Here is a 56583-nt window from a genome sequence, read left to right as displayed (position 1 = left end):
CCGGGACGCCGCGACCCGGGCCGCACGCCGCCGGCTCGGCCTGCCGGCCGACGGGTACGTGGTCGCGTTCGTCGGCCGCATCCAGCCGCTCAAGGCGCCGGACGTGCTGGTCCGTGCCGCCGCCGCGCTGCGTGAACGGGATCCGGCGCTGGCCGACGAGCTGACCGTGGTGATCTGCGGCGGGCCCAGCGGCAGTGGCCTGGACCGGCCCACCGCCCTGATCGAGCTGGCGCACGCGCTCGGCATCGCCGACCGGGTGCGGTTCCTGCCGCCGCAGACCGGCGCGGACCTGCCCGCCCTCTACCGCGCCGCCGACCTGGTCGCGGTGCCGTCGCACAACGAGTCGTTCGGCCTCGTGGCGCTGGAGGCCCAGGCGTGCGGCACGCCGGTGCTGGCCGCCGCCGTGGGCGGCCTGGTCACCGCGGTACGCGACGGCGTCAGCGGCATGCTCATCGACGGCCACGACCCGGTCGACTGGGCCCGGGCGCTGGCGCGCCTGCTGCCCGATCCGGTACGCCGTGCCGCGCTGGGCCGGGGCGCCGAGCGGCACGCCCGGGACTTCTCCTGGCACCGCACCGCCTCCGGCCTGCTCGCCGTCTACGGGGAGGCGATCACCGAGCACCGGGCCCGGCTGGCGCGGCGGCTCGGCGACCCGGCGATGCTGTGCTCCTGGTGATCACCCGTCCGGCGGCCCCGGTCGACCGGTCGTAGAGTGGGTGCGATGAGCCGCAGGAGTGAGGTCGCCGCGCTGATCGAGTCCGTCTGCGCCGAGCGCGAGCTGGAGTGGGAGTCGACCGGCGAGGCGTCGTACGCGGTGACCCTGCCGGGCACGCACAAGCTCAAGACGATCTGCAACCTGATCGTGGGCGAGCACGCGCTGCGGGTCGAGGCGTTCGTGATGCGCCAGCCCGACGAGCGCCGCGAGGAGCTGTGGGCCTGGCTGCTGCAGCGCAACGCCCGCATGTACGGCGTCTCGTTCTCCATCGACGCGGTCGGCGACGTCTACCTGACCGGTCGGGTCAACCTGGCCGGGGTCGACGCCGACGAGCTGGACCGGCTGCTGGGCTCCGTGCTGACGTACGCCGACGAGTCGTTCGACAGCATGCTGGAGATCGGCTTCGGCACGGCCATCCGCCGGGAGTGGGAGTGGCGGGTCAAGCGCGGCGAGTCGACTGCCAACCTGGCCGCGTTCGCGCACCTCTTCGAGCCGTCCGCCACTGCCGGATCGCCCGCCGGAGGTTCGGAGCCCTCCTGACGGGTATGCCGCCCCGCGCGGTGCGGAGCATTGGGACCCACCGCGGGCCGAGGACGGACTGTCGAGGAGCGTGTCCCATGGCTCAGCGCAACAGCTCAGGTCGCGGCACGACTGCGACCCGGACCAAGCGGCAAAGCGGCAACCAGACGCCGAACACCCCGAGGGTGTCGGAGTCGGCGATCTCCCGGATGAAGGTGGACGACATCCGCAGCCAGCTCAAGCGGCGCGGGGTCTCCGGGATCTCCGCGCTGCGGAAGCCGGAACTCGTGAAGACCCTGGCGCGGACGATGCGCGGGGAGGGCGGCGCCGCGCGGCGCAGCTCCGGACCGGCCGGGCGGCCGGCCGCGACCCGCAAGAGCACCGCCGCGAAGAAGACCACTGCCCGCCGGGCCACGTCGCCGGCCAAGTCCGCGCCGGCCGCGCGGGCCACCGGTGCCAGGGCCAAGGCGACGGGTACGCGCAAGGCGGCCCCGCCCCGCGCCAAGGCCACCTCGTCGCGGGCGACCGCGACGCGCGCGAAGGCGGCTCCGTCCCGCGCGAAGGCCACGCCCGCCCGGGCGAAGAAGGCGGCTCCGTCGAGGGCGAAGGCCGCTCCTTCGCGCGCCAAGGCGGCGCCGGCCCGGAAGGCGACGTCGGCTCGGGCGCAGAGCGCGCCGACCCGTGGGCCGGCGTCCAGCCGGTCGATCGGATCGTCGCAGCTCATCACGTCGCTCGCGGACCGGCCGGAGCGTCCGGGCCGGAGCCTGGTCACCCGTAACCACGAGGTGATCCAGCGCTGGGCGCGGGCGCGGGGCGCGAAGCCGGCCACCATCGCCGGTACCGAGCGTGCGGGCCGGCCCGGGGTGCTGACGTTCAACATCCCCGGCTACCGGGAGAGCAGCCGGATCCGGGAGATCACCTGGGACGACTGGTTCCGGACGTTCGACCTGCGGCGGCTGAACCTGATCTACCAGGAGCAGATGCGGGACGGACGGCAGAGCAACTTCTTCCGGACCGAGAACCCGAATCGCGAGGACGGCTGAGGTTTACGGGAATGGACCCCGGGAACCCGGTGTTTGCCATCCCAGGGACCGCAGCACGGACAGCCGGATTCCCGACACGGACGCTGTGACGGGCAAGACAGCGATCTGGGTTGAATCCGGAATCTGGGCGAACTAACTTTATTGCACCGCGTCACGCTTGTTTCCGTTCGGGGGAGCGGTGGATCGATCAGATCCGCGCAGGCGAGATGCGAAGATCGGGTGGAGCACGCCGTTGGGGGACGGTGCCACCCGTGGAACCGGCGGCGCGAGCGGGCGACGCTTACGGGGGTGAGTGTCGCCCGCCGCCGCCGGGCGTACGGTCAGAGCGCCCATCTCGACGGGGGTCGGGATGGGCGCTCTGCCGTTGTCGGCGTTCAGCGGGCAGACGAGACCGGTTCCACGGCTGCCGCCCGCAGCGCGGCGACCCGGCGCTCCCGGGGCGGCCCGGCGAGCAGGTGCCCGGCGGCGGCCAGCAGCCCGAGCACGCCGACCACCAGCCAGTGCCGCTCGCCCAGATGTTCCAGGCTGAGCCCGCCCAGCGCCGGCGCGACGAACGACGCGGCCGGGAACGTCAGGTAGAACACCGACTGGTAGCGGGCGCGCAGCTCGGGCGGGGCGAGGTCGGCGTTGATCTGAGCGTTCGGCGGCGCGGCGAGCATCTGCCCGGCCGTCCAGACCACCGCCGCGCCGAGGTAGAGCGGCAGCCCGTCGGCGACTGTCAGCGTGCCGAACCCGAGCGCCATCAACGCGGTGGAGACGGCCAGCACCGTCGACTTGCGGTACGGCTCGATGAGCCGGGGCACGAACAGCTGCCCGACCACGATGAGCGCCCCGCCGAGCGCCACCACCAGCCCGTACGCCGACGGGCGCAGGCCGTCCGCGCGCATCGCCAGCGGCATGATCGTCGAGGTCTGCATGGTCAGCACTGCCAGCAGGAATGTCAGCCCGACGAACACCAGGAACGTGCGGTCGGTGAGCGCGGTGTGCAGCCCGGGACGGCGTCCCATCACCGCCCGTGGCGTGAGCGCCGGCCGCCGGGTGAGCGTCTCCGGCACCTTCAGCGCGATCACCACCGCCGCCGCCAGCGTGGCTGCGGCGTCGACCAGGAACAGCGCGGTGAAGCTGGCCTCGGCGAGGATTCCGGCCAGCAGCGAGGCCACCGCCATGCCCAGGTTGAACGCCCAGAACTGCAGGTTGAACGCGCGGGAGCGGCGCGCCTCGGGTACCACGTCCACGATGGCCGCCACGAACGCCGGGCTGGGCATCGAGTGCGCCACCCCGACCAGCGTGGCGAGTACGGCGATCACCGCCAGGTGCGTGGTGAACGCCAGCGCCGCCATCAGCCCGGCGGCGACCAGGTGGGCGGCGAGCAGCGTGGCCCGCCGTCCCCAGCGGTCCGCCAGCACACCGCCGAGCAGCGTGCCGGCCGCGCCGCCGATCCCGTACGCGCCGACCACCAGCCCGGCCAGCGACGGCGGGGCGCCCCGCGCGACGGTCAGGTACAGCGACAGGAACAGCAGCGCGAACGCGCCGGCCCGGTTGATCAGCAGGCCGGACCAGAGGTACCAGAACGTGGCGGGGAGCCCGCCGGCCGTGTCGTCCCACCAGCGCCGCAGGCCGTGCACCAGTCCTCCAGGAAGGTTTCCTTACCGATTCCGTCCCGTACGGTATCCACCCGCCTCGGGGCGGTCGCGTCGGGGCGTACTCAGGAACCGGCCCGGACCGGCGCGGCGGGTGCGGTGGCCGCGGCCTCGGCCGCCTCGGGCGCCGGGGATGCGGTGGCGGTGACCGGCGCGACCGGCGTGCCCACTGCGCGCAGCGCGAGCGCGCGGCGCTCCCGGGCCGGGCCGGAGATCAGGTGGGCGACGGCCGCCACGACGCCGATGCCCGCGCAGCCGAGCCAGAGCGTGCTGTTGCCGGCTTGCTCGCGGACCAGGCCGCCGAGGATCGGCGCGGCGGCGCCGGCGAGCTGCCAGGACAGCGAGAAGACGCCCTGGTAGCGGCCGCGCAGCGCGGCCGGCGACAGCTCCGCGATCAGGGTGGCGTTGGACGGCGAGTTGAGCATCTCGCCGACGGTCCAGATCAGCACGGTCAGGCCGTAGAGCCAGACCGTGTCGGCGAACGCGGTGAGCCCGAACCCGGCGCCCATCACCAGCGACGCGAGCGCCAGCACGTGTGAGCGGCTGCGGCCCTTGATGAGCCGGGGTACGAAGAGCTGGCCGACCACGATGAGCACGCCGTTGAGCGCGATCACCGAGCCGTACGTGGCGGGGCTGAGCCCGGAGTCGCCCATGGCGATCGGCAGCATCGAGATGTGCTGGAGGAACACCAGCGCGGCGAGCAGGTTGAGCGCGACGAAGCCGAGGAACACCCGGTCGGCGAGGATGGTGCGCAGCGCGCCGGCCGGCGCCGGCATCCCCTTGACCGGGAGCACCGTGACCGGGCCGCGGGTCTCGCCGACCTTGGCGAAGATGATCAGCGCGGTCACGAGTGTGGTGGTCGCGTTCACCAGGAACAGCAGCAGGTAGCTGCCCTGGGCGGCGAAGCCGGCGAGCACGGCGGCGCAGGCGAAACCGAGGTTGATGGCCCAGTAGTTCAGCGAGAAGGCGCGCAGCCGGTCCTTGTCCGGCACCACGTCGACCATCATCGCGCCGAAGGCCGGGCGGGCCGCCTCGGCGAACGCGCCGAGCAGCAGCGCGCCCACGGCGACCGCCCAGAGCGGCCGGGCGAGGCCCAGCGCGATCATCATGCCCGCCGCGCCGACGTGCGCGACGAGCAGCGTGGGCCGCCGTCCCCAGCGGTCGGTCAGGGTGCCGCCGATGGTGGTGCCGACCGCGCCGCCGGCGCCCCAGAGACCGATCACCAGACCGGCCTGGGCGGCGGAGAAGCCGCGTTCCTGGGTCAGGTAGATGGCCAGGAAGATCAGGACGAACGAGCCGAGCCGGTTGATCAGCGTGCCGGCCCAGAGGTACCAGAACGTCCGTGGCAGGCCACCCGCCGTGTCCTGGAACCAGCCTCGTACCGTCCGCATCCCGACGCCCCCGTGTGGTAATGACCGATCTGTTTGGAACGCCTTACAACCTAGTGCCGGGCCGGAGCCGTGGTCATCAGGTTTTCCACGTGGTGGTCGTCACCACAGGTCGCCGCGTGTCCGTCGCGCCGGTACGGCAGGATGATCGGCATGACTGCGAGCGAGGGGCCCACCGTCGGGACGCTGGTCCTGCTGCGGCACGGCGAGAGCGACTGGAACGCCAAGAACCTCTTCACCGGCTGGGTCGACGTCGACCTGACCGCCAAGGGGGAGACCGAGGCGCGGCGCGGCGGCGAGCTGCTCCGCGAGCACGACCTGCTGCCGGACGTGGTGCACACGAGCCTGCTGCGCCGGGCCATCCGCACCGCCGAGCTGGCGCTGAACGCCGCCGACCGGCACTGGATCGCGGTGCGCCGGTCGTGGCGGCTCAACGAGCGCCACTACGGCGCCCTGCAGGGCAAGAACAAGAAGCAGACCCTCGACGAGTACGGCGAGGAGCAGTTCATGCTCTGGCGCCGGTCGTACGACACGCCGCCGCCGCCGATCGACGACGCGGACGAGTGGTCGCAGGTCGGCGACCCCCGGTACGCGCTGCTGCCGACCGAGCTGATGCCGCGCACCGAGTGCCTGAAGGACGTCGTCGACCGGATGCTGCCCTACTGGTACGACTCGATCGTGCCGGACATCCTGGCCGGCCGGACGGTGCTGGTGGCCGCGCACGGCAACTCGCTGCGCGCCCTGGTCAAGCACCTCGACCAGATCTCCGACGAGGCGATCGCCAAGCTGAACATCCCCACCGGCATCCCGCTGCGCTACGACCTGGACGCCGACCTGCGTCCCCAGGTGCTCGGCGGCACGTACCTGGACCCGGACGCGGCCAAGGACGCCGCCGCCGCGGTAGCCAACCAGGGCCGCTGAGCTTGGTGTAAGGAAGGGCCCCTTTTTAACGTCTGCGGTAGAGGAAGGGCCCCTTATTAACGCTCGCTGTTAATAAGGGGCCCTTCCTTGCGCGCGGGCCGGGGTCAGGCGGACGTCGAACCGGTGATCAGGTAGACCACGTGTTCGCCCGCGTTCACCGCGTGGTCGGCGAAACGCTCGTAGAAGCGGCCCAGCAGCGTCGCGTCGATCGCCGTCTCCACCCCGTACGGCCAGTCGTCGCCGAGCAGCACACCGAACAGGCTCCTGTGCAGGTCGTCCATCGCGTCGTCGTCGCCGTCCAGCTCGGCGGCCACGTCGGCGTCCGGCTTGGCCAGCACCGCGCCGATCTTCTCGGCCATCCGGTCGGCGATCCCGGCCATGTCGGTGAAGACCGGCCGCAGCTCCGCCGGGACGGCCGGGGACGGGTGCCGGCGCAGCGCCGTCTTGGCCACGTGGTCGGCCAGGTCGCCCATCCGTTCCAGATCGGCTGCCACGTGCAGCGCGGTGATCATGGCACGCAGGTCGGAGGCGACCGGCGCCTGCCGGGCCAGCAGGTCGCAGACCCGCTCCTCCACGTGCCGGTACAGCTCGTCGATCTCGGCGTCCCGCGCGATCACCGTCTCGGCGGCCGTCCGGTCGGCGGTCAGCAGACCCTTCGTGGCCTGCCGCATGGCCGCGCGTACCGCCTCGGCCATGTCCACCAGCAACTGGCTGACAATCTGCAGGTCGGCCCGGAACTCGTCGCGCATCGTCACTTCCTGGGGTCGGTGCCGCGACCCCGAGGGGTACGGCGGGAGCAGGTGCGCGCCCCACGCTAGGCCGAACGGTCGGCACCAGGATGAACGTGGGTGAACGACGCGGGGCCCGCAGGTGAACTTTGCCGGAAGCGAGAGTGGTTCGTCCCTTTGTGCCCGATCCCTGGGTTAACAATGACCCTACGATCGCCGGGTGGAATGGGCGGTGGCGGTCGCGGTGGCCGTGGCGCTGGTGACCGGGCTGGTCGCCGGGGCGACGCTGTCCGGACCGGTTGAGCAGTGGCGGCGCCGGCGGGCGTCGCTGGGCGGCGGGACCACCCGTCGTGACGCAGGGAGGCCGACGATTCCGGACGACCAGCAGGGGGGCCTATCCGGGCTCGGACGCAAGACGATCGACTCGCTGCGTGCCGGCGTGGTGGTGCTCGGCCCGGACGACGTGCCCGTCCTCGTCAACCCGGCCGCCCGGGCGATGGGTCTGCTGCGTACCGGGGCGACACCCGGCTCGATCGCGGCGCACCCGTTGATCCGTACCCTCGCCGGGCAGGTCCGCCGCACGGGCGTGCGGCGCGAGATCGAGCTGGACCTGCCCCGGGGCCGCGACGGCGGTGGCGACAACCCGCTCGGCGTGCACCTGCGGGCGATGGGACTGGGCTCCGGCTACGTCTCGATCGAGGCCGTCGACGTCACCGAGTCGCACCGTCTCGCCCGGGTACGCCGGGACTTCGTGGCTAACGTCAGCCACGAGCTGAAGACACCCATCGGCGCGCTGCAACTGCTCGCCGAGGCGCTCGTCGACGCCACCGAACCGGCCTCCGACGGCGCGCCCGACCTGTCCGAGGACCTGGTCGCCGCGCGGCGGTTCGCCGAGCGGATCCAGCACGAGTCGACCCGGCTCGGCCGCCTCGTGCAGGAGCTGCTGGAACTGACCCGCCTCCAGGGCGCCGAGCCGCAACCCGCGCCCGAGCCGGTCTCGGTGGACTGGGTGCTCGCCGAGGTCGTCGACCGCACCCGCACCGCGGCCGCCGCCCGCCGGGTGGAGATCGCCGTCGGCGGGCAGCGGGGCCTGACCGTGTACGGCAGCGACAGCCAACTCGCCACCGCGGTGGCGAACCTGGTGGAGAACGCGATCACCTACTCCGGCGAGGACACCACGGTCCGGGTGACGGTCACCGGAACCGACGAACACGTCGAGATCGCCGTGGCCGACCAGGGCATCGGCATCGCCCCGAACGACGTGGACCGGATCTTCGAGCGGTTCTACCGCGCCGACCAGGCCCGCTCCCGCGCGACCGGCGGCACCGGCCTGGGACTGGCCATCGTCAAGCACATCGCCAGCAACCATGGCGGCCGGGTGGACGTGTCGAGCACTCTTGGTGGGGGGTCGACGTTCACCCTCCGGTTGCCCGCCCGCCCCCCGGACGACCTGGAGACGACACTCGCCTCCGCTGGGATCGAGGCCGGCCCGGCCGAGCTCCGGCAGGTCTGACCACAGGAAAGGAAACACCCGTTGAGCCGCGTACTGGTGGTCGAGGACGAGGAGTCGTTTTCCGACGCCCTGTCCTACATGCTCCGCAAGGAGGGTTTCGAGGTCTCCGTCGCCGCGACGGGCACCGACGCCCTCACCGAGTTCGACCGGACCGGCGCCGACATCGTGCTGCTCGACCTGATGCTGCCGGAGATGTCGGGCACCGAGGTGTGCCGGCAGCTCCGCCAGCGCTCGCACGTGCCGATCATCATGGTCACCGCGCGGGACAGCGAGATCGACAAGGTGGTCGGCCTGGAGATCGGCGCCGACGACTACGTGACGAAGCCGTACTCGCCGCGTGAACTGGTCGCCCGCATCCGGGCGGTGCTGCGCCGGCAGAGCGCCGAGTCGAACGAGACGGGCGCGCCGACGCTCGCCGCCGGCCCGGTCCGGATGGACATCGAACGGCACGTGGTGACGGTCGGCGGCGCCGGGGTGCAGCTTCCGCTCAAGGAGTTCGAGCTGCTGGAGCTGCTGCTGCGCAACGCCGGGCGGGTGCTCACCCGCGGGCAGTTGATCGACCGGGTCTGGGGCGCCGACTACGTGGGCGACACCAAGACGCTGGACGTGCACGTGAAGCGGCTGCGCTCCAAGATCGAGCCGGAGCCGTCTGCGCCGCGCTACATCGTCACGGTCCGAGGCCTGGGCTACAAGTTCGAGCCCTGACCCCCCGGGCCGGCCACCCGCCCGTCCCCCGTCCACGCCCCCGTCCACGCCCCCGTCGATCTTGGAGTTGTGGCGTCCAGGATGCCCGGCTTGGCACCTTTCGCGAGGCACCACAACTCCAAGATCCCCGACCCTCGGGGCCTCTCGGGGGGTTCGCGACCCCCACTCCGCCCGACCCTCCCTCGATCGCGCGATCTTGCACTTTGGTGCCCCGCAAACCGGGCGAATCGGGTGCACGGAGGGCGCAAACTGCAAGATCGCGGGACCGGTCGCGGCCGCTTCGCTCCCGTCCAGCGCACCGCCCTGCCCGCTCGCGTCGATCATGAACTTGGCGGCACTTGGTGTCCGGTTTGTCACCGCTAACCTCATGATCAACCCGGTGTGGGGGCCTGGTGAAGGCTTGTTGGGCCTTGGAGTTGTGGTGCCCGGGATGCCCGGCTTGACGCCCTTCGTGAGGTGCCACAACTCCAAGATCGCGGTGATCAAGGAGTTAGTGGGCTCGTGGGTGCCGGAAAGGGCCGCAAACTCCTTGATCAACAGGGCGTGGAGCGAGGCGGCCGGGCCGGGGCGCGGTGGGGGTTTGGCGTGTGTGGGCGGGGTGTCGGGTTCGGGGGTGGTGGGCGGCACTTTGGTGGCGGAATCGTGGGCGGGCCGGTGGCGTTGTAACCGGGTGAACGACCGAGCAAGGCCGCGCCCCCGAGCGCGTCGGCTGTGGGGACAGACCTCAGGCCGTTGAGTACGTGCGGCGGCGTGAGCCGCGGGGAATCATCCCGCTCGGCTGGTCGTTGAACACGGTTCCGACGACGTGAGCCCCGCGCCGCACCCCCGACAGCGTGAGCTGGCCCGGGAATGATGCCGGGCCGACAGTCGTTGGACATCCTTCCGGCGCCGCGTAGAGGCCCCCGCCCCGCGAGCAGCCGGGATCCCCCTTGAGACTTTCTTGAGCGCCTGACGGTGCCCACGCACCCCCGGTCCCCCCGGGGGGTGTGTCGACCCCCGAATGGAGCCCCCATCATGAACACGATTCTGCGTAAGAGCGTTCTGGGTATTGCTGGTCTGGCTTTCACCGGTGGCGTGTTCGCCGGCCCGGTCGCCGCCCACGCGGCCGACACCGCCCACGCGGTCAAGCCGGTCACCGCCACCGTGCAGTCCGACAAGCTGATCCCGCACGGCGTGCAGGGCGACCAGTCCCGCATCGACCTCAATGACGAGCAGACCAGGAACGTGAAGGCGATCATCGCGGCGACGAAGAAGGCCGGCATGGACGAGCGTGCCGCGGTCGTGTCGATCGCGACCGCGTTGCAGGAGTCGAAGCTGGAGAACCTCGGCCACCTCGGTGACCGTAACGACCACGACTCGCAGGGCCTGTTCCAGCAGCGCCCCTCCAGCGGTTGGGGCACGGTCGAGCAGATCACCGACCCCGAGTACTCCACCACCGCGTTCCTGAAGGGCCTCAAGCAGGTCGACGGCTGGCAGGACATGCCGCTGACCAAGGCCGCCCAGACCGTCCAGGTGTCCGCGTACCCGGACCACTACGCCCAGTGGGAGCAGCAGGCCGCCGACCTCGTCGCCGAGCACTGGAACAAGTAAGAGATACGAAGGCCGGCACCCCGAGACGGGGTGCCGGCCTTCACTCGCTTGCGGGGTGCGGGGCGATCTGACCCTGGCGCTGCCGGGCGGCGCACAGCTCGGCCAGCTTCGCGTACGCGGGCGCGCCGATCAGCGCGGTCAGCTCCGGCCCGTACGAGACGTACATCGGCTCGGCGCCGACGTGCGCGTCGGTCGAGGAGGTGCACCACCAGTCGAGGTCGTGCCCGCCCGCGCCCCAGCCGCGCCTGTCGAACTCGGCCAGCGTGGAGATCAGCACCTTCGTGTTGTCCGGCCGCTTGTGCCATTCCTGGTCGCGGCGTACCGGCAGTTGCCAGCACACGTCCGGCTTGTACTCCAGCGGGTGCACCCCGTCGCGCAGCGCCTGGGCGTGCAGCGCGCAGCCGCCTCCGCCGGCGAAGTCGGCGTCGTTGAGGAACACGCACGGGGCGTCCACGTCGCGGGTGGCGGTACGCCGGGCCGGCGTCTTGCCGTCGACCGTGTCGTTCTCGGTCCAGTTCTTGAACCCGCGCCGGAAGTGCTGCCACGTCTCCGGCGTCAGCCGCTTGACCGCTGCCCGGACCCGCTTCTCGTCGTCGGAGTCGGTGAAGAACGCGCCGTGCGAGCAGCACCCGTCGGCGGCCCGTCCGGCGATGATGCCGTGGCAGCCCTGCCCGAAGATGCACGTCCAGCGGGAGAGCAGCCAGGTCAGGTCGGCGCGGACGACGTGCTTCGGGTCGGCCGGGTCGACGAACTCGATCCACTCCCGGGGAAAGTCCAGCCCGACCTCGCGGCTGCGCGGGTCCTCGGGGTCGTCCACCAGCACGTGAAGCTCGATCTGCCCTGTCACTCGGACCAGCGTACGCGCGGTGACCCCGCCCGGCCGCCGAGCCGACGAAACGTGTTGGCCCTAGGGTCTTTCCCATGCGACTGGGTGTCCTCGACGTCGGTTCCAACACGGTGCATCTGCTGGTGGTCGACGCCCACCACGGCGCGCATCCCTGGCCGGCGCACTCGGAGAAGGTGGTGCTGCGGCTGGCCGAGCAGATCGGTCCGGACGGCGCGCTCACCGTCGGCGGCGCGGACGGCCTGGTCAAGGCGGTCGGCATGGCCCGGGCGGCGGCGGACGGGCTGGGCGCCGAGGATCTGCTGGCGTTCGCCACGAGCGCTGTTCGCGACGCCACGAACGCCGCCGACGTGCTGGCCCGCGTCCGCGACGAGACGGGCGTACGCCTGGAGGTGCTCTCCGGGGCGGACGAGGCGCGGATGACGTTCCTCGCGGTGCGGCGGTGGTTCGGCTGGTCCGCCGGGCGGCTGCTGGCGATGGACATCGGCGGCGGCTCGCTGGAGCTGGCGGCCGGCATCGACGAGCACCCGGACGTGGCGATCTCGCTGCCGCTCGGCGCGGGCCGGCTGAGCCGGGAGCGGCTGGCGGTCGACCCGGCCGGCACGGCGCCGCCGTCGGCCGAGGCCGTGGAGGAACTGCGGGCGTACGTGGACGCGCAGCTCGACCCGGTGGTGGAGCAGTTGACGGCGGTGGGCTGGGAGCGTCCGGTCGCCACCTCGAAGACGTTCCGCACGCTGGCCCGGCTGGCCGGCGCGGCTCCCTCCGGTGCGGGCCTGTGGGCGCGGCGCAGCCTGACCCGTACCGGCCTGCGGCAGGTGCTGGGGTTCATCCGGCACATCCCGCCGGCCCAGTTGCCCGAGCTGGAGGGGGTGAGCGCGCAGCGGGCGCACCAGTTGCTCGCGGGCGCGGTGGTGGCCGAGGCGGTGATGCGGCGGCTCGGTGTGGACGGCGTGGACATCTGCCCGTGGGCGCTGCGCGAGGGCGTCATCCTGCGTCGGCTGGATCAGCTCGCGCCGATGTGACCGTACGAGCGCTCTGGGTTGCTTTGCGGTTGCTCGTCCCGATGCTCGCTGGCGGTTGGAGCTACCCTCGGAGGCGTGACCTACCGCGTTCCGGTACTCCTGTCCACGTCCTCGGTCTTCCCCGAACGGACCGCGGCGGCGTTCCAGCTCGCCGCCGAACTCGGCTACGACGGCATCGAGGTGATGGTCTGGACCGACCCGGTCAGCCAGGACGCGGGCGCGCTGCGCGGCCTCGCCGAGCACTACGGCGTCCCGGTGCTGTCGGTGCACGCCCCCTGCCTGCTGGTCACCCAGCGGGTGTGGAGCCCCGACCCGTGGGAGCGGCTGCGCAAGGCCGCCGAGCTGGCCGAGACGCTGGAGGCGCCGACCGTCGTGGTGCACCCGCCGTTCACCTGGCAGCGTGACTACGCGCGTACCTTCGCCGACGGGCTCGACACGATCGCCGGGCAGTTCGGCGGCCTGCACTTCGGGGTGGAGAACATGTACCCGGTGCGGATGGCGGGGCGGCAGTTCGTCCCGTACGCGCCGGGCTGGGACCCGACCGAGATCGGGTACGCCTCGTACACGCTCGACCTGTCGCACTGCGCTGCGTCGCACACCGACGCGATGGCGATGGCCGACCGGATGGGTTCCGGCCTGGCGCACGTGCACCTGGGCGACGGCACCGGCGAGGGGCGTGACGAGCACCTGGTGCCCGGTCGCGGCGGGCAGCCCTGCGCGGAGATGCTCCGCTCGCTCGCCGGCCGAGGGTTCAGCGGCACGGTGGCGGTAGAGGTGACCACCCGGGGCGCGAAGAGCCGGGCGGTCCGGGAGGCGGACCTGCGTGAGTCGCTGGAGTTCGCCCGGGCGAACCTGACCGCCGCCTCGCCGGTCGACGCCTGACCGGGGCGCGCCGCCCCGGAGGTCAGCTCACCGGGGACAGCGGCTGCGCGGGGACGGCCTGCTCGCCGACCGCGGCCCGCTTGCGGGCCCGATGCGCCGCCACGTGGGAGCGGGTGGCGCAGCGCTCGGAGCAGAACCGCCGGCAGCAGTTGGACGAGGTGTCCAGGTAGACGTTGCCGCAGCGGTCGTCGGCGCAGACGCCGAAGCGGGCGCTGCCGTACTCGCAGAGCCACACCGACAGGCCCCAGACCGCCCCGGCCAGGTATTCGGAGGAGACCGACGCGCCCCGGCTGGTCACGTGCATGTGCCAGTCGGAGGAGTCGTGGCCGGAGATGCGCGGCTGCACCGGGAACGCCTCCAGCAGCGCGTTCAGCTCCGCCACCGCTTCGTTGTCCCGGCCCGAGGTGCCGTACTCGAAGACGTCCCGGAGTCGCTTCTGCGCCCGCCGGAAGATCGCCAGGTCCCGTTCCGCGACTTCGTCGCGCATCCAGCCCTGCTCGTCCGAGAAGACAGCCCGTAGGCCGTCCAGGTCGTCCAGCCGGGCGTTGACGAGCTCGACCCCGGTCCGGGCGTACGCGTCGAAGTTCACGACACCAACGGTAGACGACTCACGGCAGACGCGGTGCGTCGATGTAGTGGGGCAGGAACCGCGCGTAACCGTCAGTGATGAGGCTCTCGCTCTCCCGTACGCCGGCGCCGGCTGACTCGCCGTCCACGATCCAGCTGCCGAGCACCGTCCGGTTGCCCTCGAACTCGGGCAACGCGCGGAACTCCTGGAAGCAGAAGCCCTCGTCGCCGTAGATCCCCGGGTTGGTGATCTCGGTGTCGCCGGTCACGATGCGTACCGAACCGCCTTCGCGGCCGAGCAGCGGCTTGGCCACGTACTCGGTCATGCCGCGCGGTGAGTCCAGGTACGCGGGCAGCAGGTAGTCGTGCCCCGGGTACAGCTCCCAGAGCACCGCCAGCAGCGCCTTGTTCGACAGCAGCAGCTTCCAGGCCGGCTCGATCCAGGTGGTGGGCGTGCCCGGGTCGAGCGCGGGCCGCCCGTACGGTTCGGCCAGCATCCACTCCCAGGGGTAGAGCTTGAAGCAGGTGGTGATGGGGCGGTCGTCGGCGTCGACGAAGCGCCGCCCGTCCCAGCCGACCTGCTGGATCGGCATGAGCGTCACGTCCAGCCCGGCTTGGCGGGCCGTCTCGGCCAGGTAGCCGGCGGTGATCTGGTCCTCGCCCGACTCCTCTTCCTCGGACCAGAGCACGTGCGTCCGGCGCTCGTGCAGCCCGGCGCCGATCTTGGCCCACGCGCCGACCAGCCGTTCGTGCAGGCTGTTCCACTGGTCCGCGTCCGGGCGGGTGTGTTCCAGCCAGTACCACTGCACGATGCTCGCCTCGACCAGCGCGGTCGGGGTGTCGGCGTTGTACTCCAGCATCTTCGGCGGGCCGCTGCCGTCGTACCAGAGGTCGAACCGGCCGTACAGCGTCGGCGGGCTCTCCCGCAGCGAGCGGGCGACCGCCTCGGCGGCCCATTCGGGGATGCCGAACTCGGCGTACCGGTTGCGGGCCACCACGTGCTCGGCGGCGGCCACCGACATCCGGTGCAGCTCCTCCGTCGCCTCCTCCAGGCGGAGCACCTCGTCGAGCGTGAACGAGTACGCGGCCGTCTCGTCCCAGTACGACATGACGTTGCCGTCGGGCAGTTCGGTGTCGACGTACACCAGGCCCTGGGCCCGGATGGTCTCGTCCCAGCCGGGGCGCGGCGTGCTGGCCTCGCGGCGCACGTCAGCCGCCGCAGGAGGCGAGGTGGCTGCCGAAGCCGCCGCGCTCGGGCAGCGCGGCGGTCGTCGGGGCCGGCTCGCCGCGCGCGGCGGTGGCGGTCGCCGGCACACGCAGGGCGACCGCGACGGTGTCGCCGCCCCCGCCGGCCGGTCCGAGCGCGCAGTCGTCATCGTCGTCGTCGTAGCCGTTGTTGCAGCCGGAGAGCGCGAGGGCGAGCGCGGTCAGCGCGCCGAGCTGCACGGAGGCCGAGCGGAGCCGCCGCCGGGGGTGTCGTCGATCCACGTGAACGTTGTAGCCGATCGACGCCAGCCGGGGGTGCCCGCCCCGGGTCCGCGCGCCGACCCGAGCGGGCCTCGGACGCGCCCGGCGGAGGGCCGGTGATGAGCGTTACGCTCGGCTCATGCTCCGTTCCGTCATCCTCGCCGCCTCCCGGTCTTCCCAGGTGGAGCGGCTCGTCGCGACGGCCCCGTTCACCCGGGACGTCGTCCGCCGGTTCGTCGCCGGCGCCGCCACCGACGACGCGCTGCGCGCCACCCGCGAGCTGGTCGCCGACGGCCAAGCGGTCACCCTCGACTACCTGGGCGAGGACACCACCACCCCGGAGCAGGCGAACGCCACCCGGGACGAGTACCTCACGCTGCTGAGCCGGCTCGGCGCCGCCGGGCTCACCCCGGCTGCCGAGGTCAGCGTGAAGCTGTCCGCGCTGGGCCAGATGTTCGACGAGCAGCTCGCGTACGACAACGCGCGGGCGATCTGCGCGGCGGCCGACGCGGCGGGCACCACTGTCACGCTGGACATGGAGGACCACACCACCACCGACTCGACGCTGGACATCCTGGCGAAGCTGCGCAAGGACCACCCGTCGACCGGGGCGGTGCTCCAGGCGTACCTGCGGCGGACCGAGTCGGACTGCCGGGAGCTGGCCTCCGCCGGGTCGCGGGTGCGGCTGTGCAAGGGCGCGTACAAGGAGCCGGAGTCGGTGGCGTACCAGTCGGCCCGCGAGGTGGACAAGTCGTACGTGCGCTGCATGAACGTGCTGATGTCCGGCGACGGCTACCCGATGCTCGCCACGCACGACCCGCGGCTGATCGCGATCGGCGAGGACCGCGCCCGCTGGTTCGACCGTGACCCGGCCCGGTTCGAGTTCCAGATGCTCTACGGCATCCGGCCGGAGGAGCAGCAGCGCCTGGTCGGCGAGGGCTACACGGTGCGGACCTACGTCCCCTACGGCGACCAGTGGTACGGCTACCTGATGCGCCGGCTCGCGGAGCGCCCGGCGAACCTGGCGTTCTTCGGCCGTGCGGTGCTGTCGAAGAAGTGAGTCAGTCGTTCGACCAGGCCCGGGTGCACAGCACGAGGCGGTAGCCGTCCGGGTCGGCGAACGTGACACCCCACCTGTCCCAGTACGGGCCGGCGGAGACCCTGGTCCCGCCGGCCCGTTCGATTCTCGGGACCAGTTCGTCGTCGGGTGGTCCGTCGAGGTAGAGCACGAAGAGGTCCTCGCCGGTGGGGCGCGGCTCGACCGCGAGCGTCGAGCCGCCGACCAGCTCCAGGTGCCAGCCGGCCCCGGGCAGGCCGAGCATCACCAGGTCGCGGCTCGGGCGGGCGAGGCGTACGTGGGTGTCGGCGGTGATCGGCATGTGCGGGATCGTGCGACCTCATCCCGGGTTGAGGTCAAGCTTGACGCGGTCTGGCTAACAGCATTAGCTTTAAGGCTATGACAGTTAGCCAGGTGGCGCGGGACGGCGGCACTATCGCGTACGAGGTGCACGGCTCGGGCCCGCTCGTGGTGCTCGCGCACGGCATGGGCGAGAACCGGGCCGCCTTCCGGCACCTGACGCCCCGGCTCGTCGCGGCCGGCTACCGGGTGGCAGCTGTCGACGTACGCGGGCACGGCGACTCCAGCCCGCGCTGGCCCACGTACGCCCCGGAGCACGTCGGCGGCGATCTGCTCGCCGTGGTGCGGGCGCTCGGCGGAGGCCCGGCCACCCTGGTCGGCAGCTCCTCCAGCGGCGCGGCAGTGGTCTTCGCCGCGGCCGAGGCGCCGGAACTGGTCAGCGGCATCGTGCAGATCGGCGCGTTCGTCGGCACGCCGAAGCCGAACCCGCTGATGCGGGCCGCGCAAGCCGTCGTGCTGCGCAGCCCTCGCCTGTTCGGCCTGTTCCACCGCACACTGTTCCCCTGCGCGCGCCCGGCGGACGACGCCGCGTACCGCAAGGAGCTGGTCGCCAAGCTGCGCGGCCGGATGGCCGCCGTGCGCGGCGTGGTCGCGCCGGCCGACCCGCACTGGACCGCGCGGGCCCGCGACGTGAACCGGCCGGTGCTCGTGCTGATGGGCACCAAGGACCCGGACTTCCCCGACCCCGGCGCGGAGGCGCGGGCCGCGCGCCGGCAGTTCGCCGTCGCCGAGGCGCGCATGATCGCCGACTCCGGCCACTACCCGCACGCCGACCAGCCCGACGCCACCGCCGCCGACCTGGTCGAGTTCCTGGCGGTGACCGCGCGTGCCTAGGGCCGGCCTGACCCCGGCCACAGTCGTGCGGGAGGCGGCCGTGCTCGCCGACGAGGTCGGCTACGAGAAGCTGACGCTGGCCGCGCTCGCCGCCCGGCTCGGCGTCGCGCTGCCCAGCCTCTACAAGCACGTGCGCGGCGTGGACGCGCTGCACCAGCAGCTCGCCGTGCTCGCCACCGCCGAGATCGCCGACGTGCTCACCACCGCCGCCGCGGGCCGGGCCGGCGGCGACGCGTTGCGCGCCGTCGCCGCCGCCTACCGGGCGTACGCGCGGCAGCACCCCGGCCGCTACCCGGCCGCCCAGCGGGCGCCCGACCCGGCCGACGCCGAACACCTCGCCGCCGGTGAGCGCGCGGTCGGCGCGATCCGGGCGATCCTGCTCGGGTACGGCCTCGACGGCGACGACGCGATCGACGCGATCCGGATGTTCCGGGCCGCCGTACACGGCTTCGTCGCGCTGGAGGCGGCCGGCGGATTCGGGTTGCCCCGCGACACCGACCGTTCCTTCGACCAGCTGATCGCGGGCCTGGACCGCGCCTACCGTTCCTGGGGAGACCGATGACCGCGCTGCTGCTGGGCGTGATCTTCCTGTTGGAGCTGGCCCTGCTGGGCTCGGCCGGGTACTGGGGCTTCACGCTCGACGCCGGCTGGCCGCTGCGCCTGCTGGCCGGGCTCGGCGCGCCGCTGGTGATCGCCGTGGCGTGGGGACTGTTCTGCTCACCGCGCGCCGCCGTGACGCTGCCCGACCCGGCCAAGCTCGCCGTCCAGGCCGCCTGCTTCCTCACCGGCGGCGTGCTGCTCGCCCTGGCCGGTCATGCCGTGCCCGGCGTGGCCCTGGTGGCCCTCTGGGCAGCCGACAAGGCCACGCTGACGCTGACCGGCACCCCGATCTGAGAGATCTTGGAAGAATTCGGTCCCTCTGGGGGCCCTTTCCTTCCAAGATCTCGGAGCGCGGCGGAACAGCGGCGGGACTCTTTCCCGGAACGCCCGATTGGTCGTACCCTTCGCCGGTGACCGACGGCGACGAGCAGCCTCCCGGCCGGACGACGGACGGCGACGAGCATCGTCCCGCCGTCGATGCCGTCGATGCCGTCGATGCCGTCGACAAGGCGAGCGCCGCCGACGCGGTCGCGGCCAACCTCAGCGCCAACGCCGGCGCTGACGACACCCGCGCCGAGACCGCCCGCGCGGCTGACGCCGGCGCCGACAGCGCCGAGGTGGACGCCGCCGTTGACACCATGGCACCGGCACCGGCGTCGTTGCCGCACCCCGTCGCGGTACCCGCGCCGTACCCCGTACCAATGGCGCACGTGGGCGAGCCGACGCGGGCGGTGCGGAAACGGCGGCGCTGGCCGCTCTGGACCGCGCTCGGACTCGCGCTCGGCCTGGTGGCGGGCGCGGTGCCCGGCGTGCTCCTGCGCGGGCCCGCGCCGGACGCGGCCGGACGGTCGGCCGCGAAGGGCGACCCGGGCACGGCGGTGCAGCGGCGGCTCGGCGAGCGGATGCTCGCGCTGCTGGACCGGCAGGCCACCGCGCTCGTCGGCGCCGACCGGGCCGGCTTCCTCGCGATCGCCGAACCGGCGGCGCGGCCGGCCCTGAGCCGGCGGTACGCGGCGCTGCGGGCGCTGCGCGTCACCGTGTGGCGGCCGGCCGCCGACGGGGTGCCGGAGGCGGCCGACGGGCAGCCCGGACAGTGGCGGCAGACGATCACAGTGGGGTACTGCTTCGTGGCGCCGGACTGCGCGCCGAGCACTGTGGAGCTGGACGCGCGCTGGCGGCTGGTGGGGGAGGAGCCCCGGCTGACCGCGCTGGAACCGTCCGGCACGGACCCGGCCGGCGTCCGGCCGTGGCAGGCGAACGACCTGGCCGTGACGGTCGGGAAGCGGGTGGTGGTGGCCACCACCACCGCGCAGCGGAGCAAGCTGCCCGGCCTGCTCGCCCAGGCCGAGGCGGCCGCCCGGGTCGCGGACCGGTACGCGGTCGGCGACGCGCGGCCGGACCGGTATCTCGTCTACTACGCCGGGAAGACCGAGTGGCGGCGCTGGTACGGCGGCGGCCGGCCGAAGTGGACCGCCGGGTACGCGGTGGGCGTCGGCGGTGGACGCCACGACGTCGTGCTCAACGCCCAGACCGTCACCCCGGACGGCGTCGACGACCTGCTGCGGCACGAACTCACCCACGCCGCCTCGCTGCCCGACCGGGGGTACGCCGACCGCGCGGACTGGTGGCTGGTGGAGGGGCTGGCCGAGTACGCCGGTGCGGACGGCCAGCCGGTCCACCGCTACGAGGGACTGACCGAGGTGCGCGATCTGCTGCGCGGCGGCTGGTCCGGGCGGCTGGAGGCGGTGGCGCCGGAGGCGGACGCGAGCGACAGCCGGGTCGGCGGCGCCTACGGCGTCGGCTACCTGGCCGTGCGGCACCTGGTCGACCGCTACGGCGAGCAGCGGATGCTCGACTTCTACCGGGCCGTGGTGCACGAGCGGCGGTCACCGGCGCAGGCCGCCGACGAGGTGCTCGGCGACCCGTGGTCGATGCTGCACGACGAGTGCGTCGCGTACGTGCGGGCCGTCGTCGGCTGACACGTCGACGCCTGTCGACGGGGTCGTAGCATGGGCCGGGTGGCCCGCACTCCCTCGCCGCGGCTGCCCGCGGCCCGCCGCCCCCGTCTCGTCACCGCGCTGCTCGCCGTCGTCGCCCTGACCGGCACGACCGCCGCCTCCTGCGGCGACGACGCCCCGGCGGTGACTGTCGCCGAGGTGGGCCGCGCCCCGGTCAGCGAGGTGATCGACGCGCCGGCCACAGTGACCGCACGGGCCGCAGCCACGCTCACCGCGCCCGCCGACGGCACGCTCGCCAGCCTGCGGGTCGCCCCCGGCGCGCGGGTCAGCCGCGGGCAGGTGCTCGCGGTGATCGACTCGCCGTCGGCCCGGGAGCGCCTGGCGCAGGCCCGGGAGGCGCTGCGCGCGGCGAAGCGGGCCGGCCGGGGCACCGGCACCGGTGACCTGGGCGGCAGCCGGCGGGGCACCGACCGGGCCGCCGACGAGGCGTTCGCCGCCGCCCGCGCCGCCGCCGGCAAGGTCGGCGACCCGCAGGTACGCGCCGCGCTGCTGCTCCAGGTCTCCTCGGCGCAGCGACAGTACGAGTCGGCCGCCCGCGCCGCCGACCGGGCCGTCGCCCAGGTGCAGCGCGGGGTCGCCGGGCTGAACAGCGCCGTCGGCGCGCTGTCGGCCGCGCAGCGACTCCAGGCCCAGCAGGCGTACGACCTGGCGAAGGCGACAGTGGACGCGTTGACGCTGCGCGCGCCGATCTCCGGTGTGGTGCAGCCGGGCGGCACCCGGGCGGCGCCGGCCGACCTGGCCGGGCTGCTCGGTGCGGCCGGTGGCTCTGCGGTGCCCGGTCTCGACCCGTCGGCGTTCGGCGCGGGCGGGCAGGGCGGACCGCCGCCCGGCGTGGACGACGCGATCCCGGCCGGTGGCCGGGTCACCGCCGGCACGCCGGTGCTCACTGTGGTGGACACCGGCCGGCTCGGCCTGCTCGCCGAGGTGGACGAGACGGACGTGCTGCTGGTGCGGGCGGGGGTGCCCGCCTCGGTCGAGCTGGACGCGGTGACCGGCGCGACGTACGACGCCACTGTGCGGTCGGTCGACGTGCTGCCGACCAGTTCGGCGCGGGGTGGCGTCACCTACCGGGTCCGGCTCGACCTCGGTGCCGGACGGATGGGTGAGGCCGAGGCCGCCCCGGCACCCCGCCCCGGCATGAACGCGGTGGTACGGCTGCGGGTGCGCGAGGCAGCCGACGCGGTGGCGGTGCCGGCGTCGGCGGTCTTCTCCGCCGACGGGCGGGACGCGGTCTGGGTGCTGCGGAACGGTCGCGCCGACCGGGTGCCGGTGACGGTGGGCGTGCAGGGGCAGGACCTGGTGCAGATCGTCGACGGCGTACGGGCCGGCGACCGGGTGGTGGTACGCGGCGCCGACCAGGTCCGCGACGGCCAGGAACTCCCGTGACCGAACCGGCGATCGAGGCGGTCGACGTCTGGCGCACGTACGAGTTGGACGGCGTCTCGGTGTCCGCGCTGCGCGGGGTGTCGCTCACCATCGACCAGGGCGAGTACGTGGCGGTGATCGGCCCGTCCGGCTCGGGCAAGTCGACGCTGATGCACCTGCTCGGCGGGCTGGACCGGCCCAGCGGCGGCCGGCTGGTGATCGGCGGCCGGGACGTCACCACGCTCACCGCCCCGGAGCTGGCGACGCTGCGCAACGAGACGATCGGCTTCGTGTTCCAGGCGTTCCACCTGCTGGCTCGTACGTCGGCGGTGGACAACGTGGCGCTGCCGCTTGTCTACCGGGGCGTCGGGGCGCGGCAGCGGCGGGAGCGGGCGGCGGCGATGCTGGGCCGGGTCGGTCTCGGCCACCGGCTGCACCACCGGCCCAACCAGCTCTCCGGCGGCGAGCAGCAGCGGGTGGCGATCGCCCGCGCGCTGGTCACCGAACCGGCGGTGCTGCTCGCCGACGAGCCGACCGGCAATCTGGACAGTGCCACCGGCGAGGCGGTGCTGGAGCTGCTGGAACAGCTGAACGCCGAGTCCGGGGTGGCGCTGGTGATGGTGACCCACGACCAGGAGGTGGCCGCCCGGGCGCGCCGGCGGATCGCGGTGCGGGACGGCCTGATCCGCTCGGACAGCGCTCATGATCGACCGCCGTCGGACGGCTCCGGCGTACCTGCGACACTGGACCCCGCTCCCAGCGCGGAGCCCCGGTCCGTGTCCGGAAGCGGCCCGGGGCACCCGCCCGGTGGCTCCGGTGGCGCCGCCGGTGCCACCGGGCGCCTTCCGCGGCCCGGGGAGCGCCCTCGCGCCGAGCAGCGCCTTCCGCGGTCCGGCGGGGACGCGGGATGAGGCTGGCCGAGGCGTGGCGGGTGGCGTGGGACGCGCTGCGGGCCAACCGGCTGCGCAGCGTGCTGACCATGCTCGGGGTGATCATCGGGGTGGCCTCGGTGGTGATCCTGGTGGCCATCGGCACCGGCACCAAACAGCAGGTCGAGCAGCAGGTCGAGGGGCTCGGCTCGAACCTGCTGCTGGTGGTGCCGGGCCGGATCGAGGTGGGCAACGCGCCGGTGGTCTCGCCGCTGGACCTCAGCGACGCCGACGCCGTCTCCCGGGTGGTCGGCGACCCCGGCCGGGTCGCGGTGACAGTGGCCTCCGGCGCGACCGCCCGGGCCGGCAACCGGTCCGACTTCACCACCGTGCAGGGGGTGCTGGAGACCACCCCGTCGGTGTTCACCAGGTCGCTGTCGCGGGGCCGCTACCTGACCGGGGCGGACGTCGACACCAGCCGCCGGGTGGCGGTGCTCGGCGACTCGGTGGCCCGGGCGCTGTTTCCCGACCGGGACCCGCTCGGTCAGCAGGTCACGCTGGCCGGCGTGCGGTTCCGGGTGATCGGCGTCTTCGCGCCGCTCGGGCAGAGCCTCGGCGTGGACCGGGACGACGAGGTGCACGTACCGGTGACGGCGGCGCAACGGCTGTGGGGCACCCAGCGCATCGACGGCATCGCGGTGAAGGCGCCGGACCGGGAGCGGATCGACGAACTCGGCGAGCGGATCGTCGCGGAGCTGTCCCGCCGGCACCCGGACACCGAGTTCAGCGCCGTCACCCAGCGGCAGATCCTCGGCGTGCTCGGCGACATCCTGGGCGTGCTCACCGGTGTGCTGGCCGCCATCGCGGGCATCTCGCTGCTGGTGGGCGGCGTCGGCGTGTCCAACATCATGCTGGTCTCGGTACGCGAGCGGACCCGCGAGATCGGCCTGCGCAAGGCGGTCGGCGCGCGTCCCCGGGACATCGGCGTGCAGTTCCTGCTGGAGGCGGTGCTGCTCACCTCGGTGGGCGGCCTGACCGGGATGGCGCTGGGCGTGGGCACCGCGCTGCTCGTCGACGCGCTCTCGCCGATCCCGGCGGCGATCACCTGGTGGTCGCTGGCGCTGGCGTTCGGCGTCTCCGCGGCGGTCGGCATCGTCTTCGGTGTGGTGCCGGCGCAGCGGGCCGGCCGGCTCGACCCGGTGGTGGCGCTGCGCGCCGAGTAGGCGTTACGGACGAGACACCCGTCCGGGCGAAAAACCCCTGGTGGACATCGGGTGAACGGCTGTCCCGCCATGATCAAAGGGTGGAAGGGATCGCGCAGGTCACAGCCGTCCCGCTACCGTACTGGTTACACGCGCGTCGCTCGTCGAGGCGGGAGCACCTGCCCGGTGACACGCGCCGGGCACGGGAATGGGTCGGTGAGCCATGGCCGGGTCGCAGTCCGACGCACGGCTGTCGGATGTCAGGTTCCTGACCGTCGCCGAGGTGGCGACGGTCATGCGGGTCTCCAAGATGACTGTCTATCGTCTCGTGCACAGCGGTGAGCTGACCGCGGTGCGGGTCGGCCGCTCGTTCCGGGTGCCCGAGCACGCCGTGCACGAATACCTCCGGGGCGCCTTCCAGGAGTCCGCCTGAGCACTCGGCGGGCCGGTCCGCCGAGTGCGACGAAAAGGGGCATCGACGGGGGCGCGTTGGTCCTGCTGACGCACTCCGGTTAGGCTGGACCACGACCGTGATCGCCCTCTGGTGTGCCCTGCCCACCACGCTGGTCCGGTCCGTTGTCCGCAAGCGGTCAAGACGCCACCGGCGGTGGTGTCTTCCGGTCCGCCCCGAACGTTGCATCGAAAGGCTGTCGTATGGGCTCGGTGGTCAAGAAGCGCCGCAAGCGCATGGCTAAGAAGAAGCACCGCAAGCTGCTGCGCAAGACCCGCGTCCAGCGTCGCCGTCTCGGCAAGTGACCGGTGCCGGGCACTGGCCCGGCACCCGGCACCACTTGCCAACTGTCGACCCTCGGAGGCTCAGGTGATCAGGCCGTGGACGTCCCGGCTCGATCCCGCCTGCCGCGCAAGGCGCACGACATGACCCCCGGTGACACCTCCGGTGCCCCGGGGGTCGTCGTCGTGACCGGGGTCGGTCGCTGGCTCGGCGCGCACGTCGCCGCGCGGCTCGCCGCCGACCCGCGGATCGAGCGGGTCATCGGGGTCGATCCGGCGCCGCCCAACCCCGAGCTGGCCGACCTGCTCACCGACGTGGAACGGGTCCGTCTCGACCTCGACTCGCTCGGCGGTCTCCTGGCCGACCTCGACGTCGACGCCGTGGTGCACCTCGCGCTCGTCACCTCCCCCGACCCGCAGCAGGGCGGCCGGTCGGCGATGAAGGAACAGAACGTCATCGGCACGATGCAGATGCTCGCCGCCGCGCAGCGCGCGCCCCGGCTGCGCAAGCTCGTGGTCCGCTCGTCCACCGCCGCGTACGGGGTGTCGTTCCGCGATCCGGCCGTCTTCACCGAGGAGACCGAGCCGCGCGAGGTGCCGCGCGGCGGTTTCGGCCGCGACATACTCGACATCGAGGGGTACGTCCGCGGGTTCCGCCGCCGCCGGCCCGACGTCACCGCGACCGTGCTGCGCTTCGCGCCGTTCATCGGTTACGCCGCCGACACCACGCTCACGCGCTACTTCTCCCAGCCGGTGGTGCCCACCGTCTTCGGCCGTGACCCGCGCCTGCAGTTCGTGCACTTCGACGACGCGCTGGAGGTGCTGCACCGCTCGGTCGCCGAGGACCACCCGGGCACGTACAACGTCGCCGGGCCGGGCGTGCTGTCGCTGTCGCAGGCGATCCGCCGGGCCGGCCGGGTGGCGGTGCCGGTGCTGGAACCGGGCCTGGCCGGGGTCGCCGCGATCGCCCGTAGCCTGGGCTTCGGCCGGTACGGCCTGGACCAGGTGGACCTGTTCGTGCACGGCCGGGTGGTGGACACCAGCCGGCTGGAGCGGGAGTTCGGCTTCACGCCCCGCTCGACCGCCGCCGCGTTCGAGGACTTCATCCGCGCCCACCACGGCGGCGTCGTGGTGACCCGGGACCAGTTGGCCGCGGCCGAGCGGTTGGTGCTGGAGAGCATCCGGCAGGTCCGCTCGACCGTACGGGAGCGTTCGTGACCAGCCCGGAGGAGCGGCGCGACGCGCGCTACGACGTACCGCTGGACGTGCCCGGGCCGGGCGCGGAGCCGGCACGGCGCAACGGACACCGCCGGGTGACCGCGCCGTCCGCCCGCCCGGCCGCGCCGGTCGAGCCGGACACCTCCGCCGACGAGCCCGGCACCCCGGCCGGGTCGGCCGCCCCGGGTCCGGCCGCGCACCGCCCGACGGCCGAGAAGACGGTGGCCAAGAAGACCGTGGCCAAGAAGACGGTCGCGAAGAAGGCCGTGGCGAAGAAGGCCGTGGCCGGCGACGCGCCGGCCGGTGACACGCCGCCCGGACCGGCGGTGGCCGACCGGCCGGGCGACCACTGGGACCGCAAGGTGGCCCAGGGCCTGGCGTTCCTGCGGCGGCGGCTCGCCGGTGACTACGAGGTCGACGAGTTCGGCTTCGACCCCGACCTGACCGACGCGGTTGTCCACCCGCTGGTCCGGCTGCTCTACCGGGACTGGTTCCGCACCGAGGTCAGCGGCATCGAGCACGTACCGGCCGAGGGCGCGGGCCTGGTCGTGGGCAACCACTCCGGCACCGTGGCGCTCGACGCGCTGATCCTCTCCACCGCGCTGCACGACCGGCACCCGGCGCGCCGCTACCTGCGGCTGCTCGGCGCCGACCTGGTCTTCCGGATGCCCGTCGTCTCCGAGATAGCCCGCAAGACCGGCGGCACCGTCGCCTGCAACCCGGACGCGGAGCGGCTGCTCGGCAACGGCGAACTGGTGGGCGTGTTCCCGGAGGGCTTCAAGGGGGTCGGCAAGCTCTACTCCGACCGCTACAAGCTCCAGCGCTTCGGCCGGGGCGGATTCGTCTCCGCCGCGCTGCGCACCGGCACGCCGATCGTGCCGGTCGCGATCGTCGGCGGCGAGGAGATCTACCCGATGCTCGCCGACATCAAGCCCCTCGCGCGGCTGCTCAAACTGCCGTACTTCCCGGTCACGCCGACGTTCCCCTGGCTCGGGCCGCTGGGCATGGTGCCGCTGCCGAGCAAGTGGCTGATCGAGTTCTGCCCGCCGATCCCGACCGCGCACCTGCGTGACTCCGCCGACGACCCGCTCGTGGTGTTCAACCTCGCCGACCAGGTGCGGGAGACGATCCAGCAGACGCTGCACAAGCTGCTCGAACGCCGCCCCGACCCGTTCGGGCCCTGAGCGAACGCGCGCCGGCTCAGGCCTCGCGGTGGCGGCGCCGGTGCAGCGCCAGGCCGGCCGTGACCGCGCCGGCCAGCAGCCCGGCGGCGGCGGTGGAGGGCACGGCGATGCGTACGGCCCGCCGCCCGGTGCGGAAGTCGCGCACGTCCCAGCCCCGCTCGCGGGCCTGCCGCAGCAGCGCCGGATCGGGATTCACCGCGACCGCACGGCCGACGGCGGAGAGCATCGGCAGGTCGTTCGCCGAGTCGCTGTAGGCCGCGCAGCGGGCCAGGTCCAGCCCTTCCACGGCGGCGAGCTGGGTCACCGCCTCGGCCTTCGCCGGCCCGTGCATCAGGTCACCGACCAGCCGCCCGGTGTACGCGCCGTCGACCACCTCGGCCACCGTGCCGATCGCGCCGGTAAGGCCGAGCCGGGCGGCGATCACCCGGCCGATCTCCACCGGGGCGGCGCTGACCAGCCAGACCCGCTCGCCCGCGTCGAGGTGACGCTGGGCCAGACGGCGGGTGCCGGCCCAGATGCGCGGGGCCATCAGCTCGTCGAAGATCTCGTCGGCGAGACGCTCGATGTCGTCCACCCGCCAGCCCTGCACGAACGCGAGCGCGGCCTCCTTGGCCTGGGACATGTCGCCCGCGTGCTCGGTGGCGAGCAGCCGGAACCGGGCCTGCTGCCAGGCGAAACGGGCCAGGTCACCGGTGGTGAAGTACTTCCGGGCGGCCAGCCCGCGGGCGAACCAGTAGATCGAGGCGCCCTGCATCATCGTGTTGTCCACGTCGAAGAAGGCGGCGGCGGTGGGGTCCGGCGGGATCGTGGTCGCGGGCGCCGACGGGGCCTCCGACCAGCCGGTGGTGTGCCCGTGCGCGTCGGTGCTGACGGTCACCTTCCGGGTTCCGGCCACGGTGACCTCCCTGCCTCGACGACTGCGTACGCCCTCCGCGTCGAGCGTATCCGGCACGGTGTGACGGGTGGGTGTCCGCCGGGAGAAGTGTGGCGCGGTCGGCGTACGCGCTCAGCGGTCGGCCGGGCAGGCCGCCGGGGCGGGCCCGAGCGCGTCGCTGGCCTGCGGCGCGGGCAGTCCGCAGGCGATCGCCTCGCGCAGCGCGTCGGCGCGCTTGCCGGCCGCGTCGAGCAGCGCCAGCGAGCGGCGGGTGCGGTCCCGCTCGGCGTGGTCGGGCCGGTCCAGCAGGCCGCTGACCACCCGGCGCTGGCCGGCCAGGAACGTGTCCACCGCGTCCAGCGCCACCGGGTCGGAACGCTGCGCCGCGACCGTGGTCAGCAGGCGTACGCCCTGGCGGGTGTCCGCGTCCATGTCGTCCAGGACGGCGCTGAAACCGAGCCGGTCGCCGCGCACCGAGGCGGCCTCGTCCAGCCGGGTGCGGGCGAAGTCGAGGAAGAGCTGCCCACGGCTGATGTCCGAGCTGGCGAGCGCGAGCTGGGCGCGCTCGGTGGAGCGCTTCATGCCGTACAGGGCGTCACCGGGCAGCGCGTTCTCGCTGGCGGCGGAGATGCCGGAGAGGGCGACCGCGCCGGCGGCCACGCCGACCAGGATCGCGCCCCGGGCCCGCGCCCGGCGTCCGGTGATCGCGGGCAGCAGCGTTCCGCGTACCCCGGTGGTGGTCTTGGCCGGAGTGCCGACGCCCTCACGTTCGGCGGTGGCCACGAGCATCGCCCGCAGTCCGGTGCGGAACTCGGCGTCCACCTCGACGTCGGGCCGTTCGGCGCTGAGCCGGCGGCTCACCTCGACGAGCGCGGTGAGTTCACCGTCCGCCTTGGACCGGACGTGGTGCCGGCGTCCGCCGTTGGCCTCGTCGAGGAGTTGCGCGAAGCGCTCGGCCCGCCGACGGGAGAAGAGGTCGCTGTCCACCGCGGCACCCCCTCTCGCTGGTCACGGCCGGGCGGCCGTCGTCGTCACCAGCGACCGGTGGCAGCGTGTGGCACCGAGTCGACCGGAACGGCCGACCCGACCCGCCGGACCGGGTGGCCCGGGGGACGCCGGGACAACCACTGGTCGCACCCGGAGAAACGGACCGCGCCGGTCGCCGGTTACGGCTGGGACGGCGGCGAAATCACCAAGAGTGATCGGCCTGCGTGGGGCGTCGGGCACGCGACAGCGCCCGGCGGTGGCGCCGGTGAGGAAACGGGACGGTGGCTGCCGGTCAGGAGTGGAAGCCGTCGGGCAGCAGGCGGGCCAGGGCCCGTACCGCGCGGTACTGGAGGGCCTTGATGGCGCCCTCGTTCTTGCCCATGGCACGGGCCGTCTCGGCCACCGAGAAGCCCTGGAGGAACCGCAGCACGATGCACTCCTGCTGCTCCGGGTTGAGCTGCTTGACGGCGGTGAGCAGGGCGACGTTGGTGATGTGCTCCACCACCGCCGCCTCCGGGCTGCCCTCCGGACCGCGGTCCTCCCGGTCGGCGTCGAGGACGTCGCCGGTGGTCACCTCCAGCCGGTAGCGCCCCGACTTGAAGTGGTCGGCGACCAGGTTGCGGGCGATGGTGACCAGCCAGGCGCCGAGGTCGCGCCCCTGCCAGGTGAAGCTGCCGATCCGCTTGAGCGCGCGCAGGAACGTGTCGGAGGTGAGGTCCTCGGCGAGCTGGCGGTTGCCGACCCGGAAGTAGACGAACCGGAAGACGGTGTCGACGTACCTGTCGTAGATCAGGCCGAACGCCTCGGACTCGCCGGCCTGCGCGCGTTCGACGAGCGTCCACACCTCGGTGGCCGGGTCGGACGGGTCGGGGCGGCTGGGGAATCCGGTGGCGGGCGTGGCGGCCGGCACGGCGGGCAGGACGGCGGTGTCGCCTGTGGTCACCGCCGGCAGGATCGCGGTCTCCGCGGCGGACGGCTCCGCGCCGGTGGCCGCGTCACCGCGCCGGGCCTGCGCCGGCATGGTCGGGCGGGCCGGGCTGCCGAGGCGGCCGGCCGCGGGTTTCGCGTTGCCGCCGGGCGTCGCGGGACGCGCCGGCGCCTCGTTCGTGTGGTGCGCGCGGCTGCGTACGCGCCGCCCCTCGCCGCGTACCGCGAGCTGGCTCTCGGCGCTGCGTGGAGGCGGGTCCGCGCGCTCGTTGAGCGGGTTGCGCTGGGTCGGGCCGGTGACGCCGGCCGGCCGTTCGGCGTAACCGAAGGTGGTCACCGCGCCTCCCCGGTCCGAGTGGGCAGCGACCGCACCGGGCGCCACTGTGGTGCCGGGGGACCGGGTGGAACCCGGCCGGGCGCGGCCGGGTCGGGACGTGCCGACGGGCGGCAGATCCCCTTGAGGTGCTGGTCCAATGCGCTGACGGGCACGGGGGCCTCCTCGGGCTGAGGGGTGTCGACTCACGGCAAATGGGGTGAGCCGACCCGAGTGATGATAGGGCCAACGTCACCCACGCGTGGCAAGTCCGTTACACAGAGCGGAAGTATTTCCCGCCGGATCGCACGAATGGCGGACCCGTTGTCCGTCGCGTGTGGTTGACTTTCGCGCCGGATCGTGGTCCGCAGTGGAAAGTCCTGGTCGGAGCAGATTTTCTTTCCGCTCGGCGTGTCGCGAGGGCGGCTCGCACGGGTCGCCCCGGGTCGCTCGGCTCGTGCCGCTGGAGATCGTTATCCCGCGCTCGGGAATCCCACCGTACTGCATTCCCAGTCCCGTGTGGCGGACCCGGTGCCGTGTCCGGGCATGGTCCGGCGGACGCCGCTGTGCCAGACTCAGCCACCGTGCAGGACGCCGCCGAAAGCTCCGCGCCGAACCTCGCCGACCGGCTCCGCCGGGCCGCCACCGAACGGGGCGACCGGGCCGCGCTGCGCTGGCGCGAGCGGACGCTCACCTGGTCCGAGCTGGACGACGCGGTCACCGCCACCGCCCGCGCGCTGCTCGCCGACGCGCCGCCGGCCGCCGGACCGGGACATCCGCCCCGGGTGGCTGTCGCGTTCGGCAACACCCCGGACTTCGTGGTCACCTACCTCGCCGCGCTCCGGGCCGGCCTGATCGCCGTACCGGTCAACCCCGCGCTCACCGCCCGCGAGCTGCGGCACGTGCTCACCGACTCCGGCGCGACGGTGCTGGTCGGCGCCCCCGAGGTGACCGCCCGGGTGAACCGCGCCGAGCTGCCCGGGCTGCGCGCCGTGCACACCGCGCCGCCGGTACGCGGCGACACCGGGCCGGACGGGTTCCCGGCCCGCGCCGGCGACGACCTCGCCGTCCTGCTCTACACCTCCGGCACCGAGGGACGGCCCAAGGGCGCGATGCTGTCGCACCGCGCGCTCGCCGCCAACCACGACCAGACCGACCGGATCGAGCCGCCGGTGGTCGGCCCCGACGACGTCGTGCTGCTCGCCCTTCCGCTGTTCCACGCGTACGGGCTGAACACGGTGCTCGGCGCCGTGGTGCGGCACGGCGCGACGGGTGTGCTCGTCGACGAGCCCGGCCCGTCCGGGGCGCTGGACGAGATCGCCCGACACCGGGTCACGGTGCTCGTCGGCGTACCGTCGATGTTCCTGACCTGGGCCGAGGCGGAGCGTGACCCGGCCGCGGCGCTCGCCTCGGTGCGCGTCGCGGTGTGCGGCGCGGCGCCGCTGCCGCCGGCCGTCGGGGCGCGCTTCACCGAGTTGACCGGGCACCCGGTGCACGTCGGCTACGGGCTCACCGAGACCGCGCCGGTGCTCACCTCGACGCTCGTCGGCGGCGAGCCGAAACCCGGCTCGATCGGCCGTCCGCTGCCCGGCGTCGAGCTGCGCCTGACCGGCGCCGACGGCGCCGAGCTGTGGCGCGACGGCGCGCCCGCAGACGCCCCCGACGAGGACGAGATGGACCTCTCCGACGAGCTGGCCGGCACCGACCCCGGGCAGATCGTGGTACGCGGGGAGAACCTGTTCGCCGGTTACTGGCCGGACGGGCGGGGCGGGCCGGACCCGGACGGCTGGTGGGCCACCGGCGACGTCGCGTACGCCGACGGCGACGGCGACCTGTTCCTGGTCGACCGGCTCGGCGAGCTGATCCTGGTAAACGGCTTCAACGTCTACCCGCACGAGGTGGAGCTGGTGCTCCAGGCGCACCCCGGGGTGGCCGAGTCGGCGGTCCTCGGCGTGCCGCACCCGCGGACCGGCGAGACTGTGCGGGCGTACGTGGTCCGGGCGGCCGGTTCGCCGGTGACGGCTGACGAACTGCTCGCCCACTGCGCGCGTAACCTGGCCCGGTTCAAGTGCCCGACCGCCGTCGAGTTCGTCGACAGCCTGCCGTACTCGGCGATCGGGAAGGTCCGCAAGACCGAGCTGCGCCCGGCGCCCGTGGTGCCGTCGCCGGCGTCGCCGACCGAGATCCGCACGGAGGTATCCGATGTCCAGTGACCCGAGGCTCATCCTGATCACCCGGCCCGGCTGCCACCTGTGCGACGACGCGAAGGCCGCGCTCGACCGGGTGGTCGCGGTCACCGGCGACCGGTGGGTGGAGCGGGACGTCACCGGCGACCTGGAGATGGAGCGCGACTACGGCGACCGGCTGCCGGTGGTGCTGCTCGACGGCAAGGAACACGGGTACTGGCGGGTCGAGGAGGACCGGCTGCTGCGCGACCTGACCACGCCGCAGCTCTAGCCTTAGAGTGCTCGGGTGACGGGTATGCGACGCCACCTCGTGTGGGACTGGAACGGAACGCTCCTCGACGACCTTGACCTGGTGGTCCAGGCCACGAACGTGGCCTTCGCCAGCGCCGGCGGGCCGGCGGTCACCGCGGCCGAGCACCGGGTCCGGTTCCGGCGGCCGATCGCCGACTACTACGCCGAGATGCTCGGCCGGGCCGTGGACGCCGAGGCGTTCGGCACGCTGGACCGGGTCTTCCACGACGCCTACCGGGCCGGGCTGACCACCTGCGCCCTGGCCGCCGACGCCACCACCGCGATCGAGTCCTGGGAGGGCAGCCAGTCGCTGCTGTCCATGTGGTTCCACGACGAGCTGGTGCCGACGGTGCACACGTACGGGCTGACGCCGCACTTCCGCCGGGTGGACGGGCTGCGTGCCACAGTCGGCGGCGGGCACAAGGCCGAGTGGCTGGAGAAGCACCTGGCCGAGCTGGGGCTGGGCGGGCACGAGGTGGTGCTGATCGGCGACTCGCTCGACGACGCCGACGCGGCCGCCTCGGTCGGCGCCCGCTGCGTCCTCTACACCGGTGGCCTGTCCGACCCGGACCGGCTGCGCGGCAGCGGCCACCCGGCCGCCGACACGCTCACCGAGGCGGTGACGCTGGCCCGCACGCTCGCCTGACCCGGCCCGGTCAGGCGCGCAGGTGGGCCAGGACGGCCAGGACACGGCGGTGGTGCGTGGTCGCGTCCGGCGGCAGGTCGAGCTTGGTGAAGATGTTGCGGACGTGCTTCTCGACCGCGCCGTCGCTGACCACCAGCGCCCGGGCGATGGCGGTGTTCGAGCGGCCCTCGGCCATCAGCGCCAGCACCTCGCGCTCGCGCGGGGTCAGCGAGCCCAGCGGGTCGTCGCGCCGCCGCCGGACCAGCAACTGGCTGATCACCTCCGGGTCGAGCACGGTGCCGCCGGCGGCCACCCGGGCCAGGCCGTCCAGGAACTCGTCGATCGCGGCGACCCGGTCCTTGAGCAGGTAGCCGATGCCGCCGCCGGCCCCGCCCGCGGTGTCCAGCAGGTCGTCGGCGTACGACACCTCGACGTACTGGGACAGCACCAGGATCGGCGTACCCGGCACCCGGCGGCGGGCCTCCACCGCGGCGCGCAGTCCCTCGTCGGTGTGTGAGGGCGGCATCCGCACGTCCACCACCGAGACGTCGGGCCGGTGCGCCACCACCGCCTCGACCAGCGCGTCACCGTCACCGACGGCCGCCACCACCTCGTGCCCGTACTCGGTCAGCAGCCGGATCAGCCCCTCCCGGAGCAGTACGGCGTCGTCCGCGATCACCACCCGCATGGATCCGGTGTCTATCACGCCCCGACCCGGTGGTCCGGATCACCTCGGTAGTTCGGCGTGGACCCGGGTCGGGCCGCCGGCCGGGCTGGTCACCTCCAGCGTGCCGCCGGCCGCCCGGACCCGGTCGGCGATGCCGTTGAGCCCGTGGCCCTTGGCCAGGTGCGCGCCGCCGACGCCGTCGTCGGTGACAGTGATCTCCAGCCGGCCCACCTTCCGGGTGACCTCCACCCGGCAGGCGTTCGCCCGGCTGTGCTTCGACACGTTCGTCAGCGCCTCGGCCACCACGAAGTACGCGGTGCTCTCCAGCCCCGGATCGAGCCGGCCGGCGGCGGTGCCCAGGTCGTCGTCCACCACCAGTTCGGTCGGCACCAGCGCCCGGGCGGCCAGCGCGGCGAGCGCGCTGGGCAGGCCCCGGTCGACCAGGATCGGCGGCGCGATGCCCCGGGACAGCGCGCGCAGCTCGTCCAGCGTCTCCCGGGTCTGGGCCACTGCCTCGTCGAGCGTCTGCCGGGCCGCGTCCGGGTTGTCGGCGAGCTGGTGGCGGGCCCGGCCGAGGTCCATGGCGAGCCGGACCAGCCGCTGCTGCGGGCCGTCGTGGATGTCGCGCTCCAGCCGGCGCAGCGCGACCGCCTCGGCCGAGGCGGCGGCGCGCTTCTGCTCCTCCAGCGTGATGATCCGCTGCCGCATCTCGGCCACGCCGGTGAGCAGCGAGTACGCCAGCCCGGCCTGCAGGCGGGCGCAGCCGCGCGCCACCAGCGGGAGCGTGAACAGGGCGAACAGCCCGATCGCGGTGTTCAGGGCGATCCGCGCGCCGGCGCCGTCACCCATTCCGAGGAGCTGGCTCAGGTCCTGGTCGTCGACGCCGCGCGGGATGGCCCAGTCGTAGACGACGTAGAGCGTGCCGCCCAGGGCCAGCACCCACCAGACCACCAGCAGCACGAACGTGGGCAGGGCCACCAGCAGCCGGACGAACGCGTGCAGCAGGTCGAGCCACGACTGCGCGTCCCGGATCGGGGTGAACACCCGCCGCCAGAACCCGGCGCCCGGCTCCGGCCGGCGGTAGACCGGGCGTACCCGGGGCCGGTCCAGCACCGCGGCGAGCCGGAGCCGCTCGATGTCGGCCAGCCCACGGGCGGCGTAGAGGAAGCCGGCGAGGATCGGCAGGCCGAGCGTGGTCACCAGCAGCCCGGCGCTGAGTGAGATCCCCACCACCGCGAGCACGAAGCCGACGATCGCCAGCGGGAAGCCCACGAGTACGTAGGTGGTGTCGCGGGCGAGGCGGCGCAGCAGCCCGTGGACGGGGGACAGCGGAGTGGGCGCGGTGGCCAGTGGTGCGGCGGTCATGGTTCGAGGCTATGGGCGCGTGCCCCGCCGACCCATCCCGCACGCTGGCCTCTTGGGGGTGGGGTTCTCCCTACTGCAAAACGTGAGACTCGCCTCGCCACGCCGGTGACGGAGCGCTACGAGCCGCGCGCGATTGGTCAGGGAAGTCGGGATTGAGCAATAATCGCCACGCGCCGCCAAGGGAGGCGGTCGATCGATCTTGCGGGAATGGAGGGGCAGGTGAAGGCGCGTCGCGAGCTTTCAAGATCGCGATTTGTGCACCTCTTCACAAGCGCCTACTCTGTAGTTCCGACGCGCCCTGCTAGCACAGCCGGCAATCTCGGTCGCCAGCGGGAGTCCCGAAACGACCGGCCCCCGTCGCTGGTCGAGGATCGCACCGCACGGAGTCTCATGAGTCAGCACCGTCAACCAGGCGCGCCCGGCCGCACCGGTGCCGTACCGGCGCTTCCGGACCTGCCCGAGGCGACCGTGTCCCGGCTCCCGGAATACCTGCGTGCGCTGCACACGCTCGCCGACTCCGGGCACGAGACGGTGTCCAGCGAAGGGCTCGCCAACGCGGCAGGCGTCAACTCCGCGAAGCTCCGCAAGGACCTGTCCCACCTCGGCTCGTACGGCACCCGGGGCGTCGGCTACGACGTGGCGCTCCTGGTCGACCAGATCTCCTCGGTGCTCGGCCTCACCCAGTGCCGGGCCGTCGCGCTCGTCGGCGTCGGTAACCTCGGTCACGCGCTGGCCGGCTACGACGGCTTCGCCAACCGCGGCTTCCGTATCGCCGCGCTCCTCGACGCCGACCGGTCCCGGGTCGGCGAGCGGATCAACGGACTCGTCGTCCAGCACATCGACGACCTGCCCCAGGTGGTCGCCGAGGAATCGATCTCGATCGGCGTCATCGCCACGCCCGCCCCGGCCGCCCAGGCGGTCGCCGATCAGCTGGTCGCCGTCGGCGTGACGAGCATCCTCAACTTCGCGCCCTGCGTACTCTCGGTCCCGGACGGGGTCGACGTGCGCAAGGTCGACCTCGCCATCGAGCTGCAGATCCTGTCCTTCCACGAGCACCGCAAGGCGTCGCTGACCGCGCTCCCCGCCACCGGCGGGACCGCCCTCACCGCCCTGCCCGGCGGACTCGCGGCCACCGACACCCAGGAGGCGATCGGCACGTGAAACTGCTCGTCGTCGGCGCGTCCTACCGCACCGCCCCGGTCGCCACCCTGGAACAGCTCGCCGTCCCGCCCGCCGACCTCACCCGGACGCTGGACCGCCTGATCGCCCAGCCGTACGTCGCCGAGGCCGTCCTGGTCTCCACCTGCAACCGGGTGGAGGTCTACGCCGCCGTCTCCGGGTTCCACGGCGGACTCGGCGACATCTGCGCGGTCCTGGCCGATCAGGCCGGCTGCCAGCCGGCGGCGCTCGCCCCGCACCTCTACGTGCACTACGACGCCGCCGCCGTGGACCACGTCTTCCGGGTGGCCGCCGGGCTCGACTCGATGGTGGTCGGCGAGGCGCAGATCCTCGGCCAGCTCCGCGACGCCTACCACTCCGCCGGTGGCGCCGACTCGGCCGGCCGCCTGCTGCACGAGCTGATGCAGCAGGCGCTGCGGGTCGGCAAGCGCGCGCACGCCGAGACCAACATCGACCGGGCCGGGCAGAGCGTCGTCACCGCCGCCCTCGACCTCGCCGCCGAGATGCTCGACGGCGAGCTGGCCGGGCGGCCCGCGATGATCGTCGGCGCGGGCGCGATGGGCTCGCTGGGCGTGGCCACGCTGTCCCGGCTGGGCGCCGGCCCGCTCACCGTGACCAACCGGGGCGCCGCCCGTGCCGTCCGGCTCGCCGAGTCGTACGGCGCGTCCGCCGTGCCGATGGCCGAGCTGATCACCGCGCTCGCCGACGTCGACGTCGTGGTCGCCGCCACCGCCGCCACCGAGCCGGTGCTCACCCGCGACGTGGTGACCCGGGCACTGGCCCGCCGGGACGCCGACCGCGGCCCGCTGGTCCTGCTCGACCTGGCCGTACCGCGCGACGTCGAGCCCGGCGTCGCCGAGCTGCCCGGCGTCGAGGTCGTCGACATCGACCGGATGGCCGCCGTGCTCGCCGACGGGCCGGCCGCCGCCGACGCCGCCGAGGTGGCCCGGATCGTCGCCGGTGAGGTCGAGTCGTTCCTGAGCTGGCTGCGCGGCGCCGACGTGGCGCCGACGGTGGCCGCCCTGCGCGGCCGGGCCGACGACGTGGTCGCCACCGAGCTGCGCCGGCTCGGTCAGCGCCGCCCCGACCTCAGCGACGACCAGCGCGCCGAGGTGGCCCGGACCGTGCACCGGGTCGTCCAGCGACTGCTGCACCAGCCGACCGTACGGGTCCGCCAGCTCGCCGCCGAGCCCGGCGGCGACCAGTACGCGGCGCTGCTGCGCGAGCTGTTCGACCTGGACGTTCCGCAGACGTCCCCGGTCGACACCGTTCCCGACGTGGTCGCCACCGATCTCGACGGGCGGCCGTCGTTCGACGCCGCCGACATCCCGCCCACCGGAGGTGCGCGATGACCGCCCCACTGCGCCTCGGCACCCGGGGCAGCGCCCTGGCGATGGCCCAGTCCGGCCACGTGGCCGAAGCCCTCACCGCGGCCACCGGCCGCCCGGTCGAGCTGGTCGAGGTGGTGACCGCCGGGGACAAGTCGACCGCCCCGGTGCAGCGACTCGGCGTCGGCGTGTTCGTGTCCGCGCTGCGCGACGCGCTGACCGCCGGTGAGATCGACTTCGCCGTCCACTCGTACAAGGACCTGCCCACCGCGGCGGCGCCCGGCCTGCACGTCGCGGCCGTGCCGCCCCGGCAGGACCCGCGCGACGCGCTGGTGGCCACCGACGGCCGTACGCTCGCCGAGCTGCCCCCCGGCGCCCGCGTCGGCACCGGCGCGCTGCGCCGGATCGCCCAGCTGCACGCGCTGGGCATGCAGTTGGAGGTCACCCCGATCCGGGGCAACATCGACACCCGGCTCAGCCGGGTGCTCGGCCCGGACGCCGACCTCGACGCCGTCGTGCTGGCCCGCGCCGGGCTCAACCGGATCGGCCGCGCCGACGTCATCACCGAGACGCTCGACCCGATGCTCATGCTGCCCGCGCCCGCTCAGGGCGCGCTGGCCGTCGAGTGCCGGGCCGACGACCAGGACGTGATCGAGATGCTCGCGCTGCTCGACCACGAGCCGTCCCGCGCCGCGATCACCGCGGAACGGGCGCTGCTGGCCACCCTGGAGGCAGGATGCAGCGCACCCGTGGCCGCGTACGCCGTCCTCGCCGAAGGCGAGCCCACCGACGAGGGCGACGTGATTCAGGAGATCTACCTGCGCGGTGCGGTGATCAGCCCGGACGGTTCGCGTGACCTCCGGCTGTCCCGCACCGGAACGCCCGCCGACGCGGCGGAGATCGGCAAGGCACTCGCCGCCGAACTCCTCGAACTCGGCGCCGACTCGATCCTCGGCCAGGACGCACAGGCCGGCCCGGGGACCCAGCAACTTGGGAGCACAGAATGACCCGCACCCGTAAGCCCGTAGGCCAGATCGCTTTCGTCGGGGCCGGTCCCGGCGACCCCGGCCTGCTGACCCGCCGGGCGCTGGACGCCCTGGTCGAGGCCGACCAGGTGGTCTACGACCGGGGCGTACCCGAGTCGCTCCTGGCGCACGTACGCGCCCAGGCCCGGCCCGACGCCGAGTTCAGCCCCGCCGAGGGCGTGCCGGGGGACGTGGCGAAGGTGCTGATCTCCGCGGCCCGGTCCGGGCAGAACGCCGTGCACCTGGTCGCCGGTGACCCGTTCGGCCACGACTCGGTGGTCAAGGAGGTGCAGGCGGTCGCGCGTACCGCAGCGCACTTCGAGGTGGTGCCGGGCGTCGGCCAGGCCGAGGGCGTGGCCACCTACGCGGGCGTCCCGCTGCCGGGCGTACGCACCGCCGCCGACGTCGAGGACGTCACCGCGCTCGACTTCGACGCGCTCGCCACGGCCGTGGGCCGGGGTTCGCTGGCGCTCGCCGTGGACGCCGGTGACCTGGCCGCCGTCCGGGACGGCCTGCTGGCCGCCGGCGTCGACGGCACCACAGCGGTCGGGGTGACCGGCGACGGCACCGGCGAGACGCAGTACACCACCACGTCGACTGTCGACTCCTTCGTCGCGGCGGCGCTCGGCTTCACCGGCCGGGTGGTGCTCACCGTCGGCGCGGCCGTCACCGACCGCGACAAGCTGAGCTGGTGGGAGAACCGCCCGCTGTACGGCTGGAAGGTGCTGGTGCCCCGCACCAAGGAGCAGGCCGGCGTGATGAGCGCCCGGCTGCGCGCGTACGGGGCGATCCCGTGCGAGGTGCCGACCATCGCGGTCGAGCCGCCGCGTACCCCGGCGCAGATGGAGCGGGCGGTCAAGGGCCTGGTCGACGGCCGCTACGCCTGGGTGATCTTCACCTCGGTCAACGCGGTCCGGGCGGTGTGGGAGAAGTTCGCCGAGCACGGCCTCGACGCCCGCCACTTCGGCGGCGTCAAGATCGCCTGTATCGGTGACGCCACCGCCGAGGCGGTCCGCGCGTTCGGCATCCAGCCGGAGCTGATCCCCTCCGGGGAGCAGTCCTCCGAGGGCCTGCTGGCCGAGTTCTCGCCGCACGACGAGGTCCTCGACCCGGTCGGCCGGGTGCTGCTGCCGCGCGCCGACATCGCGACCGAGACGCTTGCCGCCGGGCTCACCGAGCGGGGCTGGGAGGTCGACGACGTGACCGCGTACCGGACGGTGCGGGCGGCCCCGCCGCCGGCCGAGATCCGCGACGCGATCAAGTCGGGCGGGTTCGACGCCGTGCTGTTCACCTCGTCGTCCACGGTGCGGAACCTCGTCGGTATCGCCGGGAAGCCGCATGCGCGCACGGTTGTTGCAGTGATCGGGCCCAAGACGGCGGAGACCGCCACCGAGTTCGGCCTGCGGGTCGACGTGCAGCCGCCGCACGCCTCGGTGCCCGACCTGGTGGAGGCGCTCGCCGCCTACGCCGTCGAACTGCGGGAGAAGCTCGCCGCCATGCCGGCGAAGCAGCGCCGGGGCTCCAAGGTGCAGGGCCCGACCGCCCTGAGGTTCCGCTGACAGGAGGCTCCCTCATGCCGTACCCCGAGATCCGGCCCCGCCGGCTGCGTCGCAACGCGGCCGTGCGGCGGCTGGTCTCCGAGACCCGCGTCGACCCGGCCGAACTGGTCGTGCCGATGTTCGTCAAGGAGGGGCTGACCGAGCCGAGGGCGATCGCGTCGCTCCCGGGAGTGCTCCAGCACTCCCGGGACTCGCTGCGCAAGGCCGCCGTCGAAGCGGTCCAGGCCGGGGTCGGCGGGATCATGCTGTTCGGGGTGCCGGCGACGCGCGACGAGACCGGCTCCGGCGGTGTCGACCCGGCGGGCATCCTGAACGTGGCGATCCGGGACGTGGTCGCCGAGGTCGGTGACGCGACTGTGGTGATGAGCGACCTCTGCCTGGACGAGTTCACCTCGCACGGGCACTGCGGCCTGCTCACCCCGGACGGCGGGGTCGACAACGACGCCACGCTCGCCGCGTACGCCGACATGGCGGTGGCCCAGGCCGCCGCCGGGGTCCACGTGGTCGGCCCGTCCGGGATGATGGACGGCCAGGTCGGCGTGGTCCGCAAGGCGCTCGACGCCGCCGGGCACCAGGACGTCTCGGTGCTCGCGTACGCGGTGAAGTACGCCTCCGCCTTCTACGGCCCGTTCCGCGACGCGGTGGAGTCGGCGCTGGAGGGCGACCGGCGTACCTACCAGCAGGACCCGGCGAACCTGCGCGAGTCGCTGCGCGAGGTCGAGCTGGACGTGGCCGAGGGCGCCGACATGGTGATGGTGAAGCCCGCGCTGCCCTACCTCGACGTGGTGTCTGCGGTCCGGGCCGCGGTGGACGTCCCGGTCGCCGCCTACCAGGTCTCCGGCGAGTACGCGATGGTCGAGGCGGCCGCCGCGAACGGCTGGATCGACCGGGAGCGGGTGATGCTGGAGACGCTCACCTCGATCCGCCGGGCCGGCGCGCAGATCATCCTCACCTACTGGGCGGTCGAGGCGGCCCAGCTGCTGCGCGAGCGCTACTGACCCCCACCCGGCCGCCCGGCGTCGGACCCGGGGCGGGCTCGCGCCGGCGCGCGTGTCGTGGCGCGTCGGTGAGATCCGCGGGCGGTGCGTTGCCTCAAGTTGTCCACAGCCAGACGCGGTAGCTCACAGTAGTTCTCAGGGTGGCAGGCGCTATGCCCTCAGCCGACTTTGCTCTGCAGCCACGGGCGCAACTGTCACGAAGCGTAAGCAGTGCTTCGAAGGCTGCAGAGCAAAGTCGACTGAGGTGGTCTTCCTTGGCTCGGCTATTCCGAGCGTTGCGTCCGGATTGGTTGTTATTTGTCTTGAGTGCGCGGCGTTCGCTTCGGCAGTACTGGCTAACGCACAGTGATGTCACGCTCCGTGTGCCTTGAGTGGGGCGGTTGACGCACGGCGAGGTCTGGTCGGGCGGCGGATTCCAGGTTTTCCACAGGGGTGCGGAGCGGGGTTCGCCCGGGTGCATCCGAGCACGGTCGGGCGCATCGAGGCGGGCAGCCTGACGCCGAGCCTGGCCATGCTGTCGCGCATCGTGGGCACGGCCGGCTTCCGGCTCGTGGTCGTCGACGAGGCCGGCACGGTGCTCAAGCCGATGCGTGACCGGGCCGACCTGCGTGACGGCGCGGAGCGGCGGTACCCGTCCCACCTCGACGTCGTCACCGACCCGGAGCCGGGGGAGTGGTGGGCCGACCGGTACGGGCTGGCCCGCCCGCCGGAGACCTTCTACCGCGACCGGGCGGTCCGGGACGCGCTGCGCCGCCGCAGCCAGTGGGAGGTGCGGGTGGCCAAGTACCGGAACGTGCCGCCCCCGGCCGATCCGCAGCGGTGCGGATACCGCGGCGGCCCGCCGATCCGCCCATGAGCGAATCGACGGGCCGCCGCCCGGAACACCTGTCAGTCGTCGTTCAGGATCGTCCCGACGCCGGACGGGTCGGCCAGCCGCAGGCCCGGCACACCCGCCACGTACAGCGTGAGCTTCTCGTCCGCCTCGCGCTTGCGGTCGCCGCGCACGGTGACCGGGAACGCCAGCGAGGTCTGGCCCGCGGGGAGCAGCTTGCAACCCACGTACGGGTCGTAGTCCGACCCCGCCTGGGCGGTCGTGCCGTAGGTGGTCGCGCAGATCAACGCCGGCTCGGAGAGCGGGCGGGACACGGTGACGGTGAACGTCATCGCGCGGGTGCCCTTGTCGCCCTCGGCCACCGAGGTGTCGGCCACCCGCAGCGAGGCACGCGACCGGAACCGGGCCACCTGCGGGTCGTGGTCGCTGGCGCCCCGGTCACCCAGCTCCGGCGCGTCGGTCGGATAGTCGGCGTTGATGTGCGCCGTCCGTACCTGCACCAGGTCGTCGTGCATCGGGTCGTTCACGAACAGGTTGTCCAGCGTCTGCGCCTGGCCGCTGAAGGTGTACGAGTACGCCGACGCGGGCGCGTCCGCCACCAGGTCGTCCCAGAGGTTGTGCAGCCCGGCCTCGTACAGCGGGGCGAGCTGGTCCGACGGGGTCGGGTTCTGTGCGGTGGCGATCGGGTCGTCCGGGCGGGGGAACACGTTCAGGTCGCCGCCGTAGACCACGCGGGCGTTCGGGTCGCTCGCCTCGACCGCCGCGACGATCGCGGCGCCGTACGCGGCCTGCTCGCGGCGCTGCCCGACCCGGCTGTCCGGCCCGGACGAGAAGTGGTTGGCGACCGCCCAGAGCGTGAACCGCTCGGTCGAGCCGGGCGCGGCCTTGACGGTGAACCGGGCCAGCTGGGCCGCGCGGGTGTAGACGTTGCTGCCGTCCACGCCGGTCGACCGGTCCACGTCGGCGGGCAGCACCGCGTTGAACGCCTTCGGGTTCTGCACGTCCGTGTTGGACGCGAGCGCCGCCGAGCGGTACTGGACGGTCGGCGCGGAGCCCAGCAGCGGGTCCGCGGCGGTCGCCTCGGCCAGCGTGAGCCGGTCGGTGCGGTAGAGGAACGCCGAGGCGATGCCGCGGGCGTCCGCGCCGGTGCGGTCGTACGCGGCGGCGTAGGCGGGGCCGCCGTTGGCCGCGATGGCCAGCGCCAGCTCCTGCACGGTGTCCGGCGCGCCGTCGGCGTTGTTCGTGTCACCGCACGCCAGGGCGCCGTCGACCACCGAGCAGATGTCCTGGTCCTCGGCCTCCTGCACCAGGATCAGGTCCGGGCTGTGCAGCGAGTTGACGATCTGCCGGGCCTGCGCGGCCAGCTTGGCGGCGTACGCCTCCTGGCTCGCCGGCACGTAGTCGAACGGCGGGCTGACCCCCGTACATCCGGTGTTGCCGGCGAAGTCGCAGCCGTCGAACGGGTCGTCCCGGTAGTCGTACAGGTTCTCCACGTTGTAGGTGGCGATCGCGACCTCGCTGCCGCGGTCGGCCGGCTGCGGCGGGTGGTTCGCGGCCGGGTCCGCGCCACCGGTCAGGGTGAGCTGCTCGGGCTGCACGCTGTACTTGCTGAACGCGTACGACACGGAACCGTAGGCGTCCTCGGTCAGCGTGTCGAACGTGCGCGCCTCGGGCAGCAGCGCGCGGGAGTCACCGGCGGCCGCCTTCACGCCGCCCGCTCCCAGCAGGATGCGCTGGTTGTTGCCGTTGTCGAAGAGCGTGCCGGGGATGTCGTCGAGCGGGTGCGCGTCCCGGAACACCCGGCGGGCGTACGGGTCGGACCGCTTCATGACCGGGTCCTCGCGGTCCAGCACGTAGATCTCGGAGTCGGCGGTGGAGGAGTAGATGTGCCGGGGCGCGGATACGCCGCTGCCGGCGCGTACCCGCATCCGTTCGCCCTCGTGCCGCTCCCAGTACAGGTCGGCGGCGGCCGCCTCGGCCGGCGGGACCGCGTCGTCGACCCGGACCGCGGTGTCCACGTCGAGGCCGGAGTCGAGCTTGCGGACCAGCGAGGCGCCGGAGAGCTGGGTCTGGTTGAAGTACTCGGAGACCCGGCCGCGCAGCACTACCTCGTCGCCGACGGTGGGGGCGTACCCGCCGATCAGCGTGGTGAACGAGCCCATGAAGACGAACAGCCCGTCGGAGGTGAGCGGGTCGCCGTCCTCGGTGCCGAGCCGGCTCTGCAGGTAGAAGCCCCACTGGTCGGCCCCGGCCGAGCTGCGGGTCAGCGACATGCCGGTGATGACGCCGCGCACGTCGTACAACTGGGAGCTGGTGCCGTTGCCGCTGGCCGGGGCGAGCGGCGACCGGTCGGCGCGGCCGTCCTCGTCGTCGCCGGTGCGGCCCTGCACCTCGCCGATCGACAGCACGCTGGTGGCCTGCACGGAGAGCGTGCAGGTGGCGGTGTCGCCGTCGTCGTCGGTGGCGGTCACCGTGACCGCGTAGCTGCCGGCCGGCAGGCCGGTGGCGGTCAGCGTGGCGGTGGCCGTGCCACCATCCCCGGCCGCCGGGGTGAACGCGGTACGGCTGATCGAGCCGCTCGCCGGAGCCGGCACGACGGCGGTGACCGCGAGGTCGGTGATCGTGTCGTCGGCGTCGGTCGCGGTCACCTCGCGGGTCGCGGTGGCGCCCGCCGACAGCGTCAGCGCGCCGCCGCAGGCCAGCGTCGGCGGCTGGTCGACCGGGCCGCCTCCGCCGACGGTGTGGCTGCCCAGCCCGTCGAACGTGTCGGTGGCGAAGCCGGCCCACTGCGCGGCCGGGTCGAACGGGTCCGCCGGGTCGGTGTCGCCGGCGGTCACCGAGGGCAGCCGGCGCAACGTGTTGTCGGCGGTGCTGGTGAGCCCGCTGCCCCACTCGCTGCCCGGGTCTACGCCGACCTGGCCGAGGGAGTCGACCACCGTGTCACCCTTGCGCAGCACGATCGCGTCGTCGCCGTTGAACAGCGACCCGCCGTACGTCTGGTCGGCCTGGGCGAGGATCGCGGGCGCGGCCGACGCGGCGGCGAAGACGAACACGTCCCCGGCGGCGACGGTGCCGGTCAGCGCGATGTTCGTCGACGTGCTGGCGCCGTTGAAGTAGAGCTGGAGCTGGTAGCCCGCGGCAGCCAGGTCGATCGGGGCGCCGGTGCCGTTGTACAGCTCGACGGCCTTGTTGTTGGACGACCCCTCGACGTACTCGGAAATGAGCAGGTCGGTGGGCGCGGCGCTGGCCGCGGGGGGTGCGACAGCGATCGCCGTGAGGGTGACGGCGGCGGTGGTCGCGAGCGCGGCGAGGGTGCGGCGCGGGCGCATGGGGCCTCCACGGTGGGTGGACAGGAACTAACGAACGTTAAGGGTCTCGTGGGTCCACCGTCCAGCCCTTCGGTGGCCGTCCGGTGAACGGTCAGCGGTGACTGTCCAGCCGGTGCACCAGTTCGGCGACGTCCACCCCGTACTCGCACCAGTCGCGGTCGGGGCGGTAACCCAGCTCGGCGTTGACCTTCAGCATCGACTCGTTGTCCTGCGCGTTCCAGGTCTGCACCTCGACCAGCTGGGGCTCGGCCGAGCGCAGCTCCAGCAGCATCCGCGCCTTGATGGCCCGGTCGATGCCGTAACCACGGTGGTCGTGGACGACGATCGTGTCGTACTGGTCGGCCCGGGTCGGGTGCTGCGCCGGCACCACCACCTCGGTCAGCCCGGCCACGTCCCCGGTCCGCTCGTGCAACGCCAGCACGATGTACGGCTTCATGCCGCGCCGGTGCAACGTGGCGAGACTGTCCCGCAGCCGGTCCGGGTCGTAGGAGCTGGGCCGCAGTTCCACGTCGTCGGAGTCGCGCACCTCGGCCTTGGCCCGCGCGTACGCCTCGAGCAGCTCGTCCGGCGGCCCGCCGGGCCAGAACTCCACGTGATAGCCCGCGCCCACCTCGGCGGCCATCTCGGTCAGCGCCGGCCAGTCCACCGTGCGCAGGTCGAGCACGCTGCGGGTCTCCACATAGTCGCGGGTGAAGCCCAGCGACTCGTAGAACGCCACGGCCGGGGTGTCGCCGACCACCTCCACGCCGATCGACTGGAAGCCCTCGTCCCACACCCGGCGGGCGGCCACCCGGACCAGCTCACGGCCGAGCCCGGTGCGCCGGACCGCCGGATGCACCAGCACCTCCAGTACGCCGATGCCGCCCAGCAGCAGCACGTGCACATGCCCGACGATCGCTCCGGGCGTGCCGTCCGGAGCGTCGTCCTCCTGCGCCACCCAGGAGATCCGCCGCTCGCCGGGCATCACCTCGGACAGGTACTCCCGCATGGAGCTCTCCTGCCAGGGCGGGTCCTGCGGCAGGTCGGCCGCCAGGACCGCGTTCAGCGTGTCCAGCAGGGACGCGATCTCGGCGGACGAGGCGGTCCGAGGGTTCCACTCGCGCACCATCACCCGTCTAGCTTGCCGTCAACCGCTGCCGGGGGGAAGGGTTCAGTCCGCGAATGTACGCGAGCGGTCACCTCACGTTGCGGCTGAGCCTGCCGTACTCGTCGGCCTTGTCGAAGACCGCCTGGGCGTACCGGCGCACATCGTTGTACGAGAGGATGGCCCCCCACCAGTCACCCGGGATGGTCATGTTCCGGCCGCCCTTGCACAGATACTGGCCGGCGGCCAGCGCCGCGTCGTCGATGTCGTGGGGGTTCTTCACGCCGTCGTTGTCCGCGTCGGCGCCGATCTCCTGCCAGGTGGTCGGGATGAACTGCATCGGCCCGAGCGCCCGGTCGTAGACGCGGTCGCCGTCGAGCTGCCCCTGGTCGGTGTCGAGGATCCGGGACCGGCCGCCCTGCCCGTCGAGCGGCTGCCCCTTGATCTCCGGCAGGGCCCGGCCGTCGGGCCCGAGCGTGGCGCCGTTGGCCGAGCCGTGCCCGGACTCGACGTGCCCGATGGCGGCGAGCGTGGTCCAGCTCAGCTGGCAGGCACGGTTGGTCTGGGCGAGCACCAGCTCGGCGTAGGCGTACGCCTGGAGCGCCACCACCGGGATGGCGGTGACCGCGCTGACCCGCCTCGCCCAGTCGGCGAGGGCGTCGGCGGGACGACCGGTGGGCGGTGCGACAGTCACGCCGCCGGGCAGCGGCGTTCCGGTCGGCGCGGCGGTGCCGGACAGCCCGGACGGGTCCGGGAACAGGGGCGTCGCGGCGGGCGCGGCGGTCCGCGCCACGGTCGGCTCCGGCAGGGCCTCGTCGACCGACGCCGGCCTGCCGACGGCGGCCGGCACGATCACCGCGCCGGCCGTGGTGGCGGCGCCGACCAGGGCGAGCAGGAACAGCGCCGGCAGCGTGGTCCGCCCGGCGGGGCGGCGGGACCAGGCGCGGGTGGCGCTGGCCGCGCCGACGGCGAGCTGCCGCGGGCGGGTGCGGACGGCGTGCGCGAACGGCACGCGCCGACGTCGCCCGCCGGCCGGCTGCGCGTCGTCCGCCGCCCCGGCCTTCGCCTCCGGCTTCTCGCCGGACGGGGCGCCTGCGTCAGCCTTCGTGTCCGTGTCGGCTCCGGCGGCGGGCGTGCGCCCCGGCTTCGCGTCCGGCTCGGGCTGCGGCTTCGCGCCCGGGTCCGTGCTCGGCTCGCCAGCCGTGGCGTCCGGGTCGCGGGCCGGGCCGGCGGGCGGCTTCGGGGGAATGGGGTCGCGCTCGCGGCGGGGACGCGGGACGGGCCGGGCGTCGCCGTCGGGCGGCACGGCGGGTCGCAGGGGCCGGGCCGTCGCTCGCCGTTCGCCGTCCACCACCCGTCGAGTATCACCCATCCGTGTGACGGCGTCAGGTCCGCCGTACGCTGATGTCATGCCCCGGTACGAGTTCCGTTGCCGCGCCTGCGGCGACACCTTCGAGGTCAACCGCCCGATGGCCGAGGCCGCCCAGCCGGCCACCTGCCCGCGGGGTCACGCCGACACGGTGAAGCTGCTCTCCGCTGTCGCCGTCACCGGGCGTGGTGGTTCCGGCCCGACTGGTGGGATTCCCAGCGGTGGAGGTTGCTGCGGCGGCTCCTGCGGCTGCTGAGTTTCCGCCGCTCGTCCCGCGGGTCGAACCGGCTCTTGCCGCCCGTGTGATCTTTTGGCACCTTGGGTCGGAATCCGCCCAACCGTTCTCACGATGCGTGACGGCGCGATCATAGGGCAGCATGGATCCGACGTCAGCGGGCGGAGGTTCGACGTATGTCGCCAGAACACCACCTCCCGAGCGGGTGGGTGACCTTCGTGTTCACCGACATCGAAGGTTCGACCCGGCTGGCCCGGATGCTGGGCCCGGTCTACCGGCCGGTGCTGCACGAGCATCGCCGGCTGCTGCGGGACACGCTCGCCGGCACCGACGGGGCCGAGCTGCTGACCGAGGGCGACTCGTTCTTCCTCGCGTTCCCGGACGCCGCCGCCGCGGTGCACGCCTGCCTGACCGCGCAGCGCGCGCTCGCCGGTCACGACTGGCCCAACCCGGACGCCACGCCCCGGGTCCGGATGGGACTGCACACCGGCTACGCCGAGCCGCGCGACGGCGAGTACGCCAGCCCCGAGGTGCACCGGGCCGCCCGGGTGGCCGCCGCCGCGCACGGCGGGCAGGTGCTCTGCTCGGCCGCCACCGCCAAGCACGCCGAACCGCTGCCGGACGGTGTGTCCCTGCTCGACCTCGGCCTGCACCGGCTGCGTGGCTTCGACGACCGGGAGCGGCTGTTCCAGCTCGTCGCGCCCGGTCTGGAGCGGCGTTTCCCGCGCCCGCGTACCGCCGACGCGGCGGCTCACAACCTGCCCACCCAGGTCACCTCGTTCGTCGGCCGGCAGGCCGAGCGCGCCGAGCTGGGCCGGCTGGTCGAGGCGTACCGCCTGGTGACGGTGCTCGGCGCGGGCGGCGCCGGCAAGACCCGGCTGGCCGTGGAGCTGGCCTCCGGGATCGTGGAGGACTACCCGGACGGGGTCTGGTTCGTCGACATCGCCGCGGTGACCGACCCGGGGCTCGTGGCGTTCGAGATCGCCGCCGTGCTCGGCCTCCGCCCGGAGCCCGGCCGGCCGATGCTCGACACCCTCGTCGAGTACGCGGCGCCGCGCCGGATGCTCGTGCTGCTGGACACCTGCGACGCCCAGACCGCGGCGTCGGCCGAGGTGATCAGCCGGCTGCTGGCCGGTGGCCGGGGCGTACGGGTGCTGGCGACCAGCCGGGAGTCGTTCGGCGTACCAGGTGAGGTGGTGTGGCGGATCCCGCCGCTGTCGGTGGACGAGGGGCCCGACGGTGGCAGTGACGCGGTGGCGTTGCTGCTGGACCGCACGGCGGTGGCCCGGGGCGGGCGGGCGCCGGAGGCGGCCGAGCAGGCCGACCTGCACCGGGTGGTCCGCCGCCTGGACGGGCTGCCGCTGGCCATAGAGCTGGCCGCCGCCCGGCTGCGGGTGCTCTCCGCCGGGCAGCTGGCGGAGCGGCTGGACGACATGCTGGGCACGCTCGACGCGGGACGGGAGACGGCGGAGCCGCCGCCGGTGGAGGCGGGCTGGAGCGGCAACCAGCAGGACACCGTGGACCTGGTGGCCGCGGCGACCGGTGCCGCACCGCCCACGCCGGCGACCCGCGCGGTGCAGCGCTCGGCCAGTGAGCGGCACCTGACCATCCAGGCGACCGTCACCTGGTCGTACCGGACGCTCGGCGCGCGTTCGGCCCGGCTGCTGCGCTGGATGGCGGTGTTCGCCGGACCGGTGGACCTGCCCACCGTGCAGTGGCTGCTCGGCGAGGACCCGCTCGACCCGCTCTCGGTGCTCGTGGACAAGTCGATGGTGCTGGCCGAGCCGCACGCCTCGGGCAGCACGTACCGGATGCTCGACCCGATCCGGGCGTACGCGGCCCGGCGGCTGGTCGAGGCGGGCGAGGAGCAGAGCGCCCGGGACCGGCACGTGGACTGGTGCCGGCACGCGCTGGACCGGGCGTGCCTCGGGCCGGACGGCCGTCCGGTGACGCTCTCCCTGTACGCGCTGGATCCGCTGGCCGGTGAGTTGCGGGCCGCGCTGCGCTGGTGCGCGACCGGCGGTAGCGCCCGGGCGGGGCTGCGCCTGGCCGGCGACCTGGACCAGTGGTGGCGGGAACGCGGGCTGGCCCGGGAGGGGCGGCTCTGGCTGTTCCGGCTCTACGGCCGGCTCGCCGAGACCGGTGAGGTGATGCCGGAGGCCGAGCTGGCCGCCGCGTACCACATGCATTCGCTGCACGCGGGCGCGGACGGCGAGTTCGGCGAGGAGCTGCGGTACTCGCAGCGGGCCGAGGCGGCCGCCCGGCAGTCCGGTGACCGGGGGCTGCTGGCCCGGGTGCTGGCCGGGCGCGCCGCGCCGCTCGTCGACATGGGCCAGTTCGCCGAGGCGGAGCGGGTCTGCCGCGAGGTGATCGACTGGGCGTACGCGCAGGACGTGGTCGGGGACGCGCTGCTCGCCGTCTACAACCTGGCCGAGCTGCTCTGGCGCCGGGGCGCGCTGGACGAGGCCGCCGAGGTGCTCGCCGCGGCCCGCCCGGTCGAGGCGTCGCGGCCGGCGGAGCGGGGCGGCCGTTCGGTGGACATGCTGCTCGGGATGGTGGCGCTGGCCCGGGGTGACCTGGTGGCGGCGCACGAGCACCTGCTGGTGGCGTTGCGGTCGCGGATGAGCCACGGCTACCTGGGCCGGGCCTGCGACACGATCAACGCGATAGCGGTGCGCTGCGCGCTGGCCGGGGACGCGCTCTCCGCGGCCCGGCTGTTCGGCGCGGCGCAGGCCACCCGGTCGAACCTGCGGGCCACGCCGGGGATATACGGCCCGTACTGGGCGGCCCGGCAGGCGGAGCTGCGCCGGGTGCTCGGCGACGAGGCGTTCGACGCCGCCTACGGCGCCGGGGCGGGGCTGCGGCTGGACGAGGTGGCGGCGCTGGCCCTGCATGTCGAGCACCCGGACCTGGCCGCCGACTCGCCCCGGTTCGGCGTTCCCGCGCAGGGCTCCTGGCCGGCGTTCCAGCCGCGCAGCACGGCGGGCTGAGGCGGGCGAGCCCGGGCGCGGCGGGGAGCCCGCCGTGCGGCGGACTCCCCGCGTGGTGCGTCAGGCGCGGGCGGCGGCGTGGCGTTCGGCGTCGGCCTTCATCCGGGCGGCGCGGTCGAGGTCGGCCGGGGACACGGCGGCGACCGAACCGAAGACGCTCACCGCCTGGTAGTACGTCCAGGCGAGGCTGTAGCAGGCGGGCCGGACCACCGTGTTGTACGTGGCGCAGATCCGCTTCAGGTCGGCGTAGAAGGCGTTGTCCAGGCGGGCCTTGTTGGCGGAGAAGACGCCCATCGCCTTGTGGTTGCGGTAGCCGAAGTCGTGCCGGTAGCAGGAGAGCTTGAAGTTGAAGCCGATCGGGTTGTCCGGGCTGGACGAGCAGTAGTCGGTGGACCAGTCGAAGCCGTACTCGGTCCAGGGGGACCGGTTCTGCCGGGCGCTGTTCCAGGCGTTGTAGCTGGACGCGCTGGTCTGCGTCCAGCTGGTCAGGACGGACAGCTTCTGCTGGGTGCTCACCGCGGCGGCGGCCGGTGTGGCCAGACCGAGCAGGGTGAGCAGGGCGAGTGCGCCGGCGGCGAGGGTGGTGGCGAGGCGACGGGACACGGGAACCTCCGCGTGGTGGTGGCCGGGATCTCCGGGTGTCGACAAGTGTCGATCAAAGGGGTGAGCTGGGGCGATGCCCCGGGGAACGGCTCGCTGACATCCGCCTGAACAGACGAATGCCCCCGGACCGGCGAGGCGGCCCGGGGGCATTCGGGGTGAATCAGCGGACGAAGCGCGGCGGGCTCGCCGGGCTCTCGTTCGCCAGCCGGTCCAGCGCGGTCACGTAGTAGGTGTACCGGGCGCCGTCGGCCGCCGTGGTGTCCACCCAGGACTGCACGGCGCCGTCGGTGGCCCGCACGGTGCCGACCAGGTGCGAGGCGTCGGCGAAGTCGCAGCGCCCGGCCAGGCCGTGCCCGTCGAACCGGTAGATCGCGTACGACGCGGCGGTGCCGAGCGGGCCCTTGCCGTCGGCCGGCTGACGCCAGCTCAGGCGTACCCCGTCCGCCTCCCGCTGGGCCTTGGTGACCACCGGGAACAGCAGCGGCTTGCGCGGCAGGTGCGTCATGGTGGGCACCAGCGCGGGGCGGGAGTAGTGCTCGGCGGCGTAGATGTCGGTGGCGCCGAGCCGGTTCGCCCGTACCTGCACCGCGGAGAAGTGCACGTTGCCGAGCACCTCCGGGTACGACCGGTTGAGCGTCAGGTGGTTCGACAGCTCCTGCGGGTTCATCCAGAACGACCCGTACGCCGGGTCACCGCTCTTGTAGTCGGCCTGGCCGATGTAGAGCTGGACCCGCGTGCCGCGCACCTGCTCGGCCCACCACGGCACGAGCCGGGCGTAGTCCGCGGCCGGGTACTGGCCGATGTACCAGTAGAGCTGCGGCACGATGTAGTCGATCCACTCCTCCTTGACCCACTTGCGGGAGTCGGCGGAGATGATGTCGTACGACTGCGAGCCGGTGGTGTCCGAGCCGTTCGGGTCGGCCGACGCGTTGCGCCAGATGCCGAACGGGCTGACGCCGAACTTCACCCACGGCTTGACCGCCTTGATCTTGGCGTTCATCTCCTGGATCAGCAGGTTGATGTTGTCCCGCCGCCAGTCGGCCTTGTCCGTGAAGCCCCTGTTGTACGCCGCGAACGTGGCGTCGTCGGGCACCTGGTAGGTGCCGCTCGGGTACGGGTAGAAGTAGTCGTCGAAGTGCACGCCGTCGATGTCGTACCGCTTGACCGCGTCCATCATCGCGGTCTGGACGAACTCGCGGACCTCGGGGACGCCGGGGTTGTAGTAGAGCCGGCTGCCGGCGACGCCGGCGGGCGGGTAGGCGAAGACCCAGTCGGGGTGCTGGCGGGCCGGGCTGTCCGGGGCCAGTTGCGACAGGTCGGCGCCGGCGCCGCCGGGGGCGGGCATGGAGACGCGGTACGGGTTGAACCAGGCGTGGAACTCCAGGTTGCGCTTGTGCGACTCGTCGACCAGGAAGGCCAGCGGGTCCCAGCCGGGGTTCTTGCCGCGTACTCCGGTCAGGTACTCCGACCACGGCTCGTACGGCGAGGGCCAGAACGCGTCGGCGGTCGGGCGGACCTGGACCACGACGGCGTTGTGGTTGAGCTTCTGGGCCAGGTCGAGCCAGGCCAGGTATTCGGCCTTCTGCTTGGCCACCTGGTCCGGCGCGGTCCAGGAGTCCTTTGTGGGCCAGTCGATGTTCGTCACCGAGGCGATCCACATGGCCCGGAACTGGCGCTTGGGCGTGGCCGGGTCGGTGACGCAGTCGGTGGAGGGGGAAGTGGCGGTGCTGGTGTCGTCGGGTGCGGCCTGCGCCGGCGTGCCGGCGACCAGCGCGCTGAGCAGCGCCGCGGCCAGCGCGGCGGCTCCGAGCCGAGTTGCCTTCATGCGGTGCGGTCCCTTCGTCGGGTCCGGGGGGACGGTCGGCGGCGGGGTTGCGGCAAGATTCGCCGCACTGCCCACGCCTCCGGTAGGAAACTTTCATCTATCCGTGCCCGGCGCAAGACCTTGACCGGTGATCGATGTCCCGCGCCGTCCGACCTCGGCCGGATCGTGACGATTCCGATACCTGCCGTGCGGGATTGGAGCGGAAAACGGCTGGGTAGCTAGCCCGGTCACAGACCGCCACCGTGGCGGCCACACGGCGGGGGAGGTGATCAGATGTCGGTCCTGCGAACCAAGCCGATCGGGGACGTGCTCGCCCAGGGCGACGCCGACGGCGAGGACGGCAAGCCGGGACTGCGGCGCCGGCTCGGCGCGGTCGACCTGATGGGCTTCGGCATCGGCATCGTGATCGGCACCGGCATCTTCACGCTCACCGGTGTCGAGGCGCGCAACAGCGCCGGGCCGGGCGTGGTGATCTCGTTCGGCATCGCCGGCCTGGTCGCGCTGCTCGCCGCGCTCTGCTACGCCGAACTGGCCAGCAGCGTGCCGACCGCCGGCAGCGCCTACACCTACGCGTACGCGACGATGGGCGAGATCGTCGCCTGGATCATCGGCTGGGACCTGCTGCTGGAGTTCGCGCTCGGCGCGGCGGTGGTGGCCCGCGGCTGGTCCGGCTACCTCGCCGACCTGTTCGGCCTGCCCAGCGCCTGGTTCGCCGAGGAGGGCAGCGTCGTCAACCTCGGCGCGATCGGCATCGTGCTGGTGCTCGGCGTGGTCGCCATCGTCGGCATCCGGGAGTCCGCCCGGGTCACCAACCTGCTGGTGCTGGTCAAGGTGGCGATCTGCGCCTTCGTGATCATCGCCGGGCTGTTCTTCGTCAAGGCGGCCAACCTCAGCCCGTTCATCCCGGCCGCCGAGCCGGCCGGCGCCGGGGACGACGGCATCAAGCAGCCGGTCACCCAGGTCATCTTCGGGCTGGAGCCCTCCGTCTTCGGTTTCGTCGGGGTGCTCACCGCCGCCGCAGTGGTGTTCTTCGCGTACACCGGGTTCGAGGCCGTGGCGAACCTGGGTGAGGAGACCCGCAAGCCCAAGCGGGACCTGCCGCTGGGTCTGCTCGGCACGCTGCTCATCTCCACGGTGCTCTACATCGGCGTCTCGCTGGTCGTGGTCGGCATGGTCAAGTACACCGAGATCGACGAGGGCGCGCCGATCGCGTCCGCGTTCCGGGCGGTCGGCGCCGGCTGGGCCGCGGTGCTCGTCTCCATCGCCGCCGTCGCCGGGCTCACCAGCGTGATCCTGGTCGACCTGGTGGCCATGGGCCGGATCGGCTTCGCCATCGCCCGGGACGGGCTCATCCCGCCCGCCATCGCCAAGGTGCACCCGCGCTGGGGTACCCCGTACCGGATCGCCGGGATCATGACCGTCGCGGTGGCGCTGCTCGCCGGTTTCCTTCCGCTGTCGGCGCTGGCCGACCTGGTCAGCATCGGCGCGCTCTGCGCGTTCACGCTGGTCGCGATCGCGGTGCCGATCCTGCGCAAGCGCCGGCCCGACCTGGAGCGGCCGTTCAAGGTGCCGTTCTCGCCGGTGTTGCCGATCCTCACCGCCGTGGCGTGCCTCTACCTGAGCCTGAACCTGTCGGTGGAGACCTGGCTGCGGTTCCTCGCCTGGATGCTGATCGGCGCGGTCATCTACTTCGGGTACGGCCACCGCAAGAACCGGCTCGCCCGGCGCGAGCACTCGGACACCCCCGAGCCCGCCCCCACCCCCTGAGGCGGGCACCGCGGAGCCCTCCCGACGCGCGGGTCGGGAGGGCTCCGCCCTGATCGACCGTGAATTTCTGCAACGTTGTAACTCTCCGTGTGAAGAGGTCGTCACGTCGTCGTGAGGCGGTACAGTGCGGCCAGCGTTCACCGGGAGGACAGTTCAGTGCGGCACAGGCTCAAGGACGTCGCGGAGCGGGCCGGAGTGTCGGTGAAGACCGTTTCCAACGTCGTCAACGGCTACCAACACGTGCGCGCCGACACCCGGGCCCGGGTCGAGGAGGCCATCGCCGCGCTCAACTACCGGCCCAACCTGTCGGCCCGCAACCTGCGCAAAGGGCGTACCGGGGTGATCGCCCTGGCCGTGCCCGAGCTCGACATCCCCTACTTCGCCGAGCTGGCCCGGCACGTCGTCACCGCCGCCGCCGACCACGACTGGACGGTGCTCATCCACCAGACCGGCGGCGGCTCCGAGCAGGAGCGCAAGGCCGCCAGCGGCATCGGCGACCACATGATCGACGGCCTGATCCTGAGCCCGCTCGCGCTCACCTCCGACGACCTCGCCGCCCTGCACGGCCTGCCCGTGGTGCTGCTCGGCGAACGGGTCGACAACGGCCCCGCCGACCACATCATGATCGACAACGTGGCCGCCGCCCGGGAGATCACCGCCCACCTGATCGGGCTCGGCCGCCGCCGGATCGCCGCGATCGGCTCCCAGCGCACCCCCGAGGGCGCCAGCGCCCGGCTCCGCCTGGCCGGCTACACCGCCGCGCTGGCCGAGGCCGGCATCGCGTACGACGACCGCCTGGTGGCGCCCGCGCCGGCCTGGCACCGCGCGGACGGCGCCGCCGCCATGCGGCACCTGCTCGCCACCGGGGTACGCCCCGACGCCGTCTTCTGCTTCAACGACACGCTCGCGCTCGGCGCGCTGCGCGCCCTGCACGAGGCGGGCCTGCGCGTGCCCGAGGACGTCGCGGTGGCCGGCTTCGACGACATCGAGGACGGCCGCTTCTCGATCCCGACGCTGACCACAGTCGCCCCCGACAAGGAACGCATCGCCCGCCTGGCGGTCGAGCTCCTGGCCGGACGTCTCGGCCCCGACCGCGACTCCCCACCCCGCGAGTTGGTAACCCCTCACCACCTAGCCCTGCGAGAGTCCGCCCCCCTCTAGCCCCGCGTCTCAGCCGCGTCTCAGCCGCGTCTCGGCCGCGTCGATCATGAAGTTGGCGGCGATGTCGATCTCCTTGAGTGC

52 protein-coding genes (1 of these 52 only partly in view) are annotated in these 56583 nt (G+C 73.5%); 34 read left to right on the top strand and 18 right to left on the bottom strand.

Features of this window, described 5'->3' with window-relative positions:
* The 3 genes from mshA to KBX43_RS21680 all read left to right on the top strand — a co-directional run.
* Positions 1 to 676: the end of a D-inositol-3-phosphate glycosyltransferase gene (gene mshA / locus KBX43_RS21690; protein ID WP_043328056.1), read on the top strand. Its footprint begins 686 nt before the window's first position; only the last 676 of its 1362 coding nucleotides appear in the window; its start codon lies beyond the left edge, outside the window; it ends in the stop codon at positions 674 to 676.
* Between the two features lie 45 nt (positions 677 to 721).
* Positions 722 to 1255, top strand: coding sequence for a YbjN domain-containing protein (locus KBX43_RS21685; RefSeq protein ID WP_043328058.1), 534 nt, complete (start codon positions 722 to 724; stop codon positions 1253 to 1255).
* 77 nt (positions 1256 to 1332) lie between these two features.
* Positions 1333 to 2277 (top strand): hypothetical protein, encoded by a 945-nt coding sequence (locus KBX43_RS21680; protein ID WP_140946201.1) that lies wholly within the window; start codon positions 1333 to 1335, stop codon positions 2275 to 2277.
* A gap of 374 nt (positions 2278 to 2651) precedes the next feature.
* On the opposite strand, the gene KBX43_RS21675 is transcribed toward KBX43_RS21680, so the two are convergent.
* Both KBX43_RS21675 and KBX43_RS21670 read right to left on the bottom strand, forming a co-directional pair.
* A complete protein-coding gene (locus KBX43_RS21675) occupies positions 2652 to 3902 on the bottom strand; it encodes an MFS transporter (protein ID WP_210871754.1) in 1251 nt (416 codons plus the stop codon).
* A gap of 80 nt (positions 3903 to 3982) precedes the next feature.
* Positions 3983 to 5308 carry an MFS transporter gene (locus KBX43_RS21670; protein WP_113973507.1) on the bottom strand — a complete coding sequence of 442 codons (1326 nt, stop codon included), beginning with the start codon at positions 5306 to 5308 and terminating at the stop codon, positions 3983 to 3985.
* Between the two features lie 150 nt (positions 5309 to 5458).
* On the opposite strand from KBX43_RS21670, the gene KBX43_RS21665 reads away from it, so the two are divergent.
* On the top strand, positions 5459 to 6226 hold the full coding sequence (locus KBX43_RS21665) for a phosphoglyceromutase (RefSeq protein WP_043328063.1): 768 nt from the start codon (positions 5459 to 5461) through the stop codon (positions 6224 to 6226).
* Between the two features lie 104 nt (positions 6227 to 6330).
* On the opposite strand, the gene phoU is transcribed toward KBX43_RS21665, so the two are convergent.
* A complete protein-coding gene (phoU, locus tag KBX43_RS21660) occupies positions 6331 to 6975 on the bottom strand; it encodes a phosphate signaling complex protein PhoU (RefSeq protein WP_064446849.1) in 645 nt (214 codons plus the stop codon).
* 307 nt (positions 6976 to 7282) lie between these two features.
* Between phoU and KBX43_RS21655 the strand changes: the two genes are divergently transcribed.
* From KBX43_RS21655 to KBX43_RS21645, 3 genes are all read left to right on the top strand, one after another.
* Positions 7283 to 8467 (top strand): sensor histidine kinase, encoded by a 1185-nt coding sequence (locus tag KBX43_RS21655; RefSeq protein ID WP_374226015.1) that lies wholly within the window; start codon positions 7283 to 7285, stop codon positions 8465 to 8467.
* Positions 8468 to 8488: 21 nt separating this feature from the next.
* Entirely contained in the window at positions 8489 to 9172 is a 684-nt protein-coding gene (locus KBX43_RS21650; protein ID WP_030504594.1) for a response regulator transcription factor, read from the top strand.
* Positions 9173 to 10186: 1014 nt separating this feature from the next.
* Complete coding sequence (locus KBX43_RS21645) at positions 10187 to 10762, top strand: hypothetical protein (protein ID WP_210886860.1); 576 nt, start codon at positions 10187 to 10189, stop codon at positions 10760 to 10762.
* Positions 10763 to 10802: 40 nt separating this feature from the next.
* On the opposite strand, the gene KBX43_RS21640 is transcribed toward KBX43_RS21645, so the two are convergent.
* Entirely contained in the window at positions 10803 to 11609 is an 807-nt protein-coding gene (locus tag KBX43_RS21640; RefSeq protein ID WP_043328070.1) for a hypothetical protein, read from the bottom strand.
* Positions 11610 to 11683: 74 nt separating this feature from the next.
* Here KBX43_RS21640 and KBX43_RS21635 point away from each other — a divergent pair, with 74 nt between their 5' ends.
* Positions 11684 to 12628: a Ppx/GppA phosphatase family protein gene (locus tag KBX43_RS21635; RefSeq protein WP_043328071.1), complete on the top strand. Its 945-nt coding sequence runs from the start codon at positions 11684 to 11686 to the stop codon at positions 12626 to 12628.
* Between the two features lie 75 nt (positions 12629 to 12703).
* Entirely contained in the window at positions 12704 to 13510 is an 807-nt protein-coding gene (locus tag KBX43_RS21630; RefSeq protein WP_064446686.1) for a sugar phosphate isomerase/epimerase, read from the top strand.
* Between the two features lie 22 nt (positions 13511 to 13532).
* Here KBX43_RS21630 and KBX43_RS21625 read toward each other — a convergent pair whose 3' ends face one another.
* The 3 genes from KBX43_RS21625 to KBX43_RS21615 are packed head-to-tail and all read right to left on the bottom strand — an operon-like array spanning position 13533 to position 15565.
* A complete protein-coding gene (locus tag KBX43_RS21625) occupies positions 13533 to 14099 on the bottom strand; it encodes a CGNR zinc finger domain-containing protein (RefSeq protein WP_018787720.1) in 567 nt (188 codons plus the stop codon).
* Positions 14100 to 14118: 19 nt separating this feature from the next.
* Entirely contained in the window at positions 14119 to 15285 is a 1167-nt protein-coding gene (locus tag KBX43_RS21620; RefSeq protein ID WP_187692946.1) for a glutathionylspermidine synthase family protein, read from the bottom strand.
* 1 nt (position 15286) lies between these two features.
* Entirely contained in the window at positions 15287 to 15565 is a 279-nt protein-coding gene (locus KBX43_RS21615) for a hypothetical protein (RefSeq protein WP_223201299.1), read from the bottom strand.
* Positions 15566 to 15683: 118 nt separating this feature from the next.
* On the opposite strand from KBX43_RS21615, the gene KBX43_RS21610 reads away from it, so the two are divergent.
* Positions 15684 to 16604 carry a proline dehydrogenase family protein gene (locus KBX43_RS21610; RefSeq protein WP_043328076.1) on the top strand — a complete coding sequence of 307 codons (921 nt, stop codon included), beginning with the start codon at positions 15684 to 15686 and terminating at the stop codon, positions 16602 to 16604.
* 1 nt (position 16605) lies between these two features.
* On the opposite strand, the gene KBX43_RS21605 is transcribed toward KBX43_RS21610, so the two are convergent.
* Complete coding sequence (locus KBX43_RS21605; RefSeq protein WP_210886857.1) at positions 16606 to 16923, bottom strand: VOC family protein; 318 nt, start codon at positions 16921 to 16923, stop codon at positions 16606 to 16608.
* Between the two features lie 77 nt (positions 16924 to 17000).
* On the opposite strand from KBX43_RS21605, the gene KBX43_RS21600 reads away from it, so the two are divergent.
* From KBX43_RS21600 to KBX43_RS21550, 11 genes are all read left to right on the top strand, one after another.
* Positions 17001 to 17795, top strand: coding sequence for an alpha/beta fold hydrolase (locus KBX43_RS21600; RefSeq protein WP_210886853.1), 795 nt, complete (start codon positions 17001 to 17003; stop codon positions 17793 to 17795).
* Positions 17788 to 18357, top strand: coding sequence for a TetR-like C-terminal domain-containing protein (locus KBX43_RS21595; RefSeq protein WP_069087782.1), 570 nt, complete (start codon positions 17788 to 17790; stop codon positions 18355 to 18357). The genes KBX43_RS21600 and KBX43_RS21595 overlap by 8 nt, the downstream gene beginning before the upstream one ends.
* On the top strand, positions 18354 to 18689 hold the full coding sequence (locus tag KBX43_RS21590) for a YrdB family protein (protein ID WP_210886851.1): 336 nt from the start codon (positions 18354 to 18356) through the stop codon (positions 18687 to 18689). The genes KBX43_RS21595 and KBX43_RS21590 overlap by 4 nt, the downstream gene beginning before the upstream one ends.
* A gap of 116 nt (positions 18690 to 18805) precedes the next feature.
* A complete protein-coding gene (locus KBX43_RS21585; RefSeq protein ID WP_210886848.1) occupies positions 18806 to 20374 on the top strand; it encodes a hypothetical protein in 1569 nt (522 codons plus the stop codon).
* Positions 20375 to 20404: 30 nt separating this feature from the next.
* On the top strand, positions 20405 to 21799 hold the full coding sequence (locus KBX43_RS21580; RefSeq protein ID WP_210886846.1) for an efflux RND transporter periplasmic adaptor subunit: 1395 nt from the start codon (positions 20405 to 20407) through the stop codon (positions 21797 to 21799).
* On the top strand, positions 21796 to 22689 hold the full coding sequence (locus KBX43_RS21575; RefSeq protein WP_210886843.1) for an ABC transporter ATP-binding protein: 894 nt from the start codon (positions 21796 to 21798) through the stop codon (positions 22687 to 22689). Before KBX43_RS21580 ends, KBX43_RS21575 begins: the two co-directional genes overlap by 4 nt.
* Complete coding sequence (locus KBX43_RS21570) at positions 22686 to 23870, top strand: ABC transporter permease (RefSeq protein ID WP_064446677.1); 1185 nt, start codon at positions 22686 to 22688, stop codon at positions 23868 to 23870. The genes KBX43_RS21575 and KBX43_RS21570 overlap by 4 nt, the downstream gene beginning before the upstream one ends.
* 202 nt (positions 23871 to 24072) lie before the next feature.
* Entirely contained in the window at positions 24073 to 24282 is a 210-nt protein-coding gene (locus KBX43_RS21565; protein ID WP_013288759.1) for a helix-turn-helix domain-containing protein, read from the top strand.
* Positions 24283 to 24503: 221 nt separating this feature from the next.
* Entirely contained in the window at positions 24504 to 24605 is a 102-nt protein-coding gene (locus KBX43_RS21560; RefSeq protein ID WP_007465623.1) for a 30S ribosomal protein bS22, read from the top strand.
* A 120-nt stretch (positions 24606 to 24725) separates the two neighbouring features.
* On the top strand, positions 24726 to 25799 hold the full coding sequence (locus KBX43_RS21555; RefSeq protein ID WP_064446676.1) for an NAD-dependent epimerase/dehydratase family protein: 1074 nt from the start codon (positions 24726 to 24728) through the stop codon (positions 25797 to 25799).
* Positions 25800 to 26080: 281 nt separating this feature from the next.
* Positions 26081 to 26983 carry a lysophospholipid acyltransferase family protein gene (locus tag KBX43_RS21550; protein WP_051611579.1) on the top strand — a complete coding sequence of 301 codons (903 nt, stop codon included), beginning with the start codon at positions 26081 to 26083 and terminating at the stop codon, positions 26981 to 26983.
* Positions 26984 to 26999: 16 nt separating this feature from the next.
* Here the strand turns inward: KBX43_RS21550 and KBX43_RS21545 are convergent, their stop codons facing one another.
* The 3 genes from KBX43_RS21545 to KBX43_RS21535 all read right to left on the bottom strand — a co-directional run bounded on the left by KBX43_RS21545 (position 27000) and on the right by KBX43_RS21535 (position 30108).
* Entirely contained in the window at positions 27000 to 27878 is an 879-nt protein-coding gene (locus tag KBX43_RS21545) for an HAD family phosphatase (RefSeq protein WP_043328083.1), read from the bottom strand.
* A gap of 111 nt (positions 27879 to 27989) precedes the next feature.
* A complete protein-coding gene (locus KBX43_RS21540; RefSeq protein ID WP_064446675.1) occupies positions 27990 to 28844 on the bottom strand; it encodes a DUF5667 domain-containing protein in 855 nt (284 codons plus the stop codon).
* Between the two features lie 292 nt (positions 28845 to 29136).
* The gene (locus tag KBX43_RS21535) at positions 29137 to 30108 is read right to left on the bottom strand and encodes an ECF subfamily RNA polymerase sigma factor, BldN family (RefSeq protein ID WP_043328086.1); all 972 of its coding nucleotides are present in this window, start codon (positions 30106 to 30108) and stop codon (positions 29137 to 29139) included.
* Between the two features lie 512 nt (positions 30109 to 30620).
* On the opposite strand from KBX43_RS21535, the gene KBX43_RS21530 reads away from it, so the two are divergent.
* From KBX43_RS21530 to KBX43_RS21520, 3 genes are read left to right on the top strand one after another with little or no spacing between them, the layout of a single operon-like run.
* Positions 30621 to 32297 (top strand): AMP-binding protein, encoded by a 1677-nt coding sequence (locus KBX43_RS21530; protein ID WP_210886840.1) that lies wholly within the window; start codon positions 30621 to 30623, stop codon positions 32295 to 32297.
* Positions 32287 to 32541, top strand: a complete 255-nt coding sequence (locus KBX43_RS21525; RefSeq protein ID WP_013288752.1) for a glutaredoxin family protein — start codon at positions 32287 to 32289, stop codon at positions 32539 to 32541. The genes KBX43_RS21530 and KBX43_RS21525 overlap by 11 nt, the downstream gene beginning before the upstream one ends.
* Before the next feature lie 24 nt (positions 32542 to 32565).
* On the top strand, positions 32566 to 33207 hold the full coding sequence (locus KBX43_RS21520; RefSeq protein ID WP_013475152.1) for an HAD family hydrolase: 642 nt from the start codon (positions 32566 to 32568) through the stop codon (positions 33205 to 33207).
* A 10-nt stretch (positions 33208 to 33217) separates the two neighbouring features.
* On the opposite strand, the gene KBX43_RS21515 is transcribed toward KBX43_RS21520, so the two are convergent.
* Positions 33218 to 33874 (bottom strand): response regulator transcription factor, encoded by a 657-nt coding sequence (locus KBX43_RS21515; protein ID WP_210872360.1) that lies wholly within the window; start codon positions 33872 to 33874, stop codon positions 33218 to 33220.
* 39 nt (positions 33875 to 33913) lie between these two features.
* Positions 33914 to 35218: a sensor histidine kinase gene (locus tag KBX43_RS21510; RefSeq protein WP_069087776.1), complete on the bottom strand. Its 1305-nt coding sequence runs from the start codon at positions 35216 to 35218 to the stop codon at positions 33914 to 33916.
* A gap of 390 nt (positions 35219 to 35608) precedes the next feature.
* On the opposite strand from KBX43_RS21510, the gene KBX43_RS21505 reads away from it, so the two are divergent.
* From KBX43_RS21505 to KBX43_RS21480, 6 genes are all read left to right on the top strand, one after another.
* Positions 35609 to 36379, top strand: coding sequence for a redox-sensing transcriptional repressor Rex (locus KBX43_RS21505; RefSeq protein ID WP_043328093.1), 771 nt, complete (start codon positions 35609 to 35611; stop codon positions 36377 to 36379).
* Positions 36376 to 37749 (top strand): glutamyl-tRNA reductase, encoded by a 1374-nt coding sequence (locus KBX43_RS21500; protein ID WP_043328095.1) that lies wholly within the window; start codon positions 36376 to 36378, stop codon positions 37747 to 37749. The genes KBX43_RS21505 and KBX43_RS21500 overlap by 4 nt, the downstream gene beginning before the upstream one ends.
* Positions 37746 to 38732: a hydroxymethylbilane synthase gene (gene hemC, locus KBX43_RS21495; RefSeq protein WP_064446671.1), complete on the top strand. Its 987-nt coding sequence runs from the start codon at positions 37746 to 37748 to the stop codon at positions 38730 to 38732. Before KBX43_RS21500 ends, hemC begins: the two co-directional genes overlap by 4 nt.
* On the top strand, positions 38729 to 40309 hold the full coding sequence (locus KBX43_RS21490) for a uroporphyrinogen-III synthase (RefSeq protein ID WP_030502883.1): 1581 nt from the start codon (positions 38729 to 38731) through the stop codon (positions 40307 to 40309). The genes hemC and KBX43_RS21490 overlap by 4 nt, the downstream gene beginning before the upstream one ends.
* Positions 40310 to 40323: 14 nt before the next feature.
* Positions 40324 to 41307 carry a porphobilinogen synthase gene (hemB, locus tag KBX43_RS21485; protein WP_043328097.1) on the top strand — a complete coding sequence of 328 codons (984 nt, stop codon included), beginning with the start codon at positions 40324 to 40326 and terminating at the stop codon, positions 41305 to 41307.
* Positions 41308 to 41761: 454 nt separating this feature from the next.
* Positions 41762 to 42163: an XRE family transcriptional regulator gene (locus KBX43_RS21480; protein WP_245254827.1), complete on the top strand. Its 402-nt coding sequence runs from the start codon at positions 41762 to 41764 to the stop codon at positions 42161 to 42163.
* A 32-nt stretch (positions 42164 to 42195) separates the two neighbouring features.
* Here the strand turns inward: KBX43_RS21480 and KBX43_RS21475 are convergent, their stop codons facing one another.
* The 3 genes from KBX43_RS21475 to KBX43_RS21465 form a co-directional block, all read right to left on the bottom strand.
* Positions 42196 to 45468 carry a lamin tail domain-containing protein gene (locus KBX43_RS21475; RefSeq protein ID WP_209963365.1) on the bottom strand — a complete coding sequence of 1091 codons (3273 nt, stop codon included), beginning with the start codon at positions 45466 to 45468 and terminating at the stop codon, positions 42196 to 42198.
* Positions 45469 to 45559: 91 nt separating this feature from the next.
* Positions 45560 to 46576: a GNAT family N-acetyltransferase gene (locus tag KBX43_RS21470; RefSeq protein ID WP_043328100.1), complete on the bottom strand. Its 1017-nt coding sequence runs from the start codon at positions 46574 to 46576 to the stop codon at positions 45560 to 45562.
* A 67-nt stretch (positions 46577 to 46643) separates the two neighbouring features.
* Positions 46644 to 47924: a lytic transglycosylase domain-containing protein gene (locus KBX43_RS21465; RefSeq protein ID WP_245254826.1), complete on the bottom strand. Its 1281-nt coding sequence runs from the start codon at positions 47922 to 47924 to the stop codon at positions 46644 to 46646.
* Between the two features lie 37 nt (positions 47925 to 47961).
* Here KBX43_RS21465 and KBX43_RS21460 point away from each other — a divergent pair, with 37 nt between their 5' ends.
* Positions 47962 to 48177 carry a zinc ribbon domain-containing protein gene (locus KBX43_RS21460; RefSeq protein ID WP_043328103.1) on the top strand — a complete coding sequence of 72 codons (216 nt, stop codon included), beginning with the start codon at positions 47962 to 47964 and terminating at the stop codon, positions 48175 to 48177.
* 155 nt (positions 48178 to 48332) lie between these two features.
* A complete protein-coding gene (locus KBX43_RS21455) occupies positions 48333 to 51146 on the top strand; it encodes an adenylate/guanylate cyclase domain-containing protein (RefSeq protein ID WP_069087771.1) in 2814 nt (937 codons plus the stop codon).
* 60 nt (positions 51147 to 51206) lie between these two features.
* Here KBX43_RS21455 and KBX43_RS21450 read toward each other — a convergent pair whose 3' ends face one another.
* Both KBX43_RS21450 and KBX43_RS21445 read right to left on the bottom strand, forming a co-directional pair.
* The gene (locus KBX43_RS21450) at positions 51207 to 51749 is read right to left on the bottom strand and encodes a phospholipase (protein WP_209963363.1); all 543 of its coding nucleotides are present in this window, start codon (positions 51747 to 51749) and stop codon (positions 51207 to 51209) included.
* A gap of 160 nt (positions 51750 to 51909) precedes the next feature.
* Positions 51910 to 53574: a glycoside hydrolase family 10 protein gene (locus tag KBX43_RS21445; protein ID WP_210871741.1), complete on the bottom strand. Its 1665-nt coding sequence runs from the start codon at positions 53572 to 53574 to the stop codon at positions 51910 to 51912.
* A gap of 273 nt (positions 53575 to 53847) precedes the next feature.
* Here KBX43_RS21445 and KBX43_RS21440 point away from each other — a divergent pair, with 273 nt between their 5' ends.
* Complete coding sequence (locus tag KBX43_RS21440) at positions 53848 to 55341, top strand: amino acid permease (RefSeq protein WP_043328110.1); 1494 nt, start codon at positions 53848 to 53850, stop codon at positions 55339 to 55341.
* Between the two features lie 156 nt (positions 55342 to 55497).
* On the top strand, positions 55498 to 56502 hold the full coding sequence (locus KBX43_RS21435) for a LacI family DNA-binding transcriptional regulator (protein WP_113973489.1): 1005 nt from the start codon (positions 55498 to 55500) through the stop codon (positions 56500 to 56502).
* Positions 56503 to 56583: the final 81 nt, after the last annotated feature.

Source organism: Micromonospora sp. C41 (assembly GCF_018070485.1).
Classification (GTDB): Bacteria; Actinomycetota; Actinomycetes; order Mycobacteriales; family Micromonosporaceae; genus Micromonospora; species Micromonospora chalcea.
Note: the sequence above shows the minus strand (reverse complement) of the source record. Positions and strands in the feature narration are given on the sequence as shown.

What these genes read in the sequence shown, in the direction of transcription:
- KBX43_RS21685 (WP_043328058.1), top strand. Translation starts at nt 722, where the DNA reads ATGAGCCGCAGGAGTGAGGTCGCCGCGCTGATCGAGTCCGTCTGCGCC.
- KBX43_RS21680 (WP_140946201.1), top strand. Translation starts at nt 1,333, where the DNA reads ATGGCTCAGCGCAACAGCTCAGGTCGCGGCACGACTGCGACCCGGACC.
- KBX43_RS21670 (WP_113973507.1), bottom strand. Translation starts at nt 5,308, where the DNA reads ATGCGGACGGTACGAGGCTGGTTCCAGGACACGGCGGGTGGCCTGCCA.
- KBX43_RS21665 (WP_043328063.1), top strand. Translation starts at nt 5,459, where the DNA reads ATGACTGCGAGCGAGGGGCCCACCGTCGGGACGCTGGTCCTGCTGCGG.
- phoU (WP_064446849.1), bottom strand. Translation starts at nt 6,975, where the DNA reads ATGCGCGACGAGTTCCGGGCCGACCTGCAGATTGTCAGCCAGTTGCTG.
- KBX43_RS21645 (WP_210886860.1), top strand. Translation starts at nt 10,187, where the DNA reads ATGAACACGATTCTGCGTAAGAGCGTTCTGGGTATTGCTGGTCTGGCT.
- KBX43_RS21635 (WP_043328071.1), top strand. Translation starts at nt 11,684, where the DNA reads ATGCGACTGGGTGTCCTCGACGTCGGTTCCAACACGGTGCATCTGCTG.
- KBX43_RS21610 (WP_043328076.1), top strand. Translation starts at nt 15,684, where the DNA reads ATGCTCCGTTCCGTCATCCTCGCCGCCTCCCGGTCTTCCCAGGTGGAG.
- KBX43_RS21605 (WP_210886857.1), bottom strand. Translation starts at nt 16,923, where the DNA reads ATGCCGATCACCGCCGACACCCACGTACGCCTCGCCCGCCCGAGCCGC.
- KBX43_RS21600 (WP_210886853.1), top strand. Translation starts at nt 17,001, where the DNA reads ATGACAGTTAGCCAGGTGGCGCGGGACGGCGGCACTATCGCGTACGAG.
- KBX43_RS21590 (WP_210886851.1), top strand. Translation starts at nt 18,354, where the DNA reads ATGACCGCGCTGCTGCTGGGCGTGATCTTCCTGTTGGAGCTGGCCCTG.
- KBX43_RS21580 (WP_210886846.1), top strand. Translation starts at nt 20,405, where the DNA reads ATGGGCCGGGTGGCCCGCACTCCCTCGCCGCGGCTGCCCGCGGCCCGC.
- KBX43_RS21570 (WP_064446677.1), top strand. Translation starts at nt 22,686, where the DNA reads ATGAGGCTGGCCGAGGCGTGGCGGGTGGCGTGGGACGCGCTGCGGGCC.
- KBX43_RS21565 (WP_013288759.1), top strand. Translation starts at nt 24,073, where the DNA reads ATGGCCGGGTCGCAGTCCGACGCACGGCTGTCGGATGTCAGGTTCCTG.
- KBX43_RS21560 (WP_007465623.1), top strand. Translation starts at nt 24,504, where the DNA reads ATGGGCTCGGTGGTCAAGAAGCGCCGCAAGCGCATGGCTAAGAAGAAG.
- KBX43_RS21555 (WP_064446676.1), top strand. Translation starts at nt 24,726, where the DNA reads ATGACCCCCGGTGACACCTCCGGTGCCCCGGGGGTCGTCGTCGTGACC.
- KBX43_RS21525 (WP_013288752.1), top strand. Translation starts at nt 32,287, where the DNA reads ATGTCCAGTGACCCGAGGCTCATCCTGATCACCCGGCCCGGCTGCCAC.
- KBX43_RS21520 (WP_013475152.1), top strand. Translation starts at nt 32,566, where the DNA reads ATGCGACGCCACCTCGTGTGGGACTGGAACGGAACGCTCCTCGACGAC.
- KBX43_RS21515 (WP_210872360.1), bottom strand. Translation starts at nt 33,874, where the DNA reads ATGCGGGTGGTGATCGCGGACGACGCCGTACTGCTCCGGGAGGGGCTG.
- KBX43_RS21510 (WP_069087776.1), bottom strand. Translation starts at nt 35,218, where the DNA reads ATGACCGCCGCACCACTGGCCACCGCGCCCACTCCGCTGTCCCCCGTC.
- KBX43_RS21505 (WP_043328093.1), top strand. Translation starts at nt 35,609, where the DNA reads ATGAGTCAGCACCGTCAACCAGGCGCGCCCGGCCGCACCGGTGCCGTA.
- hemC (WP_064446671.1), top strand. Translation starts at nt 37,746, where the DNA reads ATGACCGCCCCACTGCGCCTCGGCACCCGGGGCAGCGCCCTGGCGATG.
- KBX43_RS21490 (WP_030502883.1), top strand. Translation starts at nt 38,729, where the DNA reads ATGACCCGCACCCGTAAGCCCGTAGGCCAGATCGCTTTCGTCGGGGCC.
- hemB (WP_043328097.1), top strand. Translation starts at nt 40,324, where the DNA reads ATGCCGTACCCCGAGATCCGGCCCCGCCGGCTGCGTCGCAACGCGGCC.
- KBX43_RS21475 (WP_209963365.1), bottom strand. Translation starts at nt 45,468, where the DNA reads ATGCGCCCGCGCCGCACCCTCGCCGCGCTCGCGACCACCGCCGCCGTC.
- KBX43_RS21470 (WP_043328100.1), bottom strand. Translation starts at nt 46,576, where the DNA reads ATGGTGCGCGAGTGGAACCCTCGGACCGCCTCGTCCGCCGAGATCGCG.
- KBX43_RS21465 (WP_245254826.1), bottom strand. Translation starts at nt 47,924, where the DNA reads ATGGGTGATACTCGACGGGTGGTGGACGGCGAACGGCGAGCGACGGCC.
- KBX43_RS21460 (WP_043328103.1), top strand. Translation starts at nt 47,962, where the DNA reads ATGCCCCGGTACGAGTTCCGTTGCCGCGCCTGCGGCGACACCTTCGAG.
- KBX43_RS21455 (WP_069087771.1), top strand. Translation starts at nt 48,333, where the DNA reads ATGTCGCCAGAACACCACCTCCCGAGCGGGTGGGTGACCTTCGTGTTC.
- KBX43_RS21445 (WP_210871741.1), bottom strand. Translation starts at nt 53,574, where the DNA reads ATGAAGGCAACTCGGCTCGGAGCCGCCGCGCTGGCCGCGGCGCTGCTC.
- KBX43_RS21440 (WP_043328110.1), top strand. Translation starts at nt 53,848, where the DNA reads ATGTCGGTCCTGCGAACCAAGCCGATCGGGGACGTGCTCGCCCAGGGC.